Source organism: Nonomuraea maritima (assembly GCF_900100395.1).
GTDB lineage: Bacteria > Actinomycetota > Actinomycetes > Streptosporangiales > Streptosporangiaceae > Nonomuraea > Nonomuraea maritima.
On record NZ_FNFB01000023.1, the window covers coordinates 1 to 57,322 of the forward strand.

General features: G+C 68.5%; 55 protein-coding genes, 2 tRNA genes and 1 pseudogene (1 of these 58 cut by a window edge). 23 read left to right on the forward strand and 35 right to left on the reverse strand.

What is annotated here, in order from left to right:
- The 3 genes from BLR04_RS28405 to BLR04_RS28415 all read right to left on the reverse strand — a co-directional run.
- Window positions 1–283: transposase (locus tag BLR04_RS28405; protein ID WP_143022251.1), on the reverse strand; the 283-nt coding region annotated here is incomplete at its 3' end.
- A gap of 214 nt (window positions 284–497) precedes the next feature.
- Window positions 498–758, reverse strand: a complete 261-nt coding sequence (locus BLR04_RS28410) for a Txe/YoeB family addiction module toxin (protein ID WP_090770969.1) — start codon at window positions 756–758, stop codon at window positions 498–500.
- Window positions 755–1,051, reverse strand: a complete 297-nt coding sequence (locus BLR04_RS28415) for a type II toxin-antitoxin system Phd/YefM family antitoxin (protein ID WP_342672311.1) — start codon at window positions 1,049–1,051, stop codon at window positions 755–757. Before BLR04_RS28415 ends, BLR04_RS28410 begins: the two co-directional genes overlap by 4 nt.
- Before the next feature lie 1,138 nt (window positions 1,052–2,189).
- Between BLR04_RS28415 and BLR04_RS28420 the strand changes: the two genes are divergently transcribed.
- Window positions 2,190–2,735, forward strand: coding sequence for a transposase domain-containing protein (locus BLR04_RS28420; protein WP_090770971.1), 546 nt, complete (start codon window positions 2,190–2,192; stop codon window positions 2,733–2,735).
- A 147-nt stretch (window positions 2,736–2,882) separates the two neighbouring features.
- Here the strand turns inward: BLR04_RS28420 and BLR04_RS28425 are convergent, their stop codons facing one another.
- From BLR04_RS28425 to BLR04_RS28435, 3 genes and pseudogenes are all read right to left on the reverse strand, one after another.
- On the reverse strand, window positions 2,883–4,076 hold the full coding sequence (locus BLR04_RS28425) for an alginate O-acetyltransferase AlgX-related protein (RefSeq protein WP_090770973.1): 1,194 nt from the start codon (window positions 4,074–4,076) through the stop codon (window positions 2,883–2,885).
- Between the two features lie 15 nt (window positions 4,077–4,091).
- Window positions 4,092–5,528 (reverse strand): MBOAT family O-acyltransferase, encoded by a 1,437-nt coding sequence (locus BLR04_RS28430; protein WP_090770974.1) that lies wholly within the window; start codon window positions 5,526–5,528, stop codon window positions 4,092–4,094.
- A gap of 440 nt (window positions 5,529–5,968) precedes the next feature.
- Window positions 5,969–6,738: pseudogene (locus BLR04_RS28435) on the reverse strand (transposase family protein).
- Between the two features lie 146 nt (window positions 6,739–6,884).
- On the opposite strand from BLR04_RS28435, the gene BLR04_RS28440 reads away from it, so the two are divergent.
- Window positions 6,885–7,484 carry a site-specific integrase gene (locus tag BLR04_RS28440; protein ID WP_090770977.1) on the forward strand — a complete coding sequence of 200 codons (600 nt, stop codon included), beginning with the start codon at window positions 6,885–6,887 and terminating at the stop codon, window positions 7,482–7,484.
- 56 nt (window positions 7,485–7,540) lie between these two features.
- On the opposite strand, the gene BLR04_RS28445 is transcribed toward BLR04_RS28440, so the two are convergent.
- From BLR04_RS28445 to BLR04_RS41480, 3 genes are all read right to left on the reverse strand, one after another.
- A tRNA-Ala gene (locus tag BLR04_RS28445) sits at window positions 7,541–7,616 on the reverse strand.
- Between the two features lie 16 nt (window positions 7,617–7,632).
- Window positions 7,633–8,361, reverse strand: a complete 729-nt coding sequence (locus BLR04_RS28450) for an HAD-IA family hydrolase (protein ID WP_090770979.1) — start codon at window positions 8,359–8,361, stop codon at window positions 7,633–7,635.
- A 15-nt stretch (window positions 8,362–8,376) separates the two neighbouring features.
- Window positions 8,377–8,496, reverse strand: coding sequence for a DLW-39 family protein (locus tag BLR04_RS41480; protein WP_020542320.1), 120 nt, complete (start codon window positions 8,494–8,496; stop codon window positions 8,377–8,379).
- A gap of 379 nt (window positions 8,497–8,875) precedes the next feature.
- On the opposite strand from BLR04_RS41480, the gene BLR04_RS28455 reads away from it, so the two are divergent.
- The 3 genes from BLR04_RS28455 to BLR04_RS28465 are packed head-to-tail and all read left to right on the forward strand — an operon-like array spanning window position 8,876 to window position 12,259.
- Window positions 8,876–9,088, forward strand: a complete 213-nt coding sequence (locus tag BLR04_RS28455; protein ID WP_090770981.1) for a heavy-metal-associated domain-containing protein — start codon at window positions 8,876–8,878, stop codon at window positions 9,086–9,088.
- Complete coding sequence (locus BLR04_RS28460) at window positions 9,085–10,014, forward strand: hypothetical protein (protein WP_090770983.1); 930 nt, start codon at window positions 9,085–9,087, stop codon at window positions 10,012–10,014. Before BLR04_RS28455 ends, BLR04_RS28460 begins: the two co-directional genes overlap by 4 nt.
- 28 nt (window positions 10,015–10,042) lie before the next feature.
- The gene (locus BLR04_RS28465) at window positions 10,043–12,259 is read left to right on the forward strand and encodes a heavy metal translocating P-type ATPase (RefSeq protein WP_090770985.1); all 2,217 of its coding nucleotides are present in this window, start codon (window positions 10,043–10,045) and stop codon (window positions 12,257–12,259) included.
- Here the strand turns inward: BLR04_RS28465 and BLR04_RS28470 are convergent.
- A complete protein-coding gene (locus tag BLR04_RS28470) occupies window positions 12,242–13,417 on the reverse strand; it encodes an MFS transporter (RefSeq protein ID WP_090770987.1) in 1,176 nt (391 codons plus the stop codon). The two genes, BLR04_RS28465 and BLR04_RS28470, sit on opposite strands and share 18 nt — an antisense overlap.
- A gap of 67 nt (window positions 13,418–13,484) precedes the next feature.
- Between BLR04_RS28470 and pdxR the strand changes: the two genes are divergently transcribed.
- Entirely contained in the window at window positions 13,485–14,885 is a 1,401-nt protein-coding gene (pdxR, locus tag BLR04_RS28475; RefSeq protein ID WP_090770989.1) for a MocR-like pyridoxine biosynthesis transcription factor PdxR, read from the forward strand.
- On the opposite strand, the gene BLR04_RS28480 is transcribed toward pdxR, so the two are convergent.
- From BLR04_RS28480 to BLR04_RS28490, 3 genes are all read right to left on the reverse strand, one after another.
- On the reverse strand, window positions 14,841–15,359 hold the full coding sequence (locus BLR04_RS28480) for a universal stress protein (protein WP_143022252.1): 519 nt from the start codon (window positions 15,357–15,359) through the stop codon (window positions 14,841–14,843). The genes pdxR and BLR04_RS28480 overlap by 45 nt on opposite strands.
- An 84-nt stretch (window positions 15,360–15,443) precedes the next feature.
- A complete protein-coding gene (locus BLR04_RS28485; protein WP_143022253.1) occupies window positions 15,444–16,163 on the reverse strand; it encodes a hypothetical protein in 720 nt (239 codons plus the stop codon).
- A 24-nt stretch (window positions 16,164–16,187) separates the two neighbouring features.
- Window positions 16,188–17,507, reverse strand: a complete 1,320-nt coding sequence (locus tag BLR04_RS28490; protein WP_090770995.1) for an aminotransferase class I/II-fold pyridoxal phosphate-dependent enzyme — start codon at window positions 17,505–17,507, stop codon at window positions 16,188–16,190.
- Window positions 17,508–17,550: 43 nt separating this feature from the next.
- Between BLR04_RS28490 and BLR04_RS28495 the strand changes: the two genes are divergently transcribed.
- Both BLR04_RS28495 and BLR04_RS28500 read left to right on the forward strand, forming a co-directional pair.
- On the forward strand, window positions 17,551–18,162 hold the full coding sequence (locus BLR04_RS28495; protein WP_090770997.1) for an FMN-binding negative transcriptional regulator: 612 nt from the start codon (window positions 17,551–17,553) through the stop codon (window positions 18,160–18,162).
- 9 nt (window positions 18,163–18,171) lie between these two features.
- On the forward strand, window positions 18,172–18,636 hold the full coding sequence (locus BLR04_RS28500) for a GbsR/MarR family transcriptional regulator (protein ID WP_090770999.1): 465 nt from the start codon (window positions 18,172–18,174) through the stop codon (window positions 18,634–18,636).
- Between the two features lie 326 nt (window positions 18,637–18,962).
- On the opposite strand, the gene BLR04_RS28505 is transcribed toward BLR04_RS28500, so the two are convergent.
- Window positions 18,963–19,712 (reverse strand): SDR family NAD(P)-dependent oxidoreductase, encoded by a 750-nt coding sequence (locus tag BLR04_RS28505; RefSeq protein ID WP_090771001.1) that lies wholly within the window; start codon window positions 19,710–19,712, stop codon window positions 18,963–18,965.
- Between the two features lie 295 nt (window positions 19,713–20,007).
- Here BLR04_RS28505 and BLR04_RS28510 point away from each other — a divergent pair, with 295 nt between their 5' ends.
- Window positions 20,008–20,751, forward strand: coding sequence for a GNAT family N-acetyltransferase (locus tag BLR04_RS28510; protein WP_090771003.1), 744 nt, complete (start codon window positions 20,008–20,010; stop codon window positions 20,749–20,751).
- 41 nt (window positions 20,752–20,792) lie between these two features.
- Window positions 20,793–21,017 carry a translation initiation factor IF-1 gene (gene infA / locus BLR04_RS28515; RefSeq protein WP_090771005.1) on the forward strand — a complete coding sequence of 75 codons (225 nt, stop codon included), beginning with the start codon at window positions 20,793–20,795 and terminating at the stop codon, window positions 21,015–21,017.
- A 36-nt stretch (window positions 21,018–21,053) separates the two neighbouring features.
- Here the strand turns inward: infA and BLR04_RS28520 are convergent, their stop codons facing one another.
- Window positions 21,054–21,239, reverse strand: a complete 186-nt coding sequence (locus tag BLR04_RS28520) for a hypothetical protein (protein WP_090771007.1) — start codon at window positions 21,237–21,239, stop codon at window positions 21,054–21,056.
- Window positions 21,240–21,489: 250 nt separating this feature from the next.
- Window positions 21,490–21,936, reverse strand: coding sequence for a hypothetical protein (locus tag BLR04_RS28525; RefSeq protein ID WP_143022254.1), 447 nt, complete (start codon window positions 21,934–21,936; stop codon window positions 21,490–21,492).
- 119 nt (window positions 21,937–22,055) lie between these two features.
- On the opposite strand from BLR04_RS28525, the gene BLR04_RS28530 reads away from it, so the two are divergent.
- Together BLR04_RS28530 and BLR04_RS28535 are read left to right on the forward strand one after the other, a co-directional pair.
- Window positions 22,056–23,054 carry an ATP-binding cassette domain-containing protein gene (locus BLR04_RS28530; protein ID WP_090771011.1) on the forward strand — a complete coding sequence of 333 codons (999 nt, stop codon included), beginning with the start codon at window positions 22,056–22,058 and terminating at the stop codon, window positions 23,052–23,054.
- On the forward strand, window positions 23,051–23,890 hold the full coding sequence (locus BLR04_RS28535) for an ABC transporter permease (protein ID WP_245740619.1): 840 nt from the start codon (window positions 23,051–23,053) through the stop codon (window positions 23,888–23,890). Before BLR04_RS28530 ends, BLR04_RS28535 begins: the two co-directional genes overlap by 4 nt.
- Here the strand turns inward: BLR04_RS28535 and BLR04_RS28540 are convergent.
- The 10 genes from BLR04_RS28540 to dnaA form a co-directional block, all read right to left on the reverse strand.
- Entirely contained in the window at window positions 23,881–27,036 is a 3,156-nt protein-coding gene (locus tag BLR04_RS28540) for an ATP-binding protein (protein WP_090771016.1), read from the reverse strand. The two genes, BLR04_RS28535 and BLR04_RS28540, sit on opposite strands and share 10 nt — an antisense overlap.
- Before the next feature lie 230 nt (window positions 27,037–27,266).
- Window positions 27,267–27,340 (reverse strand) — tRNA-Ile (locus BLR04_RS28545).
- A 130-nt stretch (window positions 27,341–27,470) separates the two neighbouring features.
- Window positions 27,471–28,196 carry a DUF3566 domain-containing protein gene (locus BLR04_RS28550; RefSeq protein ID WP_090771017.1) on the reverse strand — a complete coding sequence of 242 codons (726 nt, stop codon included), beginning with the start codon at window positions 28,194–28,196 and terminating at the stop codon, window positions 27,471–27,473.
- 3 nt (window positions 28,197–28,199) lie between these two features.
- Window positions 28,200–30,695, reverse strand: coding sequence for a DNA gyrase subunit A (gene gyrA / locus BLR04_RS28555; RefSeq protein WP_090771019.1), 2,496 nt, complete (start codon window positions 30,693–30,695; stop codon window positions 28,200–28,202).
- A gap of 21 nt (window positions 30,696–30,716) precedes the next feature.
- Window positions 30,717–32,660 (reverse strand): DNA topoisomerase (ATP-hydrolyzing) subunit B, encoded by a 1,944-nt coding sequence (gene gyrB, locus BLR04_RS28560; RefSeq protein ID WP_090771021.1) that lies wholly within the window; start codon window positions 32,658–32,660, stop codon window positions 30,717–30,719.
- Between the two features lie 302 nt (window positions 32,661–32,962).
- Complete coding sequence (locus BLR04_RS28565; RefSeq protein ID WP_245740620.1) at window positions 32,963–33,541, reverse strand: DciA family protein; 579 nt, start codon at window positions 33,539–33,541, stop codon at window positions 32,963–32,965.
- Window positions 33,531–34,775, reverse strand: coding sequence for a DNA replication/repair protein RecF (gene recF, locus BLR04_RS28570; protein ID WP_090771023.1), 1,245 nt, complete (start codon window positions 34,773–34,775; stop codon window positions 33,531–33,533). The genes BLR04_RS28565 and recF overlap by 11 nt, the downstream gene beginning before the upstream one ends.
- 63 nt (window positions 34,776–34,838) lie before the next feature.
- The gene (gene gnd, locus BLR04_RS28575) at window positions 34,839–35,822 is read right to left on the reverse strand and encodes a phosphogluconate dehydrogenase (NAD(+)-dependent, decarboxylating) (RefSeq protein ID WP_281191735.1); all 984 of its coding nucleotides are present in this window, start codon (window positions 35,820–35,822) and stop codon (window positions 34,839–34,841) included.
- A 7-nt stretch (window positions 35,823–35,829) separates the two neighbouring features.
- Entirely contained in the window at window positions 35,830–36,969 is a 1,140-nt protein-coding gene (dnaN, locus tag BLR04_RS28580) for a DNA polymerase III subunit beta (protein ID WP_090771027.1), read from the reverse strand.
- 534 nt (window positions 36,970–37,503) lie between these two features.
- Window positions 37,504–39,084, reverse strand: a complete 1,581-nt coding sequence (gene dnaA, locus BLR04_RS28585) for a chromosomal replication initiator protein DnaA (RefSeq protein WP_090771029.1) — start codon at window positions 39,082–39,084, stop codon at window positions 37,504–37,506.
- Between the two features lie 446 nt (window positions 39,085–39,530).
- Here dnaA and rpmH point away from each other — a divergent pair, with 446 nt between their 5' ends.
- The 10 genes from rpmH (at window position 39,531) to BLR04_RS28630 (ending at window position 46,105) form a co-directional block, all read left to right on the forward strand.
- Entirely contained in the window at window positions 39,531–39,668 is a 138-nt protein-coding gene (gene rpmH, locus BLR04_RS28590; protein WP_056680296.1) for a 50S ribosomal protein L34, read from the forward strand.
- Window positions 39,669–39,730: 62 nt separating this feature from the next.
- Window positions 39,731–40,093: a ribonuclease P protein component gene (gene rnpA, locus BLR04_RS28595; protein ID WP_090771032.1), complete on the forward strand. Its 363-nt coding sequence runs from the start codon at window positions 39,731–39,733 to the stop codon at window positions 40,091–40,093.
- Entirely contained in the window at window positions 40,090–40,371 is a 282-nt protein-coding gene (gene yidD, locus BLR04_RS28600) for a membrane protein insertion efficiency factor YidD (RefSeq protein ID WP_090771034.1), read from the forward strand. The genes rnpA and yidD overlap by 4 nt, the downstream gene beginning before the upstream one ends.
- A gap of 4 nt (window positions 40,372–40,375) precedes the next feature.
- Window positions 40,376–41,329: a membrane protein insertase YidC gene (yidC, locus tag BLR04_RS28605; RefSeq protein WP_090771037.1), complete on the forward strand. Its 954-nt coding sequence runs from the start codon at window positions 40,376–40,378 to the stop codon at window positions 41,327–41,329.
- A gap of 20 nt (window positions 41,330–41,349) precedes the next feature.
- Complete coding sequence (locus tag BLR04_RS28610; RefSeq protein ID WP_090771039.1) at window positions 41,350–41,838, forward strand: Jag family protein; 489 nt, start codon at window positions 41,350–41,352, stop codon at window positions 41,836–41,838.
- A 292-nt stretch (window positions 41,839–42,130) separates the two neighbouring features.
- Window positions 42,131–42,805, forward strand: coding sequence for a 16S rRNA (guanine(527)-N(7))-methyltransferase RsmG (rsmG, locus tag BLR04_RS28615; RefSeq protein WP_090771041.1), 675 nt, complete (start codon window positions 42,131–42,133; stop codon window positions 42,803–42,805).
- A gap of 137 nt (window positions 42,806–42,942) precedes the next feature.
- The gene (locus BLR04_RS28620) at window positions 42,943–43,875 is read left to right on the forward strand and encodes a ParA family protein (RefSeq protein WP_218129219.1); all 933 of its coding nucleotides are present in this window, start codon (window positions 42,943–42,945) and stop codon (window positions 43,873–43,875) included.
- Between the two features lie 159 nt (window positions 43,876–44,034).
- Window positions 44,035–45,006 (forward strand): ParB/RepB/Spo0J family partition protein, encoded by a 972-nt coding sequence (locus BLR04_RS28625; protein ID WP_090771043.1) that lies wholly within the window; start codon window positions 44,035–44,037, stop codon window positions 45,004–45,006.
- Between the two features lie 573 nt (window positions 45,007–45,579).
- Window positions 45,580–45,750 (forward strand): hypothetical protein, encoded by a 171-nt coding sequence (locus BLR04_RS40950; protein ID WP_176903330.1) that lies wholly within the window; start codon window positions 45,580–45,582, stop codon window positions 45,748–45,750.
- A 106-nt stretch (window positions 45,751–45,856) separates the two neighbouring features.
- Entirely contained in the window at window positions 45,857–46,105 is a 249-nt protein-coding gene (locus BLR04_RS28630; RefSeq protein WP_090771046.1) for a hypothetical protein, read from the forward strand.
- 1,456 nt (window positions 46,106–47,561) lie between these two features.
- Here the strand turns inward: BLR04_RS28630 and BLR04_RS39995 are convergent.
- The 4 genes from BLR04_RS39995 to BLR04_RS28645 form a co-directional block, all read right to left on the reverse strand.
- A complete protein-coding gene (locus BLR04_RS39995) occupies window positions 47,562–47,873 on the reverse strand; it encodes a hypothetical protein (protein ID WP_143022256.1) in 312 nt (103 codons plus the stop codon).
- Between the two features lie 1,028 nt (window positions 47,874–48,901).
- Complete coding sequence (locus tag BLR04_RS28635) at window positions 48,902–49,945, reverse strand: threonine aldolase family protein (protein WP_090771048.1); 1,044 nt, start codon at window positions 49,943–49,945, stop codon at window positions 48,902–48,904.
- Window positions 49,946–50,277: 332 nt separating this feature from the next.
- The gene (locus BLR04_RS28640) at window positions 50,278–51,234 is read right to left on the reverse strand and encodes a D-alanine--D-alanine ligase family protein (protein WP_090771050.1); all 957 of its coding nucleotides are present in this window, start codon (window positions 51,232–51,234) and stop codon (window positions 50,278–50,280) included.
- Window positions 51,235–51,385: 151 nt separating this feature from the next.
- Entirely contained in the window at window positions 51,386–52,618 is a 1,233-nt protein-coding gene (locus BLR04_RS28645; RefSeq protein ID WP_245740634.1) for an aminotransferase-like domain-containing protein, read from the reverse strand.
- Between the two features lie 269 nt (window positions 52,619–52,887).
- On the opposite strand from BLR04_RS28645, the gene BLR04_RS28650 reads away from it, so the two are divergent.
- Window positions 52,888–53,505: a GNAT family N-acetyltransferase gene (locus tag BLR04_RS28650; protein ID WP_090771054.1), complete on the forward strand. Its 618-nt coding sequence runs from the start codon at window positions 52,888–52,890 to the stop codon at window positions 53,503–53,505.
- A gap of 162 nt (window positions 53,506–53,667) precedes the next feature.
- On the opposite strand, the gene trxA is transcribed toward BLR04_RS28650, so the two are convergent.
- From trxA to BLR04_RS28675, 5 genes are all read right to left on the reverse strand, one after another.
- Window positions 53,668–53,982, reverse strand: coding sequence for a thioredoxin (gene trxA, locus BLR04_RS28655; protein ID WP_090771056.1), 315 nt, complete (start codon window positions 53,980–53,982; stop codon window positions 53,668–53,670).
- A gap of 12 nt (window positions 53,983–53,994) precedes the next feature.
- A complete protein-coding gene (trxB, locus tag BLR04_RS28660) occupies window positions 53,995–54,927 on the reverse strand; it encodes a thioredoxin-disulfide reductase (RefSeq protein ID WP_090771058.1) in 933 nt (310 codons plus the stop codon).
- Between the two features lie 145 nt (window positions 54,928–55,072).
- Window positions 55,073–56,005, reverse strand: coding sequence for an anti-sigma factor (locus tag BLR04_RS28665; protein WP_143022257.1), 933 nt, complete (start codon window positions 56,003–56,005; stop codon window positions 55,073–55,075).
- Window positions 55,995–56,630, reverse strand: a complete 636-nt coding sequence (sigM, locus tag BLR04_RS28670; RefSeq protein WP_090771060.1) for an RNA polymerase sigma factor SigM — start codon at window positions 56,628–56,630, stop codon at window positions 55,995–55,997. The genes BLR04_RS28665 and sigM overlap by 11 nt, the downstream gene beginning before the upstream one ends.
- 15 nt (window positions 56,631–56,645) lie before the next feature.
- On the reverse strand, window positions 56,646–57,322 hold the 3' end of the coding sequence (locus tag BLR04_RS28675; protein ID WP_090771062.1) for a protein kinase family protein. 844 nt of this gene lie beyond the right edge of the window; 677 of the gene's 1,521 nt are visible here — the last part of the coding sequence; its start codon lies off the right edge, out of view; the stop codon is at window positions 56,646–56,648.

A 57,322-nucleotide genomic window follows, 5' to 3' on the forward strand; every position in this document is an offset into this window, starting at 1 on the left:
GTTTGAGCACATCGCGCTCCATCTCCAGCTCGGCGCGCTCCTTGGCCCACTCAGCTCGCTGCCGGCGCAGCCGGGCGAGTTCCTCCCGCTCCGATTCGGCCAGCTCACCACCGTTGGTGTCCTGCTCGCGGGCCAGCCGATCCATCTGCACCCAGTTGGCCAGCGTGCCCGCATTGATGCCCAGATCCTTAGCGACCTGCGCGATTGGCTTTCCTGTCTCCCGTACGATGCGCACCGCGCCCGCACGGAACTCTGGATCGAACCTGCGTCTGGTCTCTCCCACGACCCAACCTTCTCCTTAGGTCAGGTCTCCACGCTAGAAGGGGAAGTCCAAACGCTCCCGTTGCTCAGCACGGATGTCCTCGAACGCGCGTATCCCATCGCCATCCGCCCTTCTCCGCCTGCCGTTGCTTTACATAGATCTCGTAGCGCTGCTCGGCGAGCGGGATTACCTGCCTGTACCAGGCGTTCCACGTTCCTGGCTGGACGGACGGACGCTACTTTTCGTAGTGATAGCGACAGGCGGCGATCATGATGGTGTCGTCATTGACGCGATAGACGAGCCGGTGTTCTGAGGTAATGCGCCGGGACCAGTAGCCGGACCATTCGTATTTCAGCGGCTCTGGTTTGCCGATGCCTTCGTTCTCGTTTCGGGCTATGTCAGCGATCAGCTGGTTGATCCTTTTGAGGATGCGTCGATCTTCTCGCTGCCAGTAGGCGTAGTCTTCCCAGGCAAGTTCGTCGAAGAGGATCTTCACGAGGTGGTGTCCTCGTCGGCCAGTTCGCGGACGGTGCCACCGCCGGCCTCCAGACGGGCGACTGCCTCCGACAGCCGTCTGCGGTTGACAGGAGAGGCCATCAGGTAGAGCGTCTCGCGCATCGATTCATACTCGCGCTGAGACACCATGACAACGCCTTCCCCGCCGGGGCGGGTAATGAGGACTTCTTCCTGGTCGTCGATGACGGCGTCGAGAGTAGCAGCATAGTTGGCCCGGGATTCGGACATGGTCATCACCTTCACCCTTCCAGTGTACATGATGATGTACATCATGGAGATGGCGGTGTACCCGTAGCCCAGCCCCGTCCCACTCCAAAGGGGAGGCGCTCATCAATAGGTCCCGTCTGCCCGGGTAGATGGAGACGTGAACGTAACCGTGCTCGCCGTTCGCTGGGCTGCTCGGCGTCAACCTGCTGGCGGCGTACATCACGGTCCTGAATGGCATCCGCCGTGAGGACAAGGCGCCGAACCTGCGGAGCCGCCCGGACGAGGCCTCGGCCGCTCTGGAGCAGCAGGTTACCGGCTGCTACGTCCGAGTCGGAGGTCTCATAGACATTGCCAATACCAGCCATACCAATGCAGGCACAGCCTGCGCCTCCCATGAAGAACGTCTTAGCGGAGCGAAGGCCTGCCGGGGTCGAGGCTTTGGCTCGACCGGAAGAGACGGCTGAGCCCCGTGCGCGAAGCGCCCAGTCGTGATGACCTTGCGCGCCGGAGGCGCGCCCCTAGAAAGGCAGCCCGAGCGGAGCGAGGACCGCTCGGGGCGGGATCCCGCTAGCCAACCACCCAGACGGGCAACGGGTGGGTGGAGCCCGGCCCACCTACACGCACGAAGGAGGTGGTGGAGCCTAGGAGATTCGAACTCCTGACATCCTGCTTGCAAATCGGCCTGATCACCAGGGACCACGGCCGCGACCTGGGCGAGGAACTGCCTGTGAGTGACCGTGAGTACCCCCTGTTGACCGCCCTTAATGGCCCGCTAATGGCCCGGCGATCACGCCCGCGACCTGTGCCCGGCGCGGCCTGCCTCCTGGTCCGCCCCCGTCCTTCTTGTAGTTGCAGACCCCAGGACGGGGCCGCCGTGTCAAGTCACCCCGCCAGTGGGCGGTGAGGCCGAGACCATGACGATGAACATCATCTATCGAGGATGGGGAAAACCCATCAAGACCACACCCCGCCCAAGCACCTCATCACCGACGGATGGTAAGGGGTGTAGTTCATCCTCAGCGACAGGCCGGCCGGATCAGAGCCGGGGAGCTCACCGGGCGTGCTCGCCAGCTCAAGGTTCGTGGGGACGAGCAACAACAATGTGTCGTGTCTGCCGACCCGGATGGACTCTGTCCATGAGCGGGACCTTTTGGCCGCTAGCGTCCCGAGCTCATACTGAACGAGCTACTGTAGTGCCCGCCGGATGGTGGAGTGGATCAAGGTCGGTGGGTCGGGCTGGCTGACGGATCCGGTTGGGCTGGGGGCGTTGACGTCGCTGATGCCACGGCAGATCCTGGACGAGGCAATCGAGCTGCACGGATGCCGCGAGGAGCGGGTGCGGAAGCTCCCGGCTCATGTGGTCGTCTACCTGCTGATGGCGTTGTGCTTGTTCGCGGATGATGACTATGAGGAGGTCGCGGAGAAGCTGACGGGTCTGCTCGCGGCCATGCGGGGTTCATGGTGGGAGCCGCCCACGCGTGGAGCGGTCACCCGGGCCCGGCAGCGCCTGGGGACAGAGGTCGTCCGGGAGGTGTTCGAGCGGGTTGCGTGCCCGGCTGCGACACGGGCGACCGCGGGAGCGTGGCTGGGACCCTGGCGGTTAATGGCGATCGACGGGTTCACCCTCGATCTGCCGGACACGGCCACGGCGGCGAACCGAGCCGCACGAGTTTCCGCGACCCGGCCCGACCAGACCGACCTCACGAAAATCAGGCCCGACGAACTGGCCTGGACTTACGCGATGGGATAACGGTCAAACTCGAGATTCAATCTGTGTACGCCGCTTCCTGGAACCCCACCGACTCGCGCGGGAGCCAGGTCCGAAACATCAGCAACCAGGCGACAAACGGCACGAAGCAGCGACATCCACCATCCGCACCTCTTTTCCCCGAATTCATCAGGGGGTAGTCATAAGGTGCCTCTCCAGTGCGGACAGTGTGGTTTCATCGAGCATTTCGCCGTGTCCGCCGACCCAGTATCGTTCGACCATTTCAAAGACCACAACGTCGGCAGACTTGATGAGCTCTGCGGTCTGGCCGGGCCCCACTCTTGCCGGTGAATCGCTTCGCAGAACTGTGAGGTCGGCGAAGTAGGGGGTTGTCCAAGTCAGGGAATTACGCGTGAAGGAGTCGCCAATCAGCACAGTCCTCGGCTTGAAGAGTGGTGCCTTTGTGGACGAGTTTTTGGTCCTGATCCATAACGGCGCGGCGTGAGTGTCCTGCGACCTCTCGCTGACACCATGTCTCGTCAGAGTCCACATGTCCGCAGTCTCCTGCCTTGGGCTGGCCATGAGCGGACCCAGATCGCCGGCTCGTGGTTCCTGCCCCACGTGTTTCAGTACGGTCTCGTTAAGAAGGTCGGTTTGGAGATGGGACGCGATCGTGGCTCCGTAGAGTGCGGCGGCTCGATGGTTCCAGTGACTGTCAGTCCGCCAGTAAATCGGCTGACGCATGCTTGCCTGCAGGTTCAGCAACGGCCTACGGAGATCGATGTAGCCTTCCAGGCTCGCGCTCTGTAGTGCTCGCCAGAACTCTGTCTTACGTGACTTCAAGCAGCTCTGACCGAGGAACCTTTGCGGTAGCTTGTCGGGATAGATGGTGGTCTTGTCGGGCGCGATGGTGAAGACGAATTGCCGTCCGGAGGCCCGCACAATGCGGGCCAGTCTCTCGACTCGTGCCAGCGTCTCCTCGACTGACCAGCGCGGTCTGCAAGCTTCAAGGACATCGTCTCCGAAATAGAGCCAACCATCTTCTCCCTCGATGACGCGGGGATAGGTCGGCTCCGCGCCGGTGTTGTAGGCCGGCGATTCGCTGAACATGAAGCGGGAGAGGGATACGTGTCCGCGGATCGCATCGTCTCGCAATGGCAGGCGGGCCGTACCCCATGCCTCCAGGCGGGGAATGGTCTCCCATCCCTTTGAGACGTCAGGAAAGGCGGGCAGCGGCCGGTTTTCCAGTTCGACCGCACGTTCGCCCAACACATGAGCAGCGGCCGGGGTGAAGAAGAAGAGAACGCCTGCGGCCGCGACAGTGATCTGTTTCCTTCTGTTCATGCGTGGCTTCGCCGTGTGTGTGGTGGTGGATCCGCTCATCGGTGACGCGTCCTCTTAGAACTGATAATAGAGAAAGGGGCTGAAAGTTCCGGCCGCTACCAGCAGTGCTGCGTACGGGGCGCCAATGAAGGTCACCGCGGTTCGGGCCATGGCCGGCCAGGCACCCTTTCCGGAATCGATGACGTCCCCCAGCGTCCGTGCCGGGGGGAAGAATACAACTGCGATCGCCAGAGCGAAGATGAGAGCTCGTTGATTGTTGATGGCAAATATGACGAATTCATCCGGGAGACCCGGCCGCCACGTGAACATGGCCGAGATCATCTCTGCGGCATCATCGAGAGTCGCTGAACGGAACGGAACCCAGCCAACCACCACGAGTGAGAACGTGAGGCCTCGGCGGAGAACCCGGTTCAGCTGACTCTTTGGCGGTTCGGTGAATCCCAGTACACGCTCCACGATCAGCAGTGTGCCGTGATACAGGCCCCAGATGAGAAAGGTCCAGTTCGCTCCGTGCCAGAAACCGCACAGGATGAAGATGATGAGCAGGTTCCTGTAGTTGTTGATCTTGCCGGTGCGGTTGCCGCCCAAGGGGATGTAGACGTAGTCACGGAACCACCGGGACAGCGACATGTGCCAGCGTCGCCAGAAATCCGTTATCGAGTACGCCGAGTACGGATGGTTGAAGTTGTCCGGCAGCCGGAAGCCCAGCATGACGCCGAGACCGATCGCCATGTCGGAGTACCCGGAGAAGTCGAAGTAGATCTGGAGGGTGAAGGCGATGGCCCCGATCCACGCGGTGGCGGTGTTCAACTCGCCGGCCGGGTGTGCGAAAGCAGCGTCGGCGATGGGCGCGAGCGAGTCGGCAATGATCACCTTCTTGCACAGTCCCAGGGCGAATCGAGGGAAGCCGGCCGCGAAGTCGTTGAACCGGTTGCGGCGGGTGTCACACAGTTGCTCGGATATTTCGTGATACCGAACGATGGGGCCAGCGATCAACTGAGGGAACATCGCGATGTACGTGGTGAACTGAATGATACTCTTCTGCGCCCGACGGCTCCTCCGATAGACGTCCACCACATACGAGATGTGGTGGAAGGTGTAGAAGGAGATGCCGATTGGCAGCGCTAGTTCGATGATCGCGACGGAGCCGACACCCAGCGCATGGGCAATGGCGTTCGCCTGCTGTGTGGCGAATCCGGCGTACTTCCAGACCATCAGGACCGCGAGATTCAGCGTGACGGTGGAAATCAACAGGGTGCGACGCGCCGGGACATTATCTGCAAGTTTATTCGAATCTATCGCCAGGCCCGCGGCATAGTTGACGGCGATGACGGCAAGCAGAAGAAAAGCAAAAGGCCCGGCTCCCCAGGTGTAGAAGAGTAGGCTGACTAATGCGACGATTCCGTTGCGCCACGTGCTTGGTAAAATCCAATGGGCCAGCAGAACGGCCGGAACGAAGTACCATAAGAAGATCGGTGATGCAAAGGACACGGGTTCTTCAACCTAAGCCATGAAATGTAGTTCGGTCTGCTTGCGGCAACAAGAACATGATCGCTGTGGGGCTGTCTGGGTCCGCATTTCTGTGCTGGAGGCATGGCAATGCATCTTTTGATTTATCGCAATTTTCTCGCTTGAGTTAGGGCAAGAGGGGCACCTGATCCTGGAGGCGATCTCATGGTATGTGCACATAGCGGAGCATAGGGTAGGGTGGGGTGATTTGTGGGCGAACGAGAGATTTGCCGCAGAGTCCCATCATGTAGTGGGTTGATCACTTTGCGTGGTGGAGTGCGAACGGCGGACATGGCGTTCTTTGTGTCGACCCGAACCTATGATTAGCGTAAAGCCGATATGGGAGTCGTTTAGACTAGCTCACGGGCTTCCTGATTCGATAACTCGGCGCAAGTTTGCTGCATTACTGTACTGAGCCCTTTTCATCGTCTGGCGCTCTCGTAGTTCTGCAGGACGGCGATGGCCTTGCACAGGTGGCCGGCCTTGCTAGGACTGCACCGGAGCTTGCGCAGGATGCGCCAGTTCTTGAGCTGGGCGTTCGCTCGTTCGCCAGGGCCGCGCAGGCGGGCATGTGACCGATTGGCCCGCTTCTGCGGCTCGGGCTTGTTCCTGCCCTTGTACGGGGTGATGACCGGGCCTTCAGCTCCCTGGTAGCCCTTATCGGCCGGCACGATGATTCCGGCCTGGTCCAGTTCCCGCATGATGCCCCAGATCCGGGCCGCACTCAGGTCGTGCGTCTTGCCTGGCAGCGCGCCCGAGGTCCACAGGATCGCCCCGTCCGGTGAGGCGATGACCTGGATGTTCATCCCGTGCACGCGATGCTTGCCAGAGAAGTACGGCCGGTCGGCCTTGATCCGGTCAGTGCGGATCAGCGTGCCGTCCAGCACCAGATAGTGCAGCCCGTCCCGCTTGGCCCTGTGCAACGCCCGTCTGAGCTTGGGTGAACGGGCCGACAGCAGCATCACGGTCTCTTACACATACCGCCACGCTGTCGATGTCGACACCCCGAAACCGGATCCGACCTCGTTGAAGGTCTCGCCCTTGCGCAGGTAGACGAGCACCAGCAACGCCTGCTGTCCCGGTTGAGCAGCCGCCAGGTCGATCCGATCGCCTTGCGGTGCCGGCGGATCAGCCCGGCCACGTAGTTCAGCGTTGTACGCGACAAATCGACCGCAGCACGGTAGAACAGCACCCGGAGCTCCTGGTGGTGACGGCAAGGATTGTGGTGATCAACCCGTCTACCAGGGGCTCTACTACGTCATCAGGCGAACGCCGGACCCGCGATCATGCTGTGATCAGCACCTCTGCGTCACGGATGAAAAGGGCTCAGTGTCTCAGGTGTTCGAACTCGCCGACCGGATGGCGGACATGCGGTTTCGGGCGCTGATCCTGCTGGCCACGTTCGCAAGCCTGCGCTGGGGTGAGGCCATCGCGCTTCGGCGGCATGACCTCGACCTGGTCGCGCGCACGGTCCGGGTCCGGGAACAGCTCGTCGAACTCGACGGCGGTGAGATGCGCCTGTGCCCGGTCAAGTCCAGGGCCGGCCGCCGCACGGTCGGCATCCCTGCGGCGATCATCCCTATGCTCAGCGAACACCTCGCGTCCTACGTCGCCCACGAAAACGACGCGTTCCTGTTCCTCGGGAAGAAGGACGGGTTCCTGCGTGGAGGCAACTTCCGGCGTGCCGCGAAGTGGGGAGAAGCGCTCAAGGAGATGGGACTGACGGGCCTGCACTTCCACGATCTTCGCCACACGGGGAACACGCTGGCCGCGCAGTCAGGGGCGAGCCTGGCCGATCTCAAGGCACGGATGGGGCACGACAGCGATCGGGCCGCGCTGATCTACCAGCAAACGACCAAGGACGCCGACCAACGCATCGCCGGCGCTCTCAGCGCACGGGTGGAGGCGGAGAGGAAAGATCGCCGTCCTGACGGCTAATGGCCCGTTAATGGCCCGAGCACCCCGCCGCAAGATCAGTGGCGGGGTGTTTTGGCTGGTGGAGCCTAGGAGATTCGAACTCCTGACATCCTGCTTGCAAAGCAGGCGCTCTGCCAACTGAGCTAAGGCCCCTTCGAACGAAGATAGCTTACCCGGCTGAGGATGCCACGTGCGTCGCGCCGAGGTCGTCGCTCAGGATCAGGTCGGGAACGTGGGCGATCGAGTCGACGATGTGGGTGGCGCCGCCCTTGAGCAGGCGTTCGCGGCTGTGGACGCCAGTCATCACGCCGGCCACGATCGAGGCCCCGGCACGCTTGCCGCACAGCATGTCGCTCTCGGAGTCGCCCACGACGGCCACCTGGCGTACGTCGTCGACGCCCAGGCGCAGGACGGCGTGCAGGATCATGTCGGGCCATGGGCGGCCGCGGCCGCCGGCGTCTTCTGGCGAGATGGCCAGGTCGATCTTGTCGTGCCAGCCGAGCACGCTGAGGACGCGGCTGAGTGTCGTACGGCTGAAGCCGGTGATCAGGGCGATCTTGAGGCCGGTGCCGCGGAGCTTCTCGAAGACCTCCAGGACCCCGGGCACGGGTACGAGACCCGCACGCTCGATCGCCCCCTGGTAGGAGCGTTCGAACGTCAGGTTCGCCGCCTGGGCCTGGGCCTCGTTCCCCGGGAAGATGCCGCGGAACACGTCGATCTTGGGGCAGCCCCGGGACCGGTGCACGTGAACCATGGCACGCGCGTACGCTCCGGTCCCGGGCACTATGCCCTGGGTCGCGATCGCCTCGGCGAAGGCGCGCTCGACCATGGCGATGTCACCGACTGTGGTGCCCGCCAGGTCAAGGCAGACCAGCTTGATGGGAACGACGTCACTCATCGCCTCGCCGGTCGGTCAGTTCTCGCTGCCGGTCGCCTCGGTCCAGAGGTCGAGCTCTGCGCGGTCGGCCTGCACCTTACGCCAGATCAGCAAGCCCCCAAGAGCGATCAGCGCCAGAACGAGCAGCTTCTTCACGGTGTGACCCCACTTCTTCGACGGCCTCACCTGCCGGGGTGAGACCCAACGGTTGACAAGCAGCCTAGCAAGGTATGGCTGCGCTCCCTGTGTTGCGCACAGACCAGATGTACGGAATGCGCGATGGGTAACCCTTCACCCCCAGGTGAGGTGGGTCCACACGACGAACATCCCGGATGCCGAATCGATGAACAACAGCCTGATCATGCCAAATAACCCGACGACACGCGCATCCACACCTGTCAGCCCAGAGTGTTGACATACCCCCCACCCGTAAATTACGTTCCTCACAACGCCAACCGATACCCTAGGGGGGTACGGTGTTAGACTGTAGGCGAACAATGAAGAGACACCGCACGACCTACCTGAGGAGACAGTTGTGAGCACCGCCACCTTCACCGTCACCGGCATGACCTGCGGCCACTGCGTGAGCTCCGTCAAGGAGGAGGTCAGCGAGGTCGCCGGCGTCACCGGCGTCGAGGTCGACCTGGCGAGCGGCCTGCTGACCGTCGACAGTGACGGCCCCCTCGACGAGGCGAAGATCGCCGCCGCGGTCGAGGAGGCCGGATACGCGTTGGCAGGGCAGTCGTGAACACGGCCGCCAAGCTCGGCGTCTACATCCTGGGGCTCGCCGTCGTCTTCGGCGGCGCCCTGGGCGTGGGCAAGGCGACAGGGCAAGCCGCGAGCCCAGTGGCGATCACAACGGCGAGCCCAGGGACGAACGGCCATGCGGCCATGACCCAGCGGACCACCGAGAGCCACACCGAGCAGGCGAAGAGCAACACCCCCGGAGGGCTCCAGGTGTCCGAGAACGGCTACACCCTCGACCCCGTCACCCCGATCGCGACCGGCGACCCGGCCGAGTTCAGGTTCACCATCATCGGCCCCGACGGCGACCCGGTCACCCGCTACCAGGTCGAGCACGACAAGAAGCTGCACTTCATCGTCGCCTCCCGTGACCTGACGAGCTTCCAGCACGTCCACCCCGAGATGTCCGCCGACGGCACCTGGTCGGTCAAGCTGGCCGTGCCGAAGCCCGGCTCCTACCGCGCGTTCGCGGACTTCGCGCCGGAAGGCGGCGAGAAGCTCACGCTGGGCGCCGACCTGCAGGCCGCGGGCGACTACAAGCCCGAGCCGCTCCCCGAGGTCAGCCGTACGGCGAAGGTCGGCGACTACACTGTGGAGCTCGACGGCGACCTGGTCACCGGACAGTCCAGCAAGGTCACGCTGACGGTCCGCAAGGACGGCAAGCCGGTCACCGATCTGCAGCCCTACCTCGGCGCGTACGGTCACCTGGTCGCGCTGCGCGCCGGCGACCTGGCCTACCTGCACGTCCACCCCGAGGAGAGCGCCGCGGCCGGGCCGGAGGTCACCTTCTACGTCGAGGCGCCGAGCCGCGGCGACTACCGCCTGTTCCTCGACTTCCAGCACGACGACAAGGTCCGTACGGCCGCCTTCACGGCCACGGCCGCCACCGCCGACGGCCACGCGCCGTCCACCACCCACGGCCACGGCTGACCGCAGGGACGCGAAGAAAGGAGAGGTCATGTCTTCCCTCACCGACACCGAGGAGAGAGCCGTCGAACTCACGATCGGCGGCATGACCTGTGCGTCCTGCGCCAATCGCATCGAACGCAAGCTCAACAAGCTCGACGGCGTCAGCGCGACGGTCAACTACGCCACCGAGAAGGCCAAGGTCACCTTCACGACCGAGATCGACCCGCAGGTCCTGATCAGCGAGGTGGAGAAGGCCGGCTACACGGCCGCGCTGCCCGCCCCGCCCAGAGCAGAGGACGCCGAGCAGGCCGAGGAGGCCGGGCCGGTCGACGAGCTGCGCCGGCGTCTGATCACGTCGGTGGTGCTGTCGGTGCCGGTCGTGGCGCTGGCGATGATCCCGGCGCTGCAGTTCACCTACTGGCAGTGGCTGTCGCTGACGCTGGCGGCACCGGTGGTCGCGTACGGAGGCTGGCCCTTCCACAAGGCCGCCTGGACCAACCTGCGCCACGGCGCCGCCACCATGGACACCCTGATCTCGCTCGGCACGCTGGCCGCGTTCGGCTGGTCGGTGTGGGCGCTGTTCCTCGGCGGGGCGGGCATGCCGGGCATGACGCACCCGTTCTCGTTGGCGATCGAGCGCGGCGCGGGAGCCGACGCGATCTACCTGGAGACCGCGGCGGCGGTGACGGCGTTCATCCTGGCCGGACGCTACTTCGAGGCCCGCTCCAAGCGGCGGGCGGGAGCGGCGTTGCGGGCGCTGATGGAGCTGGGCGCCAAGGACGTCGAGCTCGCCGACGGCCGGCGGGTGCCGGTCGAGCAGCTCAAGGCAGGCGACCGGTTCGTGGTCCGTCCCGGGGAGAAGATCGCCACCGACGGCGTGGTCGAGGAAGGCTCCTCGGCGGTTGACGCCTCGATGCTGACGGGCGAGTCCGTCCCGGTCGAGGTCAGGCCGGGCGACGAGGTGACCGGCGCGACGGTGAACGCGGGCGGCCGGCTGGTCGTCCGGGCCACCCGGGTGGGGTCCGACACGCAGCTCGCGCAGATGGCGCGGCTCGTGGAGGAGGCCCAGACGGGCAAGGCGAAGGTGCAGCGGCTCGCCGACCGCATCTCGGGCGTCTTCGTCCCGATCGTGATCGCGCTGTCGGTCGGCACGCTCGGCTACTGGCTCGGTACGGGCTCCGGCGCGGTGGCGGCGTTCACCGCGGCGGTGGCGGTGCTGATCATCGCCTGCCCGTGCGCGCTCGGTCTGGCGACGCCGACGGCGTTGCTGGTCGGCACCGGCAGGGGTGCCCAGCTGGGCATCCTGATCAAGGGTCCCGAGGTGCTGGAGTCGACGCGCCGGATCGACACGGTCGTGCTCGACAAGACCGGCACGGTCACGGCGGGCACGATGACCCTCACCGCCGTCCACCTGGCCGAGGGCGAGACCCGCGACGAGGTGCTGCGGCTCGCCGGGGCGCTGGAGCACGCCTCCGAGCACCCGATCGCCCGCGCCGTCGCGAGGGCGGCGGACTCCGCCGCGACGGTCGACGACTTCACCAACGTCGAGGGGCTCGGCGTGCAGGGCGTCGTCGACGGCCACGCGGTGCTCGTCGGCCGCCCCCAGCTGCTCGCCGAGTGGTCACAGCACCTCCCGCCGCGGCTCGTCGAGGCGATGGAGGCCGAGCAGTCCGAGGGACGTACGGCGGTGGCGGTCGGCTGGGACGGCAGGGCGCGCGCGGTCCTCGTGGTGGCCGACGTGGTGAAGCCCACCAGCAAGGAGGCGATCGCCGAGCTCAAGGCGCTGGGCCTGACCCCGGTGCTGCTGACCGGCGACAACGAGACCGTGGCCCGCACTGTGGCCGCCGAGGTCGGCATCGACGAGGTGATCGCCGGAGTGCTGCCGACCGGCAAGGTCGACGTGGTCAAGCGGCTGCAGTCGGAGGGGAAGGTGGTGGCCATGGTGGGCGACGGCGTCAACGACGCCGCCGCGCTGGCCCAGGCCGACCTCGGGCTCGCGATGGGCACGGGCACCGACGCGGCGATCGCCGCCTCCGACCTCACGCTGGTGCGGGGCGACCTGAAGGTGGCGCCCGACGCGATCCGGCTCGCCCGCCGTACGTTGGGAGTCATCAAGGGTAACCTTTTCTGGGCGTTCGCCTACAACGTGGCCGCGCTGCCGCTTGCCGCGCTCGGTCTGCTCAACCCGATGATCGCGGGCGCGGCGATGGCGTTCTCCAGCGTGTTCGTGGTCAGCAACAGCCTGCGGCTACGCCGGTTCCAGTGACCGGCGCGCCTCGGCCCGCCTGATGGCCGGCGCCATCGCGGCGCCGGCCGCCACGAACACCGCCCCGAGGAGCAGCCAGCCCGGCGTCCCGCCGCCGATGACGACGGTGGTGAGCACCGCCGGCCCGAGCATCCTGGCCACGGCCGTGCCGGTGCCGAAGAACGCCTGGTACTCCCCCTGCCGGTCGTCCGGCGCGAGGGTGAAGCTGATCTCCCACGCCCCCGACGCCAGCAGCATCTCGGCCGCGACCTGCAGCAGCACGCCGGCGATCAGCCACAACCAGGCGGACGAGCTCATCGCGAAGACGGCGCAGGCCGCGAACATCACGAGCCCCGCGAGCCGGACCGCCACGGAGGCGTCCCGCAGGCCCTTGACCCGCCGGGCGACGCGCACCTGGAAGAGCAGGACGCCGACGGTGTTGATGAACAGCAGGGCCGAGACCATCCAGGACGGCGCGTCGGTGCGGGTCGCGATCCACAGCGGCACGATGAGGCTGAGCAGCGGCATGTAGAACATCATCACCGCGTTGATCATCGTGACCAGCGCGTACGGCCGGTCCTTCAGCACTCCCCACCGGCTCGTCGGCGATGCCTGGGTCGGCGGGACGGCGGGCAGCCGGAGCAGCACCAGAGCGGCCGCCACGAACGTCAGGGCGTCGAAGGCGAGCAGCGCGAGATACCCCTCCCGGGTGTCGAGGTGCAGGGCGAGCCCGCCCAGCGCCGCGCCGACGGCCAGGCCGCCGTTGAGCGTGGCCTGCAGCACGGCCCGCACGACGGTCCGCTCGGAAGGTTCGACCAGGGCGGCGAGCAGGGCCTGGCGGGCGGCAGACAGGCCGGTCTGCGCGGTGCCGTACAGGCAGGTGGCCACGACGAACAGCGGGAACGAGCGGACGACGAGAAAGCAGGCGACGGCGGTCGCGGTGGCCAGCGCGAGCAGGACGGCCACGCCGCGGGGTCCGCGCCGGTCGGCCAGGCGCCCGAGCGGTACGCCGGCCACCGAGCCGACGGCCCATCCCAGGGTCAGGCCGAGCCCGATCTCGGTCGGGGACAGCCCGACGATCCTCGCGAAGTAGAAGGCGGACGTGACGAGGTAGATGCCGTCGCCGACGGAGCTCGCGAGCTGCGCGTGCGCCAGGGTCCTGCGGGAGGAAGCGGTCATGCCTCGATCATGTACCGGCACTTGTCCCAAGATAAGATCCAATTTACGGCGATCTGATTGGGCCAAGATGGACGTGCACATCAGCATCGAAGGCCGCGGTGACCTGGCCGCACAGGTCTACCGGCAGCTGCTCGACGCCATACTCGACGGCCGCCTGCGCTCGGGCGAACGGCTGCCGCCGACCAGAGAGCTGGCCCGCCGGCTGGACATCTCGAGGAACACCGTGGCGCTCGCGTACGACCGGCTGGTCGCGGACGGGTTCCTGGTGGGACGGGCCGGCGCGGGAACGTTCGTGTCGGCCGCGCCGGTGCGCGGCCGGGCCGCCCCCAGAGGGGCGGTGCTGCCGCGCGCGTCATGGAACGCCGTCGAGACCCCCCGCGACACCCAGACCGCCCGGTACGACTTCCGCGTCGGCGTCCCCGACGGCCGGCTGTTCCCCATGCAGACCTGGCGCCGGCTGGTGAGCCGCGAGTTACGGACGGGCGCCGCCGCCTACGACGCCCCGTCCGGTCACGAGCCGCTGCGCGCGGCCGTGGCGCGGCACGTCGGCCTCAGCCGTTCTGTCCACGCGGGTCCCGACGACGTGCTCGTCACCAGCGGTGCGCAGCAGGCGCTCGACCTCGTCGGCCGCGTTTTGATCGAGCCGGGCGACGTCGTGGCCGTCGAGGAGCCCGGCTATCCCCCGGCCCGTGCGCTGTTCCGCTCGCTCGGCGCCCGCGTGGCCGGCGTTCCGGTCGACGACGAGGGCATCGACGTCCAGGCGATCCCGCGTTCTGCCCGCATCGTCTACGTCACGCCGTCGCACCAGTTCCCGCTCGGCACGCCCATGTCGCTGGCCCGCCGTACCGCCCTGCTGGCCTGGGCCGAGCGTCGCAGCGCGGTCGTCATCGAGGACGACTACGACAGCGAGTTCCGCTTCGGCGAGCGCCCGCTCGAACCCCTCCAGAGCCTCGACCGCGCCGGCCGCGTCATCTACGTGGGCTCGTTCTCCAAGACGCTGCTTCCGATGCTGAGGATCGGGTTCCTCATCGCGCCCGCCTCGCTCGCGCCCGCGCTGCGCGCGGCCAGGCAGCTGTCGGACTGGCACGGCGAACTGACCACCCAGGCCGCACTCGCGCGCTTCATCGACGAGGGCCTGCTGGCCCGGCACATCAGGAAGGCGACCCGCGAGTACGCCGCCCGCCACGCCGTCATCGCCGAGGCGCTGGCCGGCGACGAGCGGCTGCGCCTCGTCCCGTCGAGTGCGGGCCTGCACCTCTGCGCCCGCCTCTCCCCCGGCGTGTCCGTACGTCCCGCGCCTGGTTTGGTGGCGTTCGAGGAGTTGGCGGCGTACTGCGGCGAGGAGCCGGCGCAGCGCGGGCTGGTGCTGGGCTACGGCTCGATCGGCCGCGACGACATCCCGGAGGGGCTGCGCGTGCTCAGGTCACGTATGTCGGCGGGTCCAGAAACGCCGGGCTCGCTCGCCTGACATCTCGGGGTCGTCGGGCGGAGTCGGCGGTTGCACGATGACGACCGTCGTGCGGGCGTGCCGCGCGCAGTACATGCTGGTCGAGGGCAGGAAGACGCGGCTGAGCAGCCCGCGTCTCCCCCGTCCGAGCACCAGCAGGTCTCCTTCGCGCGCCAGGTCGACGAGGTGGTAGCCGGGGTCTCCGACCCGGGCGACGACGACGGTGGTGATGTCGTCGGGGACGCCGCCCGCGACGTCCTCGAACACACCCTCCACCACCTCGGTGCAGCGCGCCTCCTCCCCTGCCCGGATGGCGTGCTGGACGGGCAGCGCCTCGGGGAAGGGATGGACGGGCGCGCGGCTGACGTGCACGGCCACCAGGGCCATCCGGCGTAGCCTGGCCGCCCCGATGGCCCAGGCCAGCGCCCAGCGCGCGGCCGGCGATTCGTCGACCCCGACGATCAGCCGCGCGCCACCGGGCAGTTCCTGATCCACGGTGCCTCCTGTTGAAGTACGACCATAGTGCGCCACCTGACCGGTTACCGGGAGGTGGCACTTCGGGAACTGGCCCGCGGGGCTCTAGACGAGCCGCAGCAGGCCCTCGTACAGAGCTGCCCTCTCGTCGGCGTTCAGCACGCCGTACGGCTGACCGGCCAAGCGATTGGTCTCAGCCTCGATCCTGGACCGCAGCGGCCCGTCCGCCAGGCCGACGATCTCGGACGCGGACAGGCCCGCCGCCGTCCATGCCGCCGCGTGGGCGTCGGCCCGGTGGTAGCGGAGCACGGCGAGCCGGTTGAACAGCAGCAGCCCTGGTCCTGCGCCGTCCGGCTCATATGGGGGCGCGACCACATCGAGCGCGCCGCCGGGCAGCCGTTCTGCGGCGTCGAGCACCCGGCCCACCAGCGCGGCGAGGCCCGGCAGGTCGTCGCCCGGCCAGACCTGACCGGCCGCGGTCTCGTGCAGCTCGTAGAGCCGGCGGACGAACTCCGCGCCCTTGGCCGTGAGCAGGAGCAGGCCGCCGGCGTCCTCGGTGAGGGTGCCCTCGCGCAGGTGCTCGCCGGCGGCGGCCGCGTGCTCCGCCGGGTCGCCGTACCGGAGGACGGCGGCCAGATCGCGGCGGGACAGCGGGCGGAGTGGAAGGACGAATCGCAGGTCCGACAGGAGGCCGGGGTGGACGTCCGATGCCTCGGACAACTCGGCGACCGCTCGGGCGGCCGCGGCGTGCACGTTGACGTGGGCGGCGCCGATGACAGGCGCGATTTCCGCCGCATACTCCAGCATGTCACGAAATTTCGGCATCAGGTGGATTATGCCGCCTTGATGTCAGCCGTATCGGCCGTTACGGGTGGGACGCAGCGCGGCCGCCAGGTCGGCGCCGAAGGACGCGATCTCCTCAGGACGCAGCGACGAGATCGTCACGCGCAGCGCGGGAGGCGTGCCGATGCGGTTGCGGGCGCCGGGCGCGCAGGCCCAGCCGCGGGGGAGCAGCCGGGTGATCGCGGTGGTCTCGTCCGCGACGGGCACCCACACGTTGATCCCGCTGCGCCCGTACGCGCGGATGCCGTGCTCGGCGAGCGCCTCGACCAGCCCGTCCCTGCGCCGCGCGTACGACGCCGCGACGGCCGCCGTGTCCACCGCCCCCGTACGCCACAGGTGGGCGACGGCGCGCTGCAGCAGCAGGCTCACCCACCCGGCGGACAGACGCTGGCGTCCGCGCAGCCGGCCGAGCGTGACCGGGTCGCCGGTGACCAGGGCCAGGCGCAGGTCAGGGCCGAGCGACTTGGCGGTGGAGCGGGTGAGGACCCACCGGCTCGTCACACCCGCCAGCGGGTGCAGGGGGAGGTCCACGAATCCGGAGCCGTGGTCGTCCTCGACGAGCAGCACCTCAGGGTGCGCCGCCAGCAGCTCCCGCAGCTCGGCGGCACGTGCCGCGGTGACGGCGGCGCCGGTGGGGTTCTGGGCGCGCGCGGTGATCACCACGGCCCGCGCGCCCGCCCGCAGGGCCCGGTCGAGCTCGTCAGGCAACGGGCCCTCGTCGTCGAGCCGCATCGGCACGGGACGCAGGCCGAGCACGGTGACGAGATCGAGCAGCGCCGTCCAGCCCGGGTCCTCGACGGCGATCGGGTCGCCCGGCCGCAGGTGCGCGGTGAGCACCCGCTCGACCCCGTCGAGCGTGCCCGACGTGATCGCCAGCGGCCCCTCGGGGACACCGTCGGCCCGCAGCCTCGCCCCGGCCAGTGCGAGAAGCTCCGCGTCGTCGCCGGTGCCGTACATGGCGGGCCGTCGCTCGTGCGCCCGCGCGGCGGCGGCCAGCGCGTCGTGCAGGGGAGGGAGCAGCGCAGGGTCGGGGTTGCCTGTGGACAGGTCGCGCACGCCAGGCGGCACCTCGATGCGGATCTCGTCGCGGAAGGTGGTGGCCGGCCGCTGCCTGACACGGGTGCCGCGCCGCCCGGCCGTCTCCACGACGCCGCGCTCACGCAACAGCCGGTACGCGGCCGCGGCCGTGCCCGCGCTGACCCCCGCCTGTGCGGCCGCCTCGCGCACCGGCGGCAGGAGCGTTCCTGGCGCGAGCCGCCCGTCGGACACGGCGGCTTCGACCCCGGCCGCGATCTCGCTGGCCGTCCCGCCGACCATGGGATACATTTCTAGCACAAATTCTATTATGTACTAATACAAAGAGGTACAGGTGCTCATCCATCCTTGGGACGCCGCCCGCGACGACGCCGAATGGCAGGACTGGCTGCGTACGCGTGACTTCGGCCAGATCGCGGCCAACGGCGTGGACGGCGCGGCCCCCGTGGTGGTGCCGACCCACTTCCGGTACGACGGCGACGAGGTCGTGCTCCACCTGGCCCGGCCGAACCCGATCTGGGCGGCCCTGGAGGCCAACCCGGCGGCGGTGGTGACCGTGCACGACGAGTACGCCTACATCCCCAGCGGCTGGCGCGGCGAGTCGCCGCAGACCGGCGTGCCGACCAGCTACTACGCAGCCGTGCAACTCGTCTGCCGGGCGGAGATCGTGGACGACCGGGAGGGCAAGGCCGACATCCTGCGCCGCCAGCTCGCCCACCACCAGCCCGACGGCGACCACGGCGAGATGGCCGCCGACGCGGGCCCGTACCACAAGAGGCTGTCGGCGATCCGCGCGCTGCGACTGCTGGTCACCGACGTAAGGGCCAAGTTCAAGTACGACGGCCAGCACCCCGCCGAGCTGCGCGAACGCGTGACGGCCGGGCTCGCGGGACGCGGCCTGCCGGGCGACGCGGCAGTCCTGCGCCGGCAGCGCGCGAGGACTTAGGGTGACCGCATGCGCGACGGCCCGGACCTCACCAAGGTGCTCGACTGGGTCGAACGCGTGGCGGCGTTCGCCTCAGGAGAGTGGGGGCTCACTCCGGTCACCGGCCGTGTGCTGGCCTGGCTCATGGCCTGCGCACCACCGGAGCAGAGCGCGGCGGAGATCGCCGGAGCCGTCGGCGCGAGCCGCGCGTCGCTCACCACGAGCCTGCGCCTGCTGACGTCGGCCCGGATCGTCGGCAGGGTCCACAGGCCCGGCGACCGCACGGTCTACTACCGCCTCGAGGACGACGCCTGGAGCACGATCATCGAGCGGCAGCTGACGGCGTTCACGGTGTTCGACCGGCTGGCCGCCGAGGGGCTCCGGCTCGGCTGGGCCGACGACGAGCAGGCCGCGCGCATCCGCTCGGCCAGGGACTCCATCGCCGCGTTGCACCGCCGGCTCGACCCTCCCGCACAGCCTGTGGATAACCAGTAGAACCTGTGGACAACCCGCCTTCTGGCCGGAGCGCCCTGTGACCGGTTCCCAAGCCCGCTCCAAGGGGGCGGCAAGCACCTCCACCGAACACCCCTGCAGACCCCCGTGCCGACCCGGCGTCCGCGCAGCTCAGCCAGGCTTCACGAAGCCCGTACCACACGTGTGCGACGCCGCTGTCGCCCGCCGATTCGGGCCTCGCGGACACTCCCGTTCCGGCCGTCCGGAACATCGTCCACAGGGCTGATCGAGCATGTGCACACACCTGTGGATGAACACTTCGGCGGCCGCTGGGGACAGGCGCCTGTCCCCAGCGGTCCAGGCGGGCGTCAGACCGCCCAGCGACCGCCGTCCACATGCAGCGTCGCCCCGTGGACGTAGCTCGCCCGCGGCGAGGCCAGGAACACGATCGCCTCGGCGATCTCCCGCGGCGTCGCCGTGCGCCGCGCGGGCAGGGTGCTCGCGAGCGCCTCCAGGCCGTCACCCATGCCCGACGTTCCCTCGGTACGCGTCGGCCCTGGGCTCACCGCGTTCACCCGCACCCCGCTCGGCCCGAACTCCGCCGCCCACGACTTCGTCAGCAGCACGATCGCGGCCTTGCTCGACCCGTAAAGGCCGTAGCCCGCGTGACCGTGGTCGGCCACCATCGTGCTCACGTTCACGACCGCGCCCCTGCCGCGCTCGGCCATCGCCGGGACCAGCTCGGCGACCAGGAAGAACGGCGCCAGGACGTTGATGTCGTAGACATCGCGGAAGTCCTTCTCCTTCATCTCCGCCGTGGGCCCGTACGGGTAGATGCCGGCGTTGTTCACCAGCACGTCCACGTGGCCCGCCACCTCGGTCGCGGCCCGTCCGAGCGCGCGGGCGGACGCCTCGTCGCGCAGCGTCGCGGCCACGAAGTCGGCCCGTCCGCCCTTGGCGCGGATGTCCGCGGCGATCTCCTCGCCCTGCCGCGCGTCGCGGCCCGACAGCACCACATGCGCGCCCTGCCGGGCCAGCAGGTACGCGGTCTCCCGCCCGATGCCCTTCGTTCCCCCGGTGACCAGTGCGCTCGTCCCGGCCAGCTCTGCTTCGATCATCGTTTCCTCTCCCTACGAGTTCGTGCAGGGGGAGTAAGCGTCGCCACCAGGGAAAACATCCGGCTTCCCGATAGCTCTGCCCTATGGCCGCGATCGCCAAAACCGAGGACGGAAAACCGGTGGAAAGGGCGCGGTAACGCTGATAAGGTGCCGGGAACCGTGACAGACTGCGAGGAGGTGAGCCCACATGAACGCTGTATCGATGTGGGTGCTCCCCATCATCGTCACGGTCGGGCGGCTGCCCTAACGGTCGCCGGGAGCGCCTTCACCAGGCAATCCCGAAAGGCGACAACCAATGAAATCTGGCCATGTGGTCACGCGGGTCGCGGAACAGCAGTGGCACGCCATGGAGGGCGACCGGGTGGTCGGCCGCGGCGACACGTCCCGCAGAACCGACGGACGCACCTTCCTCAGCGTCGACGCCTGGCACGGCACGGTCTTCGACCGGCTCGCCGAGGCCATGCTGGCGGACCTGCCGAAGCCGCTGTACACGCTGGTCGACGAGACCGACCTCGACCTGACGTCCCGCTGGCAGCGCGCCGGCTTCACGACCTGGCGCCGCGAGTGGGAGTACGTCGTCCCCACCACGTCCGTCCCCGTGCCGCCACCGCCCGGCGTGACGATGCTGACCTTCGGCGAGGCGGAGCACGACCCGCTGCGCGAGCTCGACCTGGTGATCCGCGCCGAGGTCGAGGCCGGTCCCGGGTGGCACGAGATGCCGGCGGAGGTGCTGCCCGGCCCCGTCCCGCTCGACCCGTCGAAGTACGCGGTGGCGGCCCAGGGCGACGCGTACCTGGGGCTGGTCCGGCTCGGACCGGTGCCCCGGCGGCCCAGGATCGGCCTGGTCGCCGTCCGCTCCGACGCGCGGCGCCGGGGGATCGCTCGGGCGCTGCTCACCCACGTGCTGGCCGCCCTGCACCGCGACGGCGTCGAGTCGGCGTCGGCCGAGGTGAAGGAGTCGAACGAAGCGGCCCTGAGGCTGTTCGAGGGGCTGAGCGCGCGGCGCGCGAGCAGCAACCTGGAGCTGGTGCTGCGCTAGTCACCTCGACCACCCATTCCCCCCTTTAAGGAGTACGAAATATGGCCAGATCATCTGGCGGCATAGAAGTCGAGGGCACCGTCACCGAGTGCCTGCGCAACGCCACCTTCAGAGTCGAGCTCGAGAACGGGCACAAGGTGCTGGCGCACATCAGCGGCAAGATCCGCAAGAACTACATCAAGATCCTCCCGTTCGACCGTGTGCTCGTGGAGCTCAGCCCGTATGACCTCAACCGAGGCCGCATCCTCTTCCGCTACCGCAACTAGCAGCACCGACCGGGCCCCGTCCCGAGCCCGCCATGGTCAGCCGTCCCCCTTGTCACGCTGCTCGTAGATCGCAAGGGCGACGGCTCCCACCATGAACCCGATGCCGATCAGCGCAGTCGAGATCGAGAACCCCGGCGCCCCGAAGATCACCCCAAGAACGGCGGCGACAAGGGCAACAATGCCGGCTATCAACACATAGGTGAATAAATCCCGATCGGTCACGAGTCACCTCAACCAAGGAAGATCACGGGTCCGCCAGGATAGCCAGGCACGCACCCTTTGTCCCCCGGCCGGCCACGGACGCTCGCCCCACCCGTCAGCCCAGCCGGGCGGGCGTACGGAACCCTCGCCGCACAGCCTTCGCCGCCACGCGCGCCCGCCACGGCCCGCCCGGCCGGCGCCTTGACGAACCGCGGCAGCCCCGCGCCCGAGAGCCTCGCCCTCCTCGACGACGTGGTCCGTCACGGCCGGCTCACAGGGACACTATCTCCAGCCTCCACATCCCTTCCCGGTGGAGGAACCTGATCCCCACCAGATGGGAGGCATCCTGTCTGGCAAGATCCACGCCACACCGGCCCGGCCGGCATTCCGGCACGTCGTACGGGTTGGTGCTCCATCCGTGCGACTCGAACACCGCGGAGATCTCTTCCTCGGAGACCACGTCTTCGACCTCGGCTTCGAGCCAGGCACCGCCATCAGCCGAGTCGCACCCGTCCATCTCGTACAACCGGACCTTCCCCAGCCGGCTGTCCCGCAGCACCGGACCGACGACGTCCTTCAACACGTCGATCTCACGGCTCGTGACAGCCCAGCAGTCACCAGCACTCGCGCCGGTGCCCGCACAGGCCGTACCGCCAAGTAGGACCACCAGAGCCGCGACCACCACGCCCCGGGCACTCCTCCGCGCCTTTCTGATCATGAGAACGCATTGTCCGCCTGCGAAAAGACCGTCCGCAACGGATACCGTTCAGTGGCCGATGAGTGCTGGTGAAACCTGGTCGAGGGTGCTGTGAAACCAGGGGGGCGCAGAGTGGGGGCATGAGCATCATAGAAGCGGCTCCCCGCGGGGACACCGACCTCGCCGTACGTACGGAAGGGCTGGTGAAGACGTTCGGCGAGCACCGCGCCGTCGACGGGATCGACCTGCGCATACGCCCGGGCGAGATCTTCGGGGTCCTCGGCCCGAACGGCGCAGGCAAGACCACCATGCTGCGGATGCTGGCCACCCTGTTGAAGATCGACGCCGGCCGGGCCGAGGTCTTCGGGGTCGACGTGGCGGGCAACCCGCACGTGATCCGCCAGCTGGTCGGCGTCACCGGCCAGTACGCGTCCGTGGACGAAAGCCTCACCGCCCGCGAGAATCTCTGGCTCTTCGGCCGCCTCCAGGGCATCGCGTCGCCGCGCGCCCGGAGCATCGCCGCGGAGCTGCTCGGCCAGTTCGGGCTGGAGGAGGCGGCCGACAAACCGATCGCGCAGTTCTCCGGCGGCATGCGCCGTCGCCTCGACCTGGCGGCCAGCCTGATCACCAGACCGCCGCTGATCTTCCTGGACGAACCGACCACCGGCCTCGACCCGCGCACGCGCGGCCAGATGTGGGACACCATCCGCTACCTGGTCGCCGACGGCTGCACGGTGCTGCTGACCACGCAGTACCTGGACGAGGCCGACCAGCTCGCCGATCGCGTCGCCGTCATCGACCACGGCCGCAAGGTCGCCGAGGGCACCCCCGACGAGCTGAAGATCGCGGTCGGCAACTCCACGCTCCAGCTGCTGCTCGCCGACCCGGACGAGGTGTCCGCCGCCTCGGAGGTCGTACGGCGGGTGCTCGGCTCCGACCCGGTCCTCAGCCCCGAGCGAGGCCGCCTCAACGTCGCCCTCGACCAGGCCGACCTGGCCGCGGACGTACTGATCGCGCTACGTACCGCCGGGGTGTCGATCACCTCGGTGAGCGTGGCCAAGCCCAGCCTCGACGAGGTGTTCCTCGCCCTCACCGGCCACGGGACGGACGACGATTCCAGCACGGAGGAGAACCGTTGAGTAGCACCATGATCGCGCCCGGTCGCGAGGCGGTCCGGGCCGCCGACCGCGTGGCGGCCGCCCGGCGGCACGTCTCCATGGGGGAGACGATCAGCCAGACGATGACGATGGCGTGGCGGACGCTCAAGAAGATGCGCCGCAACCCGGAGCAGTTCTTCGACGTGGCGCTGCAGCCCATCCTGTTCACCGCGATGTTCGCCTTCATCTTCGGTGGCGCCATCGCCGGTGACGTGCAGAGCTACCTGCCCCTGATGATCCCCGGCATCCTGGCCCAGACCGTGCTGACGACCTGCATGGCCACCGGCACCCAACTCCGCGAGGACATGGAGAAGGGCGTCTTCGACCGGTTCAAGTCGTTGCCGATCGCCCGGATCGCGCCGCTGGCCGGCCCGATGGTGGCCGACCTGCTGCGCTACACGATCGCGGCCACCCTGACCTTCGCCATGGGCCTGGTGATGGGCTACCGCCCGGGCGGGGGAGCGGTCGGCGTGCTGGCCGCGATCCTGCTGGCGATCTTCACGGGCTGGTCGCTGGCGTGGATCTTCACCTGGATCGGCACGATCGCCCGGAGCGCCCAGGCCGTCCAGGGCTTCTCCATGATGATCTTGTTCCCGCTGACGTTCCTCTCGAACGCGTTCGTACCCATTGAGACCCTGCCCGGCTGGCTGGCCGCGTTCGTCCGGATCAATCCGGTCTCACACCTGGTCACGGCCGCCCGCGACCTCGCCAACAGCGCCCTTGTCAGCGGGGAGGTCGCCTGGACGATCCTCGCCTGCCTGATCGTCATCGCGATCTTCGCGCCGCTGTCGGTGCGCAGCTACAAGCGTCACATGTGACCCCGCCCGGCGACCTGCTCGACGAGGCTCCGCGCCTCGTCGAGCAGGTCGGAGCCGCGTCGATCGCCGTACTCGGCCCGCACGGCCGCGACCGTCCCTGGCGCGGCCCGCTCGGCGTGCGCTTCGATCCGCTCGAACGCCATGCTGGGCGTGAAGCTGTGGTACGAGAACCGCTCGGCCAGCACCAGCAGCCTGATCGCGTCGCGAGGAGCCATGGCGTCGCGCAGCAGCCCCCACACACCCAGCGCGAAGATCACTGAGCCGCACAGCGGGTGGTCGAGGAAGGGGCTCTTGGCTGCCAGCAGGTCGCCGCCCCGGACGGTGGCGAACAACTCCTCGCCGTACCCGACCTCCTCCTGCGATGCGTGGTACGCGTGAACCGTCAGGGCCGCCGACTCGGCGGCGATCGTCCACGGCCAGGAATCCGCGCTCGGCGCCCCGTGCCGCCGCAGGTCACGCGCCCGCTGCACAGCCAGCCGGTACTGCACGAGCGCGGCGGCCGTCCGGCCGCGGGCGAGGGTGAGCTCCGCCGCGCACACCTTCGCGAGCACCACCCCGCCGAGCACCGCCTCGTTGTCGTTGATCCGGGTGATCTCGGCCAGCTCGGCCTCCGCGCTGTCGAGGTCGCCGTCGGCGAGCGCGGACGTCAGCAGCAGCGCGCGGAGCTGGGTCTCGTCGTCGGTGGCGCCGATCCGGCTCAGCACCGGGATGGCGGCCCGCGCGTGCCCGTCCGCCCGCCGCCGGTCGCCGAGCTGCCTGGCCAGCTGGGCCAGCTCGGCATGCATGATCGCGGCGAACCACGGCCCTTCGCTCTCGGGGATCATCGTCAGGGTCCGCTCGGCGGCCTCGACCGCCCCTGCCACGTCTCCGGCGTTCTCCAGGACGTGCGCCCTCATCTGCGTCGCCGCCAGGACCACGTGCCGGTCGGCGCTCCCACACAGTGCCGCCAACCGGGAGCCCACGTCGGCGCCGTCACCCGCGTGGCACGCGAGCAGCGCGGCGACCAGCCCCGACAGCCGGGGATCCGTCGCCTCGCTGGTGGGCAGCGTACGAAGCAGATCGAGCAGCGGGTCGTCCTCGCTCCGGTCACTGATGATCACGGTGTTCATGATCGTGATCATGGCGGCTGCCCTGGTCACCTCGACGAGCGACGGCGGCGGCGTCCAGCCGGTGATCACCTGGGTGATCGCGTCGCGGTGCACGAGGATCCGCGGGTGCTCCCCGCGGATCGACCACAGCGAGCCGACGCCGGTCAGCAGCTGAATCGTCGTGACGGGATCGGACTCGCCGAGTGCCTGCCGGAGCAGATCGGCGAGGTTGCTCTCCTCGGCGCGCAACGCGTCGGCCGCGGCGAACTGCGCCGGACCGTACAGCTCGCCACCGTGTTCGAGCGCGTACGCCGTCGCCCAGGCCCGCTGCGCGGCCCGGGCCGGCTCCTCCTCGCCGGCCTCCGTCAACCGCATCCGCCCGAACTCCCTGACGGTCTCCAGCATCCGGTAGCGCAGACCGTACGTGGTCTCGCGGACGCTCAGCATCGACTGCTGGGTCAGCGCGTCCACGGCGTGCAGGGCGTCGGGTCCGAGTACGTGCTCGGCGGTGGCCAGCGTGAAACCGTCGCCGAACAGCGACAGCCACCGCAGCGCCCGCCGTTCCGGCTCGTCCAGCAGGTTCCACGACCAGTCGATGACCGCGAGCAGCGTCTTGTGCCGGTCGGGCGCCGTACGGTTGCCGCCGCGCAGCAGCGCGAACCGGTCGGCCAGCCGCCGCGCGATCTCCTCCACCGACATCACCCGCACCTTGGCGGCGGCCAGCTCGATCGCCAGCGGCAGCCCGTCGAGGCGGGCCACGACCTCCTCGACCGTCCCGTCGTCGATCCGGACATCGGCGCGGGCCGCGGTCGCGCGCTGGCGGAACAGCTCCGCCGCCTCGGCCGTGGACAGTTCGCCCAGCACGTAGACGCGTTCGGCGGGGATCGACAAGGGGGCGCGTGAGGTCACGAGCACCCGCAGGTCGTGGGTCGTCACGGTCAGGTACGCCACCAGGTCGGCGACCGCCTCGATCACGTGCTCGCAGTTGTCCAGGATCAGCAGCGCCGGGGCCTGGTCGAGATGCTGGGCGATCCGCGCGCGAACGTCGGAGCGCTGCTCGGCGGTCAGGGCACGACGGCCGCTGACCGAGTCACGCACCCCGAGCGCCGACCCCACCTCGCCCACCACCCCGTCCGGGGAGGAGACTCCGACGAGCTCCACGAAGTGAGCGATGGGCTGCGCTGCCTTCCGGCCCACGACATGAGCCAGCCGCGTCTTGCCCAGCCCGCCGGGACCGACGATGGAGACAACCCGGCTGGTCTGCAGCAGCGCGTGCACCGCGCGGATGTCGTCGTCCCGGCCGAGCAGCGAGGAACCGTCGAACAGGATGCCCTCGCGCACCGGCCGGTCCGCGACGAGCAGTTCGGCGTACACGCGGGTGAGCTCGGGCCCCGGGTCGGCGCCGAGCCGCGCGACCAGTTCGGCGCGATACCGTCCGTAACGCTCCAGTGCGGCGGCGGCCCCTCGCCCGGCGGCCTCGCTGCGCAGCAAACAGGCGAACAGCTCCTCGTCGTACGGCTCGTCGGCGGCGGCCGCCTCCAGCAGGGGGAGCGCGCGCTCATGAGCGCCGCTGCGGCTCAGCGCGATCGCGGCCACCCGCCGCACCTCCGCCACCCGCCGCGCGGTGACGTCCCTCAGCTCGGCGAGCGCGCCCGTGGCGCCGTCCGGCCCGCCGGACGCCAGAGCCATGGCCTCCTCGGCACGCCGGCGCGCGAGCGCCGTGTCGTCCGCGCCCAGCGCGGCCCGCGCCTGCTCGACCAGCGAGCCGAGCAGCAGCGCGTCCACCTGGTCGGCGGGCAGCCCGAGCCGGTAACCGCGCGGGATCCGCACCACGACGTCGGCGCCGGTCGCCGCCCTGGTGCGCGACACGACCACCTGCAGCGCCTTCGTCGGGTTGGCCGGCGCCTCGTCCGGCCACAACTCCTCGACCAGGCGTTCGTCACTGACCCCGGCCCGCCCGTGCAGGGCGAGCACGGCCAGCAGCGTGTGCGCACGGTCACCGACCACGGGCACACCCTGCCATCGGACGCCGTCGAGCAGGACCAGTGCGGGGGACACACCCCCAGCTTACGGACGAAGCACGGAAGACGACCGCGAATATCTCGCCCGTGGACCGCTCATGCGATCGAAACCCGGCATCCCGATCGACCGCAGGTCACCAACGCCGCCAACACCACGACAGCCTGGGACACCCGTACGGCGACCCGCCCAACCCTGGAAACGGCGATACCCGCCCACAAACGAAGAACCGCCACCCGAAAGCCGGATGGCGGTCTGATGAATCTCTGTGGGGCTACCAGGACTTGAACCTGGGACCTCTTCCTTATCAGGGAAGCGCTCTAACCGTCTGAGCTATAGCCCCGCACGCACCCCGAACGTTATCGCATTCGCCTCGTGGAGGCGAACCGCTTGTTCGGAACGAGGAAAAGCTTACCGCTTCCGGCGGGCTGCTCGCGCCGTGCCCGGTGTCGGCACGGCGCGAGCGCTCCCGCTTACTCGGCCTCGCTGAAGGTCACCTCGACGCCGCCCACCAGGTTGGCGGCGAGGTTGTAGATGACCGCGCCCAGCGTGGCCAGAGCCGTGATCAGCACGACGTTCACGGCCCCGATCAGGGCGGTGTAGCCGAGGATGCGCACCGGCTCGAACCACGAGGCGATGTCGATGGGAATCGAGTTCTGGCCGCCCTCGCCCTGGCCGAGCTGGTTGACCAGGTCGACCACCGAGTCGAAGACACCGAGGGCCGACAGCACGCCGTACAGGACGGCGACGGCCACGAACAGCACCACGAAGGCGACGATCGAGACCACGAAGCTGAACTTCATGGCCGACCACGGCTCGACGCGCCGCAGGACCAGGTGGGCCTTACGGGGGAGCCTGCTGTTGCCCCCGGAACCGGACGACTTCTTCCTCGAGAAGTCGACGGCCGGCGGCGCCTCGCTGGCCAGCGACGGACGGATGTGCTGCACCGTCTCGTTGCCCGCCTCCGGACCCGGCGGCGGGCCCTGAGGCGGCCCCTGCTGCGGGGACGCCTGCTGATGCGCCGGAGGCGGCACGGGCCTGTTGCCGTCGTTCTGAGGGCCTGGCGGCCTGCCCTGCGCGGGCTTGCCGTCGTTGCCGTCGTCCACCGCGTCGAACATCTCGGTCTCGGCGGGCTTCTTCGGCTGCTGCCCGTTACCCGAGGTCGCCTTCGCTCTGGCGGAGCCACCCTGAGAGCTCATGGGCTACTCTCCTCCGTTTTCCTCGTTGTCCACCTGAGCGTCGATGGACTCCGTGTTCCGGGCGAGGGCCACCACGCTGTCGCCTTCGGCGAGATTCATCAAACGCACTCCCATGGTCTGGCGGCCGGACTGCTTGATCTCACCGGCACTCGTCCGGATCACCCCACCGGCGGACGTTATCGCGAAGATCTCGTCCTCTGGGTTGACCATGACGGCTCCGACCAGCTTGCCACGGGACGAAACAATCTTCGCAGTAAGCACACCTCGGCCGCCACGTCCTTGGACCGGATACTGTTCCACTGGCGTCCGTTTTGCGTACCCAGCCTTCGTGGCGACAAGCACGTCTTGACCGTCGGCAATCCTATTCATGGCGAGAAGTTCGTCACCGTCGAGGAATCTCATGCCGATGACGCCGCTGGTCGCGCGGCCCATCGGCCGCAGTGCCTCGTCGGAGGCGGTGAACCGGATCGACTGCGCGCCCTTGGAGACGAGCAGCAGATCGTCGGACTCGGAGACCAGGCGGGCGCCGATGACCTCGTCGTCCTCCCGCAGGTTGATGGCGATGAGGCCACCGGACCTGGGGGAGTCGTACTCCGACAGTTTCGTCTTCTTCACCAGCCCGCTCCGGGTGGCGAGCACCAGGTAGGGCGCGACTTCGTAGTCACGTAGAGCCAGGACTTCCATGACTGTTTCGTCGGGCTGCATGGCGAGAAGGTTCGCCAGGTGCATGCCCCGCGCGTCGCGGCCGGCGTCCGGCAGTTCGTACGCCTTCACCCGGTACACCCTGCCCTTGTTCGTGAAGAACAGCAGCCAGTGGTGCGTCGTGGTGACGAAGAAGTGGTCGACGATGTCGTCCTGGCGCAGCTGCGCGCCCCTGACGCCCTTGCCGCCGCGCTTCTGGGCGCGGTAGAGGTCGGTCTTGGTGCGCTTGGCGTAGCCGCCGCGGGTGATCGTGACGACGACCTCGTCCTCGGCGATGAGGTCCTCGATCGACATGTCGCCGTCGTAGGCGATGATCTCGGTCTGGCGCTCGTCGCCGTAGCGGGCGACGATCTCGGCCAGCTCGTCGTTGACGATCTCGCGCTGGCGGCTCTCGCTGGCGAGGATCGCGTTGTACTCGGCGATCTGCGTCATCAGGGCGTCGTGCTCGTCCTGGATCGCCTGCCGCTCCAGGGCGGCCAGCTTGCGCAGCTGCATGTCGAGGATGGCCTGCGCCTGCACCTCGTCGATGTCCAGCAGCGCCATGAGGCCCTGCTGGGCGTGCGAGGCCGACTCGGAGGCCCGGATGAGGGCGATGACCTCGTCGAGCCGGCTCAGGGCCTTCAGCAGGCCGCTGAGGATGTGGGCGCGCTCTTCGGCCTTGCGCAGCAGGTAACGCGTCCTGCGGACGATGACCTCGATCTGGTGCGCCACGTAGTGCCGGATGAACTGGTCGAGCCGCAGCGTGCGCGGCACGCCGTCGACCAGCGCCAGCATGTTGGCGCCGAAGGTGTCCTGGAGCTGGGTGTGCTTGTAGAGGTTGTTGAGCACGACCTTGGCGACCGCGTCGCGCTTGAGCACGATCACGAGCCGCTGCCCGACCCGCGAGGAGCTCTCGTCGCGTACGTCGGCGATGCCGGTGAGCTTGCCCTCACGCACCAGCTCGGCGATCTTCAGCGCCAGGTTGTCGGGGTTGACCTGGTACGGCAGCTCCGTGACGACGAGCGCCTGCCGGCCCTTGTCCTCCTCGACCTCGACCACGGCGCGCATGGTGATCGAACCGCGGCCGGTGCGGTAGGCGTCCTCGATGCCCCGCCGGCCCACGATGAGCGCCTTGGTGGGGAAGTCGGGGCCCTTGACCAGCTTCATCGAGGCTTCGAGCAGCTCTTCGTCGGTGGCCTCGGGGTTCTCCAGCGCCCACTTGACGGCGGCGCCGACCTCGCGCAGGTTGTGCGGCGGGATGTTGGTGGCCATGCCGACCGCGATGCCGCCCGAGCCGTTGACGAGGAGCTGCGGGAACCGCGCCGGCAGGACGTCGGGCTCCTGCGACTTGCCGTCGTAGTTGGGACGGAAGTCGACGGTCTCCTTGTCGATGTCGCGCAGCATCTCCATGGCGATGGGCGCGAGCTTGCACTCGGTGTACCGCATCGCCGCCGCCGGGTCGTTGCCGGGCGAACCGAAGTTGCCCTGCCCGTCGACCAGCGGATATCTGAGCGACCACGACTGCGCGAGGCGGACCAGCGCGTCGTAGATCGAGGTGTCGCCGTGCGGGTGGTAGGTGCCCATCACGTCACCGACGACGCGGGCGCACTTGAAGTAGCCGCGGTCGGGACGGTAGCCACCGTCGTACATCGCGTAAAGCACCCGGCGGTGCACCGGCTTCAGGCCGTCGCGGACGTCCGGCAGCGCCCTGGACACGATGACGGACATCGCGTAGTCCATGTAGCTGCGCTGCATCTCGGACTGGATGTCCACCGGCTCGATGCGCTCAGCCGGGGGAGTGGTGTTCACGTCCGTCACAGGTAAGAGTCCTTCTGCTGGTCAGACATCGAGGAAGCGAACGTCGCGCGCGTTGCGGATGATGAAGTCGCGCCGCGCCTCGACGTCCTCGCCCATCAGCACGCTGAACAGGGCGTCGGCCTGGGCCGCGTCGTCGAGCGTGACGAGGCGCAGCAGCCGCGTCGCGGGGTTCATCGTGGTCTCCCACAGCTGCCCGGCGTTCATCTCGCCCAGACCCTTGAAGCGCTGGACGTTGTCACGGGGCCGCGGGTCGGGCTTGCCGTTGCGGATGCCCTCGGCGATGACCGCGTCGCGCTCGGGGTCGGAGTAGGCGTACGAGGCGTCCTCGCCCTTGCGGTCCCACTTGATCTTGTAGAGCGGCGGGCACGACAGGTAGACGTGACCGGCCTCGATCAGCGGACGCATGAACCGGAACAGCAGCGTCAGCAGCAGCGTGTTGATGTGCTGGCCGTCGACGTCGGCGTCGGCCATCAGGATGACCTTGTGGTAGCGCAGCTTCGAGATGTCGAACTCGTCGTGCACACCGGTGCCGAGCGCCGTGATCAGCGCCTGGACCTCGGCGTTCTTCAGGACCTTGTCGATCCGCGCCTTCTCCACGTTGAGGATCTTGCCGCGGATGGGCAGGATCGCCTGGAAACGGGAGTCGCGGCCACCCTTGGCGGAGCCGCCGGCCGAGTCGCCCTCGACGATGAACAGCTCGCACTTCTCGGGGTCGTTCCACTGGCAGTCGGCCAGCTTGCCCGGCAGCCCGCTGCCCGACTCGAGCAGCGACTTGCGCCTGGTGAGGTCGCGCGCCTGGCGCGCGGCGATGCGGGCGCGCGAGGCCTGCAGCGACTTGTTGATGATGTCTTTCGCCTCGCCGGGGTTGCGCTCGAACCAGTCGCGCAGATGGTCGTTGCAGGCCTTCTGGACGAACGACTTCGCCTCGGTGTTGCCCAGCTTGGTCTTGGTCTGGCCCTCGAACTGCGGGTCGGACAACTTCACCGAGATGATCGCGGTCAGCCCCTCGCGGACGTCTTCACCGGAGAGGTTGTCGTCCTTGCCCTCCTTGAGGAACTTCTGCTCGCGGGCGTAGCGGTTGACGATCGTGGTCAGCGCGGCGCGGAAGCCCTCTTCGTGGGTGCCGCCCTCCGCCGTGTTGATCGTGTTGGCGAACGTGTAGACGGACTCGGTGAAGGAGTTGTTCCACTGCATGGCGATCTCGACCGCGATGCCCTCGCCCTCCTCCTCGAAGGAGATGATCGACGAGTGCGCCGGCTCCTTCTTGGCGTTGAGGTACTGGACGAAGTCGGCCAGACCACCCGCGTACGAGTAGGTCACCGTGTGCGGTTCGCCGTTGACGTGGTCGGGGCGCTCGTCGGTGAGCGTGATCGTCAGGCCCTTGTTGAGGAAGGCCGTCTCCTGGAAGCGCCGCGAGAGCGTCTCGTAGTTCCAGGTGGTGGTCTCGAAGATCCCGGGGTCGGGCCAGAACGTGATCGAGGTGCCCGTCTCGTCGGTGCCCTCGCCCTGGGCGAGCGGCGCGACCGGCTTGGACATCTCGTAGCGCTGGCGCCAGTAGTGGCCGTTCTGCTTGATCTCGACGTCCATGGCGGTGGACAGCGCGTTGACGACGGCCGATCCGACGCCGTGCAGACCGCCGGAGACCGCGTAGGACTGGCTGTCGAACTTGCCGCCCGCGTGCAGCGTGGTCAGCACGACCTCGACGGCGGAGCGCTTCTCCACCGGGTGGATGCCGGTGGGGATGCCTCGCCCGTCGTCGATCACGCGGACGCCGTTGTCGGCCAGGAGCGTGATGTCGATCCTGGTGGCGAACCCGGCCAGGGCCTCGTCCACCGCGTTGTCCACGATCTCGTAGACCAGGTGGTGGAGGCCGCGCTCGCCGGTGGAGCCGATATACATACCCGGGCGCTTACGAACCGCCTCAAGCCCTTCGAGTACGGTGATTGAGCTAGCGTCGTAGGACAACTGCGAAATCCTCCTGCCGCGGACACGCGGCGGGGGAGGCGATCAACCTAGAAGCTGCCCCTGCCGTGCCCGTCACCGTCGTGAGTGCCCCGATGCGCGGTCACCCAGGGGAGTCGGCTTGGTGCCGGGGTGACACGCAAGCGGACGTGTCCGGAATCCTTTTTCATTCTACCGCCTCCGGAGGCCCGAGGTGGCAATGAACGCGCCTGTGATGCTCTCTAGCTCGTTTTGCCCCCTGCCCAGCATCCCCCCTCCGGAAAGGGGGGCGATCGCGTCTGTGGCTTTCTGATCGCCCCCGACGCCTACCCGTAGGTGTCACCGGGGCCCCGGCTTCCGGTCACCCGCAACCCTCCCGACGGGCGGGGCGCGTTCTGCGGCCCCCTGACCTTGACCTTCGTGACCGTGCCGTCGCCGAGCTCCTCGTTGAGCCTGCGTACGAGGGTGCGCGCGAGCAGCCGGACCTGCGTCGCCCACGCCGTCGAGTCGGCCACGACCAGCACCTCGCCGTCCTCGAACGACTCCGGCTTGGTGTGGGCGGCGAGGCCGGGGCCGACGATGTCGCGCCAGCGTCCGAAAACCGCCCCCACCGCCACCGGACGCTCCCAGCCGCGGTCGGACAGCAGGTCGGCGATGGCCCGGCCGAAAAGCTGGGGATCGCCGCCGTTACGGCTCGGACCTGCCTTCTTGCGCCTCGGCTCGCGCCGGGGGAGCTGCCCGCGCTTGGCGGCGTCGGCCTTGGCCTGGGCGAGCTTCTCGCGCGCCATCGCCACCCCGCGGGCGGTCACGTGCTCGGGCGCGGGCCCGTCCGCGGGTTGTCCACCGCCCTGTGGACGGCCGGGCCCCGCCTCAGTGGCCGGGCCGCCCGGCTCGTCAGCGGACACGGGTCACACTCCCTCCTGTGACGTCGAACCGGCCGCCCGTGAGCTCCGCGGGCACGTCGTCGGGCACGGCGGCGGTGATGAGCACCTGCTCGGCGGGCGCGACCATCTCGGCGAGCCGCCGCCGGCGCTGACCGTCGAGCTCGGCGAACACGTCGTCGAGGATCAGCACCGGGTCGCCCCCGTCGGCGCGCAGCAGGTCGTAGGCGGCCAGCCGGAGCGCCAGCGCGAACGACCAGGACTCGCCGTGGCTGGCGTACCCGCGGGCGGGCAGATCGCCGAGGCGCAGGATCAGGTCGTCGCGGTGGGGCCCGACCAGGGTGACGCCCCGCTCGAGCTCCGACTGGCGGACCTCCAATAGCCGCTCCCGCAGACTCTCTTCAAGGGTTTTCCCCAAGTCTGTGGATAACGTCTGTGTATCAAGAGATCCCCTGTCAGCGGGGGCTTCACGCTCTCCGTCGCCCTCTCCGGTGTCCACACCTGTGGACAACGTGCTGCGGTAGGCCAGCGTCGCCGGCGCGCTCGACGGGGCGAGCGCGGCGTACGCGCCGGCGACCAGCGGCCGCAGCGCCTCGATCAGCTCCAGCCGCCCACGCAGCAGCTCCGCACCGTGCTGGGCGAGGTGGGCGTCCCAGACCTCCAGCGTGCTCAGGACGTCTCCGGCGCCCGCGGCCGAGAACCCGGCGTCGCGTTCCTGCCGCCGGGCGCTCCTGGCCCCTCTGCGCGCCTGCGCGGCCGTACGCAGCAGCGCGCCGCGCTGCTTCAGCACGCGGTCGTAGTCGGCCCGCACGCCGGCGAACCGCGGCGTGCGCGCCACCAGCAGGTCGTCGAGGAAGCGACGGCGCTCGGACGGGTCGCCCTTGGACAGCGCGAGGTCCTCGGGGGCGAACAGCACCGTGCGCAGCAGGCCGACGACGTCGCGGGCCCGCGACACGGGCGCGCGGTTGAGCCGCGCGCGGTTGGCCCGCCCCGGGTTGATCTCCAGCTCGACGAGCGCCCGCCGGTCGTCCCTGTGGACGGCGCAGCGCACGATCGCCCGGGTGGCGCCCTGACGCACGAGCGGCGCGTCGTTCGCCACCCGGTGGCTGGAATGCGTCGCCACGTAGCCGAGGGCCTCGACCAGATTGGTCTTGCCCTGGCCGTTGGGCCCCACGAACGCCGTGACGCCCGGCTCCAGGCCGAGCTCCACGGAGGCGTAGGACCGGAAGTCGGTCAGCGAGAGGTGGGCGACATGCACCCCTCGAAGGTTAGTGCGCCCCGGCGGCTGCTGGAGGCACCTGTGGCCGTCCTGTGGAAAACCCTAGCGGTCGACCTCGCGCGGCGGCGTCACGTCGGCGCCGGGAGCGTCGGCGCCCTTGGAGACGCTGCCCTCCTTCGAGGTGACCGCGTGGCCGCCGAACTGGTTGCGCAGCGCCGCCACGACCTTCATCGCGGGCGAGTCGTCCTGCCGCGAGGCGAACCTGGCGTACAGCGCGGCGGTGATGACCGGGAGCGGGACGGCGTGGTCGACGGCCGCCTGGACCGTCCAGCGGCCCTCGCCGGAGTCTTGTGCGTAGCCGTGCAGCTGGTCGAGGTGCTCGTCGTCGTCGAGCGCGCGAACCAGTAGGTCGAGCAGCCAGGAACGGATGACCGTGCCGGTGCGCCAGCTGGCGAACGAGCCCTTGACGTCCTTGACGATGTCGGAGGCCTCGAGCAGCTCCCAGCCCTCGGCGAAGGCCTGCATCATGCCGTACTCGATGCCGTTGTGGACCATCTTCGAGAAGTGGCCCGCGCCGACGTCGCCGGCGTGGACGAAGCCGTCCTCGCCCTCGGGCTTGAGCGTCTCGAAGATCGGCATGAGCCGGTCGACGTTGGGCTTGTCGCCACCGCACATGAGCGCGTAGCCGTTCTGCAGGCCCCAGACGCCGCCGCTGACGCCGCAGTCGACGAAGCCGATCTGCTTGCGGGCCAGCTCGGCGGCGTGCTTCTGGTCGTCCACGTAGTGGGAGTTGCCGCCGTCGACGACGATGTCGCCCTCGGCGAGCAGCTCGCCCAGCTGGTCGATGGTGGACTGCGTCGGCGCGCCGGCGGGCACCATGACCCACACCGCGCGCGGCGCCTCAAGACGTTCGGCCAGCTCCTTCAGGCTGCCGACGTCGCTGACGGCCGGGTCGCGGTCGTAACCGACCACCTCATGACCACCGCGGCGCAGCCGCTCGGCCATGTTGCCGCCCATCTTGCCCAGTCCGATCATGCCGATCTGCATGTTCCGTACCCCCCTTGTCAGGGTTTCATCTTCCCCGATGTCAGCCTCAGCCTGACAGTCGGATGGGCATGATCAGGTAACGGTAATCGGGACCCGTCGCGTCATCCACAGGCTTGCCGCCGGTGAGGATAGCGGGCTTCGTCGAGGTGGTCATCTGCAGCCTCGCCACATCGGAGTCGATCGCCCCCAGCCCTTCCAGGAGGAACTGGTGGTTGAAGGCGATGTTCATCTCCTCGCCCTCGTAGTCGACCGGCAGGGCCTCGACGGCCTGCGCCTCGTCGCCGCTGCCGGCCTCCAGCACCACCTCGCCGCTGCGGAAGGCCAGGCGTACGGGGGTGTTGCGCTCGGCGACCAGGGCCACGCGTTTGACCGCCTCGACGAACGGCCCTGTGGACAGGTCGGCGCGGGCGGAGAACTCGGTGGGCAGCAGCGAGCGGTACTTGGGGAACTCGGGGTCGAGCAGCCGCGTCGTCGTCCGGCGGCCGTTGCTCGAGAAACCGATCATGCCCTCACCCTTGCCGCCGGAGGAGCTGAGCGCGATCTCGACCTCGGCGCCGCTCGTGCCGAGCGCCTTGGCCGTGTCGGCGAGCGTCTTGCCGGGGATCATCGCGACGGCGCTGAAGTCGGGCTGCCCCGGCTGCCACCTGAGCTCGCGTACGGCCAGCCGGTAGCGGTCGGTCGCGGCGAGGGTGACCGTGTCGCCCTCGATCTCCATCCGCACGCCGGTGAGCATCGGCAGCGTGTCGTCGCGACCCGCGGCGACGGCGACCTGGGCGACGGCCGAGGCGAACACGTCGCTGCCCACCCGGCCGGCGGCCGGCGGCATGGCCGGCAGCGAGGGGTAGTCCTCCACAGGCATGGTGAGGAGGGTGAACCGCGAGCTGCCGCAGGTGACGACCGCCTTGGCGCCGTCCACCACGAAGTCCACAGGCTGTGCGGGAAGCGCGCGGGTGATCTCGGCGAGCAGCTTGCCCGAGACCAGGACGACTCCCGGCTCACCGGTGTGGAGCTCGAGCGTGACCTCGGCCGAGACCTCGTAGTCGAAGCCCGACAACTTCAGCCGCTGCTCGTCGGTCACCTCCAGGCGCATGCCGGCGAGCACGGGCACCGACGGCCGCGCCGGGAGGCTGCGTGCCGTCCATGCCACCGCCTCAGCGAGGACGTCTCGCTCGATTCGGAACATCACGGTGATCAGCCTCCTGCTTCGTCGTTGATTGCGCGAGTCCACTCTCCCGCACTCGTGCTCGGGGAGGGGCCCCTCTATGAGTCTTTGAGTTTCTTAGTTAGAGAGATAAGAGGTCATCACACTAGGGGCTGTGGGAACTGTGGACAACCGGCGTCTTGGCTGGTCAGTGGCCGTATTTTCGTCCACCGAGGGTGTGGGTGAAGCCTGGGGAGAACTCGGCGGCCTGGGGATGAGTTTTCTTCGCCCACAGGCCGTCCCCAGATCTTGGTGCCTTCATCCACGGCAGAACCGGGGTTATCCACGAGGTTTCCACAGCTTATCCACGGGGTAAATCGGACGCCCCTGGAGCCCCAGATCCGCTGTTCACAGGCCGTCCACACGTCATCCACACTTATCCCCGAGTAGTCCCCAGGATGTCCCCACCCTTGTCCCCAACCGATGTGGATGGATTTTTCCTGGCTTTCCCGGGCATTCGGCGGTCGCGATTTTGCGTTTGCGCTGGTCCACAGCGTTTTCCACAGGCTGTGCATGAAGTCAGGAGCCGCGCTGTGTCTGCTTGATCCGCATTGTCAGCTCGTTGACCTGGTTGTACATCGACCGGCGCTCGGCGATGAGCGACCGGATCTTCCGCTCCGCGTGCATGACCGTGGTGTGGTCGCGTCCGCCGAACTGCTGGCCGATCTTCGGCAGCGACAGCTCCGTCAGCTCGCGGGCGAGGTACATCGCGATCTGCCGGGCGTTGACGAGGGCCCGGCTGCGGGACGTGCCGCACAGGTCGTCGATGCTGATGCCGAAGTAGTTGGCGGTCTCGGTCATGATCGCCGCGATGGTGATCTCGGTGTCGGACTCCGAGGTGATCAGGTCCTTCAGCACCACCTCGGCCAGTTGCAGGTCGACGCCCTGCCGGTTGAGGCTGGCGAACGCGGTGACCCGGATCAGCGCGCCTTCGAGCTCGCGGATGTTGGTCGAGATGCGGCTGGCGATGTACTCGAGCACCTCGGGCGGCGCGGCCAGGCCCTCCTGTATGGCCTTCTTCCGCAGGATCGCGATGCGGGTCTCGAGCTCGGGCGGCTGGACGTCGGTGATCAGACCCCACTCGAAGCGGTTGCGCAGCCGGTCCTCCAGCGTGATGAGCTGCTTGGGCGCCCGGTCGCTGGAGATCACGATCTGCTTGTTGGCGTTGTGGAGGGTGTTGAAGGTGTGGAAGAACTCCTCCTGCGTCTGCTCCTTGCCCTCCAGGAACTGGATGTCGTCCACGAGCAGGATGTCGATCGCGCGGTAGCGGCCGCGGAACCCGTCGGCCTTGTGGTCGCGGATGCTGTTGATGAAGTCGTTGGTGAACTCCTCGGAGCTCACGTACCGCACCCGCGCGCCGTCGTAGAGGCTCTGCGCGTAATGCCCGATCGCGTGCAGCAGGTGCGTCTTGCCCAGTCCCGAGTCGCCGTAGATGAACAGCGGGTTATACGCCTTCGCCGGCGACTCCGCGACCGCGACGGCGGCCGCGTGCGCGAACCGGTTGCTGGCGCCGATGACGAACGTCTCGAACGTGTACTTCTGGTTGAGACGGGCCGGTTCGCTGGGCTTGCTGCTCTTCGCCTCCCACCGGTTGGGGGCCGGCTCGGGGGACTTCTCCACAGGCGGTGTGTACGGCTGCGCCTGTTCAAAAGTGAAGCCCTGCTGTGGATATTCGGTGGACGACGCAGGCTGCTCGGGCTGTGGGGAGTAGTACTGCGGCGGCTCGGAAGCCGGACTGTGCTGGGGTTGCGCGGGCTGTGCATAACGCAGCTGACCCTCCACACCCTGGGGATAACTCTGAGTCACAGGCTGTTGATGAGGGTCGCCGGGCGACGGCTCGGGAGCCGTCGTGTCGATCATCACGGCCAGCCGCATGGTCCGTCCGAGCTCCTGCGACAGCGCGTGCACCACGAGCGAGCGCAGCTTGCCCTCGATGAGGTCCTTGACGAAGTCGTTCGGGACGCCGAGCACGATCGTGTCGTTCGCCAAGGCGATCGGACGCACCATCGACAACCACGTGCGCTGCTGGATCGGCACGTTCTCGTTGAGGAAGTTGCCCAGGGCCCTCGCCCATACCGCGCCGAGATCGACACCGTTCATGGCGCGACTCCCCTCCTCGATCCTCGCGGGCCCCCGCGTTTGTCTGTCCACATGAGACGGCCGCCCATGTCGATGAGCGGCCGGTTCGTCCACAGGTGGCGGCCGGGCGTCGTACCGCCCGCCTCCACAGCTGATCCACAGGCTGTCCACAGGCCCTGAGCGGCTCGAAAAGGCCGACAGTAGCGATGTGCACAGCTGTGTTCAAGACGTTGTCCACAGCCTAGTGGCACCTGGGGGCACATACTGTGGACGTAGTCCCGGTGGTGGAAAACCCGCCTGTGGATTGGTGGACAACCGCTCCGGTTTGACCTGGGGGGTCCTTCACCCGTAACGTACGACGGTCGGCTTGTCACGCGACGGCTATTTCGCGTGCCCTCGCACTCCTGGCAGGCCATCCATGTGTGTTCAGCGTCCTTGTGGCGCACCTTCGAGCCTGGAGCCCACCCGTGAGCAAGCGTACTTTCCAGCCGAACAACCGTCGCCGCGCGAAGACCCACGGCTTCCGGCTGCGGATGCGCACCCGGGCCGGTCGCGCCATCCTCGCCGCCCGCCGTCGTAAGGGCCGCGAATCGCTGTCGGCCTGATCGTCCCGCGCCCGATAGTCGGCCCGCCGGTGCATCTCACCGGCGGGCGATAGGCGTATACGGTGCTGTCCCGGCAATCCCGCATGCGGCGCGGGGAGGAGTTCGAGGCGGCGGTCAGACGCGGCAAACGCGCCGGCCGCCCGACCCTGGTGGTGCATTTCACGCTTTCAGGGGACGAGCCGCCTCTGGTCGGATTCGTGGTGAGCAAGGCCGTCGGTGGCGCAGTGACCCGGAACAAGGTCAAACGACGGCTCCGACACCTGATGCGGGACCGTCTCGACCGGTTGCCACGAGGTAGCCTGCTTGTGGTACGCGCCAATCCACCGGCCGCGTCCGCGCGATTCGAGCACCTGGCCGCCGAACTCGACTCCGCGCTGGATCGTCTCCTCCGGCGGCGCGAGTCCTCGACGGGTGAACACAAATGACGGAGCAGCCGCACCAGGTGGCGCCGAGCCTCGCCGCTCGGGTGTTCATCGTCCTCATCCGGTTCTATCGGGCGTTCATCAGCCCGCTGCTCGGTCCGCGCTGTCGCTTCTACCCGTCGTGCAGTGCCTACGGGCTGGAGGCGATTGCCGTACACGGCGCCTTGCGCGGCATATGGCTGACTGTCCGGCGTATCGGGCGGTGCCACCCATTCCATCCCGGAGGTATAGACCCGGTGCCCCCACGCCCGGTCCGGTCCCACGAAACGCAAGGGAGATAGCTCGGTGGAGCTGTCCTGGCTGAGCTGGCTGTACCAAGCCGTAGCCCACGTCATCATCTGGATCCATACTGGATACAGCACGGTCCTCGACCCGGACAGCGGGCTGACCTGGGCGTTGACGATCATCACGCTGACCGTGTTCATGCGGCTCCTGATCTTCCCGCTCTTCCTCAAGCAGATGCGCTCGTCGAGGAAGATGCAGGAGCTCGCCCCCAAGGTGCAGGAACTGCGTAAGCGTTACAAGAACGACAAGCAGCGCATGAACCAGGAGGTCATGGCGCTGTACCAAGGAGCGGGGGCCAACCCGCTCGGCGGCTGTCTTCCTGTGGTCGCCCAGTTCCCGATCTTCATCTCCATGTTCACCGTGCTCCACAACATGGCTGACGGCCATGCGAAGTACGGCATCACGCAGGAACTCGTCGACAGCGCCAGGAGTGCGCACATCTTCGGCGCGCCGCTGCCCGCGAACTTCTGGATGTCGGCGGAGCAGATCGCGAACTTCGGCGCGACCCCCGTCCAGACCAAGGTGGTCCTGGGGATCTTCGTGGCGATCAGTTCGTTCACCACGTTCCTCACCGTCCGGCAGAGCGTCACCCGCTCGATGCAGCAGATGCCGGACAACCCCATGGCGCAGCAGCAGAAGATCCTGATGTACATCTCGCCGCTGTTCGCCTTCTTCAGCCTGAACTTCCCCCTCGGCCTGATCATGTACTGGGTCACCACCAACCTGTGGACCCTCGGTCAGCAGCACTGGTTCTACAGCCGGCACCCCATGCCGAAGTACGACGCCAAGGGCAATGTCATTCCGGTCGAGCCGAAGCCCAGTTTGATCGCGAAGCTCCGCAAGACCACGCCGGCCGAGCAGGCACCTACGCCGGAGCCTCCCGCGCCTAAGATCATTAGGCAGCAGCCGACCCGGCAGACCCGTAGCAAGCGCACCGGCAGCAAGAAGTCGTGAACACGAAGGAGAGGCCGGCCATGACCGAGGCCGAGCAGGAGAAGGCTCCTGATCTCAATGCGCTGGAGCAGGAAGGCGAGATCGCTGCCGACTACGTCGAGGGCCTTCTCGACATCGCCGACATCGACGGCGACATCGACATGGACGTCGAGGGCGACCGCGCTCTCGTCTCCGTGGTCGGAGTGAAGGGCGCCGAGCTGGTCGGGCCTGGGGGAGAGGTCCTCGAGGCGCTGCAGGAGCTGACCCGTCTGGCCGTGCACCGCCAGACCGGCGAGCGTTCGAGGCTGATGCTCGACGTGGCCGGCTACCGCGAGCGGCGCCGCGCCGAGCTCACCAAGCTCGGCACCGAGGTCGCCAACGAGGTCAAGGAGCGCGGTGAGCCCAAGCCGCTGCAGCCGATGACGCCGTTCGAGCGGAAGATCGTGCACGACGCCGTCGCGGCGGCCGGGCTCCGTAGCGAGTCGGAGGGGGAGGAGCCCCACCGCTACGTGGTCGTCCTGCCCGCCTGAGGCGTCTCACGTCCCTGGATCGGCCGTCCGCCCGCCGTCGCGCGTGGCAGGCGGCCGTTCGTCATTTGTCACGTTTTTTACCGTACGTGGCTTCTTGGGGGGATGAAGGATCGTTTGTCATAGGTGAGTGGTGTGCCGGGATCGCTGCGCAGACCGCTTTCAGCCCGGCCCGCTAGTCTTCACCTGTGATCTCACCCGTAGCCTTGGGTGGGGCCGTGAAAGCAGCGTCGACCCCCTAGCTCAGCCACCGTTCCGACGAGCGACACCAGTCTCAGAAAGGGCCAGCCGACCAGTGAGCGATGAGCTTCCGGAGCCGCCGGAGATAGCGCGGGACGTCTTCACCGGGGAGGCCTGGGAGCGCGCGAACGCCTTCGCCGGGCTGCTCGCGGGTCCCGGCGTCGTCCGCGGGCTGCTGGGTCCGCGAGAGGTGCCCCGCATCTGGGACCGCCACCTGCTCAACTGCGCCGTCGTGGCCGAGGCCGTGCCGCCCGACGTACGGCTGGTCGACATCGGGTCCGGCGCCGGGTTGCCCGGGCTGGTGCTGGCGATCGTCCGACCGGATATCACGGTCACCCTCCTCGAACCGCTGCTGCGGCGTACCGTCTTCCTTGAGGAGAGCGTCGAGGCGCTCAAGCTCGACAACGTCGAGGTGCTGCGCGGGCGAGCGGAGGAGCTCGCCGGTAAGCGAGAGTTCGACGTTGCCAGTGCCCGTGCGGTGGCGCCGCTCGACCGCCTGCTCACCTGGGCGATGCCGCTGCTTCGCGAGGGCGGTGAGCTCATCGCCATGAAGGGGGAGCGGGCGGCCGAGGAACTCGCCGAAGCGGAGAGCCGGCTGCGCGCGAGTGGGGCGCTAACGGCTGAGCTTGTGACCGTCGGGCGCGGTAAGGTCGAGCCGCCTGCAACATTGGTTCGGGTGGTAGCGGGTCGCCCGCCGGAGCGAGCAGCGAGGCGGCGACGAAGGAGGTGACGGTTGTGCCAGTCGCGTCAAGCGGTCTTGGCTGGCCGGAGAGCCGTTCGTCCGAGAGTCCCACCGGGGTTGGCTGGCCCGAAATGGGCGTGTCGCGACAGCGAATTCCCGGCACCGGCACACCACTGGTTGAAAGGATGGCCATCGTGACCCAGACCCCCCTGAACCCCGGTGATTCGCCGTTGGTACGAGAGGCGCTCAGCTCAGTGGTTTCACGTGAAACGTCGGTAGGCCAGGCAGCCGGCAGCGCCGGCCCGACCTCTGTGGACGGCGACGTCTGGCCGCGTCCGGCGAAGACCCGCGTGATCGCCGTGGCCAACCAGAAGGGCGGGGTGGGCAAGACCACCACCTCGGTCAACATTGCCGCCGCCCTGTCGATGCACGGGCAGCGGGTCCTCGTGGTCGACCTCGACCCCCAGGGCAACGCCTCCACCGCCCTGGCCACCGAGCATCGCGGGGACGTACCGGACGTGTACCAGGTGCTGGTGGACGATCTGCCCATGGCGGACATCGTCAAGCAGGTCCCCGACATGCCGAACCTCTACTGCGCACCGGCCACCATCGACCTCGCGGGCGCCGAGATCGAGTTGGTCTCGCTGGTGGCGCGAGAGGCGCGGCTGCGGCGGGCGCTCGCGGCGTACGACGCGGTGGAGTTCGACTACATCATCATCGACTGTCCTCCGTCGCTCGGCCTGCTGACGGTCAACGCTCTCGTCGCGGCGGACGAGGTCATGATCCCGATCCAGTGCGAGTACTACGCGCTGGAGGGCCTGGGCCAGCTCCTGCGGAACGTCGACCTGATCCGCGCGCACCTCAACCCCACCCTGCGGTTGTCGACCATCGTCCTGACCATGTACGACGGCCGTACCCGGCTGGCATCGCAGGTGGCCGAGGAGGTGCGCTCGCACTTCGGCGACACCGTGCTCAACACCGTCATCCCGCGCAGCGTCCGGCTGTCGGAGGCGCCCAGCTACGGGCAGTCGGTGATGACGTACGACCCGGGATCCAGCGGCGCGATGGCGTACAAGGACGCCGCCCGCGAGATCGCCCACCAGGCGCCCGTCGCCTGACAGCCCTGTCATTCGGTGCGCATCAGGCCGTGACGGCAGATTCTGGTGGTGTCGGGGTAAATCCAGCCGGGCGGTGTGTGGCGAGCGAGCACTCCGCCGGGTTCGCAACGGTAACCTCTCCTGGAGTGACCGGAACCAACCGGGTGATGAGGAGACGCAGTGGCGCAGCAGCGGCGGGGATTGGGCAAGGGGATCGGGGCGCTCATCCCGACCGGTCCCATCGTTGACGGCACGGGGACGGTTCCTCCCCAGGCCAACGGGTCAGCTGGGGAAGCAGGTCTCGCGCCCGTCGCCGGTGCGTACTTCAAAGAGATCCCGCTGAAGGCGATCGTCCCCAACCCCCGGCAGCCGCGTGAGGTCTTCGACGAGGAACGCCTTGAGGAACTTGCGGCGTCCATCCGTGAGGTCGGCCTGCTGCAGCCGATCGTGGTCCGCCCGGTGGGTGGCGGTCAGTATGAATTGATCATGGGGGAGCGGCGCTGGCGAGCCTGTCACCAGGCCGGCGTCGATCCGGTTCCCGCCATCGTGCGCAACACGCAGGACACCGAGCTCCTGCGGGACGCGCTCATCGAGAACCTCCAGCGCCAGGAACTGAACCCATTGGAAGAGGCGGCGGCGTACCAGCAGCTGCTGGACGACTTCCAGGCCACGCATGATCAGCTGGCGAAGAAGCTCGGTCGTTCCCGTTCGCACATCTCCAACACCCTGCGACTGCTCAAGCTGCCCGCCGAAGTCCAGTTGCACGTGGCCGCCGGCACCCGCGTGACCGCGGGGCACGCGCGTGCGCTGCTCGGGCTGGACAGCGCCGAGGAGCAGATCAAGCTGGCCAAGCGCATCGTTGCCGAGCTGCTCTCCGTACGGGCTGTGGAGGAGATCGTCTCCATGGGGAGCGCCGAGGCTGCGCCCGAGCAGAAGCCGGCCCGCACCCGCTCCGCACCCAAGCCAACCGCCCCCGGCCTGACCCACCTGGCCGACCGCCTCTCCGACCACTTCGAGACCAAGGTGAAGGTCGACCTCGGGCGCCGGAAGGGCCGCATCGTGGTCGAGTTCGCCACCATCGACGACCTCGAACGCATCATCGGCACCATGGCCCCGGAAGCCGTACGCGCCATGCGAGAGGCAGAAGCCTGAGGCGTGTTTCACGTGAAACACGCCTCCATTGAAGCTGTGGACGTTCTGGGTGGGCGTGGCACGTTGGGCAGGCGGGCCTCTCAACGGGTCGGCCCCTAGCTTCCGGCGAACGGCATAGCGCCACCCGCACACCATCCATCCGCTCCTGACAACTTGCGGTGTTCGGCGACGGAGACCGCAAGCGCTTGTGCGTCCGGCCGAGCTCGGTCGCAAGGCCGAGTCAGTCGCAGAGCCTTATGGCCCGCCTCCCCGCCTCCCCGCCTCCCCGCCTCCCCGCCGACCTTGTGCCCGTGGTGCCCCGCGGTGATCGGTGCTAGCGGTGCCCGCGGTGCTCGCGGTGCCCGCGGTGCTCGCGGTGGCGGCGGTGGCGGCGGTGGCTGTGACGCCGCGAGACTATGATGCCGTGACGCCGTGACGCCGTGACGCCGTGACGCCGTGACGCCGTGACGCCGTGACGGCACGGCATCTCATTGGCCGCAGCTCGATGCTTCACCCAGGCGGCCCTCGCGGCGGTGGCCCGCGTGCCGGAGCCGTCGGTAACGACGACACACAGCGGCCACTGGGAGATCGCCGATGACAACGGTGGGCGACGGCGGAGGCGACGGTGGAGGCGACGGTGGAGGCGGCGGCGCGGCGGCGGCGGCGCGGCGGCGGCGGCGGCGGCGCGGCGGCGGCGGCGGCGGCGCGGCGACGGTGGGCCATCTCCCTGCCGAAGTTGACCTCATCGACCCGGCACCGGTATGACGTCCTCACGCCGCACCAAGAATGGCGGCGGTCGCCAACCACTGTCGACAGCGACGACGATGCAACAGCACGGCCAGGACAATGCGAACGGTGACCACTCTCCCAGGTGACCGTGCTGGAGGCCGCCCCTGACATCCTGGGACGGCTCGACGAGGACGTGGCCGGGGCCATGCTCGACGTACTGCGGGGGGAGGTCGTCGAGTTCGTCACCCGCGCCGAGGTTACCGAGGTCCGCGACGGCCTCTCGCAGACGGCGTGCATCAACTCCATGGCCACACCGGCGATGGTGTCCGGCCACTGCCCCTCATCGATCCGGGTTGGCGGACCCATGTCCGCGGTGTCTCGGCAGTACTGATACGGGGTCGGTCGCGACCGCATGGATAGCGGTCCCAGTCGGCCGGGCAGTCCAGGTCCGTGGGAGTGCTCACGTACCGGTGTGAGGACACCGCTGAACCGACATTCGGGCGCTACGCTCGCCAGCAATGGCGAAGTGTTTCACGTGAAACCACCGCAGCCGCTCGCCGGCACACGACTGTAGACATGCCTCTGCCAACGGCCCGCCATACCGGCACCGCAAGCCGCCGACCGCGCCAACGACGCCACCGGACACAGAAACGGAAACGGAAACGAGCACGGCTGCCCACCCGCCTCGGCTGCTGCACAGGTATGGCAGCAGTCATGCCGCCTTCAGGGCGGGCCTCTGGCAACATGCACGCAACTCCCGGGCCTGGCCGACACCCCGGGGATCGACACCAGCGGCACCACCGCCGATGTGGGTGTGCTTACAGTGGCACTCCGCGGCGCTGGCCTGACTCAGCTATTGGCTGGAGTAGCTGGACCTTGGCAGGTGTCAGAGGCGGTGGTCCGGTAGGAGCGTCGCTCGCAGAGACACCAACACTCTCCTCAGGGCGTTGAGCGACCTGCCCAATGACCAGCGGGTACCCGAACCTGCCATCACGCGGCCGCCGCTGACCTGGTCGAGCATGTTCCGTGGCGAGGGGCGCGGCGAGAGGCTCAGCGAGAGGCGCGGGGAGAGGCGCGGTGAGGGGCGCGGTGAGGGGCGTGGCAAGAGTGCCGAGCGACTTGCCCACCAGCAGCGCGGTGGGTGCTTCCGCTGCAGCCAGCGCCATGCTCGCCCACACAAAGAGCACGATCCGCCGACCGGCATCAGATCGGCATCTGCCTCGGCAGAGGTAGCAACATGGCGAAGGCAGCAACATGGCGGAGGCAGCAGCCTGGCAGAGGATCTCGGTGTTCCCAGCGAGGAAGCCCCATCGAGCGGCTCGCCGTTAGCGAGGCGTTCGGTCCTGCGGCAGCTAATCACTGAGAGGCATCCACCGTGTCCCGGTTGAAGGCGGAGCAGTCTGGGCGGACAGCTGCTTACTGCCAACACCGAGGGAGCCACCCAACTGTGCAACCCGAGACAACGCCCTGACATAGACCGGGACACCCCTCACCGCAAACCCGGCGCTCGTTTCACGTGAAACACTGCACACTCGCCGCCGCCGCTGCCGCTGCCGCTGCCGCTGCTGCCGCCATCGCCACTGCCATCGCTGTCGTCGTCGTCGACGACGCTTGGCGACCGCCGTTTTCGTTGGTGCGACATGAGGGCGTCCATGCCGGATGCCGGGTTGGTGTGCTCGGCTTCAGGGGTGGCAGGGAACGGTGTGCCCGTCTAGGCCGTTGTGGTTGCCGTTCGCCTTGTCGTGGCCGTGGCTGTTGTGTTGTCTTCGCTGTCGAGGGTCGATTGGTGACCGCTGTCTTTCTTGTCGCGGGGTGAGGACGTCGTGCCGGATGCCGGGTCGATGTGGTCAACATCGGCAGGGGAGATGGCCCGCCGTCGCCCCGCTGTCTCCCGTTGTGTCGTCGGCGATCTCGTCGTGGCAGCTGTGTGTCGTCGTTGCCGTCGGCGGCGGCATGCCGTCGTTTGCGCTTTTGAAGCATGGTCTTGGGGCGTCATGCTGGGAGTCGGTATCGATGGTGCTCAGCTTCGGTGGCACAAGAGCCTGCCCCGCCTGCCCCGCCTGCCCCGCCTGCCCCGCCTGCCGCGCCTGCCGCTGCCGCACGATGTTGTCGTTGCTCCGCCGGCCTTTGTGTTCGTCGCCATCGACGGTGGCATGCACCGTCGATGGCTTCCTGGGATGAGGGCTCACGACAGACGGCGGTATCCACGATGCTCGGCGGCGGAACGAGGAACGGCGCCCGCGCTCCTCCTCCCGCCGTTGTCGCCGCCGTCTGCGTGGTCATTGTTGTGGCTGCTGCGTCGTCGGTGCTGATGGCGGCGGCATGCCAACGCTGCTGGCTTTCTGGGGTGTGACGTGAGGGCCTCATGCCGGATGCCGGATGCCGGATCGATGTGGTCAGCTTCGGTGACGCAGGGAATGGTGTCCCTGCCCGCGCCGTCGTGGTTGCTGTTCGCGTTGACATGGTCGTGGCTGCTGCGTCGTCACTGTCGACGGGCGTGTGCCAACGCTCTGGTTTTTCTAGGGTGTGACCATTGGGCGTCACATCGGGTGCGGTCGATGTGGTCAGTTTCGGCGGTGGGAGACGGCTTCCGCTCACCGCCCCCCGCTCACCGCCCCCCCCGCTCACCGCCCCCGGCCCCTCGGGCCGTTGTCGTCGCCGGTCTCGCTGTGGCTGTTGTGTCGTTGTTGTCGACGGCGGCATGCACTGCCGGTGCCTTCTGGGGTGACCTTGGGATGCCACGCTGAAGGCCGGTATCGACGGTGCTCGGCTTCGGCGGTATGACATACGGCCGTCCCCGCGCCCGCTCTCCTGCTGTTCCGTCTCTAGCTGTCTTCACCGCCTCCTGTTGTCGTCACCGTGTTGGTGGCCAAGGACGGTGGCATGCCGCCATCGGTGTTTTCTCGCGGTGTGACCTCAGGGCGTCACGAGGGGCGGCGGCATCTACGATGCCGGGCTTCGGTGGTACGTGGAACGGCGCCGCCCCTTGCTCCTGCCGCCTGCCCGTCGGTTGCTGTCGTCACTTTCGCTGTCATCGTCGTGGCTGTTGCGGTTGCCGTCGCTGTCTCGGTCGCAGCGACCATGACGATGACCGGCGCGCGACGCCTCCCACAGAGCCGGTGAGGCCCGTCGACTGAGTTGGCTCTCGGCGGCGTGGGTGGGGTGGGCGGAGGGTGGCAGTTTTGGGTCAGGCGGTTGCCTTGCGGAGATCGGTCAGGAAGTCGTCCACCTGGTCGGGGGTGGTGTCGAAGGCGGTCATCCAGCGGACCGTGCCGGCGGGCTCGTCCCAGTAGTGGAACAGGTAGCGCTGGAGGAGCTTCTCCGAGGCGGAATGGGGGAGCGTGGCGAAGACGGCGTTGCTCTCGATCGGGTACGCCAGCGAGACGTCCGGGATGTCGGCCAGGCCGTCGGCGAGGCGCTTGGCCATGTCGTTCGCGTGGCCGGCGTTCTCGCGCCAGAGGTCGTCCGTCAGGAGAGCGGTCAGCTGCGCCGAGATGAAGCGCATCTTCGAGGCGAGCTGGAGCGACTGGCGGCGCAGGAACGGCACCGCGTGCGCCAGCGTACCGTCGAGGACGACGACCGCCTCGGCGGCCAAGGCGCCGTTCTTCGTGCCGCCGAAGCTGAACACGTCGACCCCGGCGTCCGTCGTGACGGCCTTGAGGTCGCATCCCAGGAAGGCGGCGGCGTTGGCCAGCCGGGCGCCGTCGAGGTGGAGCCGGAGACCGTGCTCGTGCGCCGTGGCGGCGAGCGCGGCGAGCTCTTCCGGGGTGTAGGACGTGCCGAGTTCGGTGACCTGGGAGACGGAGACGACCGTCGGCTGCGGTTCGTGCGGGTTGCCGATGCCGCCCAGGCGCGACGTGATGTCGGACGGGCGGAGCTTGCCGTCCTCGGTCGGTACGGTCATGAGCTTCACGCCGAGCAGCCGCTCGGAGGCGCCCGCCTCGTGGGTGGCGATGTGGGCGCTGTCGGCGCAGATGACGGCGTCGTAGCGGCCGAGCATGAGGGCGAGTCCGACCATGTTGGCGCCGGCTCCGTTGAGCACGGGGAAGGCGTGTGCGGTCGCGCCGAACGTCTCCTTGGCCTTGTCCTCGAACGCCGCGGTCCACGTGTCGTCGCCGTAGGCGGGGGCGTCCCCGTGGTTGGCGGCGGTCATGGCTTCGAGGACGGTGGGGTGCACGCCTGCGTGGTTGTCGCTGGCGAAACTCTTGGGATACATCGAATCGATCAGCACAGAGCAAGGCTACTCAGCCGCCTGTCCACGCCTGAGCCCCGTCCGGGTATGGACGTGCTCGCTCGACGTGGGGCAGGAGGTCACGTACGGACGAGCCTCGCCACGTGGGGGAGGGGTGTTTGCCCGGTCCGGGTATCGACGGGCTCGCCCGACTGAGGGAAGGGGCCGTCCACATGCAGACGGGCCCGCCCGATGTGGTCGGTTCGGGGGTGGATGTGTCCTCGCGACGTGGGGCGGGGGGTGTCCAGCCCAGGTGCAGACGACGTGGGGCGAGGGACTGGGGCCGGGTGCGGACGTGTCCATCCCCAGCCGGGGGAGGAGGTGTCTGTGGGTCAGGTGGGTTTGCGGGTGGTGGCTATCTGGAGGAGGGCGCGGCAGAGTTCGCCGAGGTCCTGGCCGGCGGCTTCGGCGGACATCGGGAGCAGCGACGTCTCCGTCATCCCGGGTGCCACGTTGACCTCCAGGAAGTGCGGTACGTCGTCGGCGTCCACGATGAGGTCCGTACGGGAGACGTCACGCAGCCCCAGCGCGGTGTGCGCGGTCACGGCCGTCTCGGCGCAGGCCGCGGCGGCGGCGGGGGAGAGGCGGGCGGGGGCGAAGAACTCGGTGCGTCCGGCCGTGTAGCGCGCCGCGTAGTCGTAGACCCCGCCGTCGGGCACGATCTCGACGGCCGGCAGCGCCACCGGCCCGTCGCCCAGGTCGACGACGGACACGGACACCTCGATGCCCTCGACGTACCGCTCGATCAGCGCGGTGTCGCCGTACGCGAAACAACCGACCATCGCGGCGGGCAGGTCTTCCGCGGTGCGGACGAACGACGCGCCGAGCGCGGAGCCGCCGCGGGCGGGCTTGACGAACAGGGGGAGGCCGAGGCGTTCGACGATGCGTCCGAGGACGGCGCTGGCGCCGAGGTCGTGGAACGTCTCCTTCGGCAGGGTGACGGATTCGGGGGTGCGCAGCCCGACCGAGCGTACGACGGCCTTGGCGGTCGGCTTGTCGAAGGCGACCCGGCACGCGTCGGGCCCGGCGCCGACGTACGGGACGTCGAGGAGTTCCAGCACGGAGCGGATCGCGCCGTCCTCGCCCGCACCGCCGTGGAGGGTCACGAAGACGGCCTCCGGCGGGTCGGCGAGGATGGACGGGACGAGGGACGCGTCGGTGTCGCGGGTCTCGACGTCGACGCCGCACGCGCGCAGCACCTCGCTGACCCTGCGGCCCGAGCGCAGAGAGACCTCCCGCTCGTAGGAGAGGCCTCCGGCCAGCACCAGCACGTGGCCCAGATCGCTCATCACTTCTCCTCCGCTGATCACACCGCTGTCCAACGGTACCGGCGTCAGGGGCGAATGGTGCACGTGAGGTACTTTCTCCGGCGATCCCACCGCATCTCGCCCGTTTCGCGGGAGAAGGGGGCCGGTTGCCGGCCCCCTTCGATCGGTCACGTCAGGCGAGGTCAGGCCCCGGGGTGTCGACGCCGTGGCGGTCGAACACGGATCCCGTGCCGAACGTGTCCCTCAGCTGCATCTCCTGCTCGATCACGCTCGCGAGGCGGCGCACGCCTTCGCGGATGCGGTCGGGCTCGGGGTAGCAGAACGACAGCCGCATGTGCCGCGACCCGCTGCCGTCGGAGAAGAACCCGGTGCCCGGCACGAACGCCACCCGCTCGGCCACGGCCCGCGGCAGGATGGCCTTGGAGTCGAGCCCTTCGGGCAGCGTCGCCCAGACGAAGAAGCCGCCCGCGGGACGTGTCCACGTCACCTCGGGCGGCATCAGGGCGTCGAGCGCGTCGAGCAGCGCGTCGCGGCGCTCACGGTAGAGCTCACGGAACGACTTGATCTGTTCGCGCCACGGCTGGGTGGCGAGGTACTGGCCCACGGCCAGCTGCGTGAACGACGAGTGCGACAGCACCGCCGACTCCATGGCGAGCACGAGCTTGTCGCGGATGGCGTGCGGTGCGAGCGCCCACCCGACGCGGAACCCGGGCGCGAGCGTCTTCGAGAACGACCCGAGGTAGACGACCCCGTCGGTGTTGTCGGCGCGCAGGGCGCGCATGGGCTCGCCGTCGAAGCCGAGCAGCCCGTACGGGTTGTCCTCGATGATGAGGATCCCGGCCCGCTGGCAGATGTCGAGCACCTGCTGCCGCCTGGCGATGTTGAGCGTGACGCCGGCGGGGTTGTGGAAGGTCGGGATGGTGTACAGGAACTTGACGGGTGCGCCGGCGGTTTCCAGCGCGTAGATGGTCTGAGCCAGCGATTCGGGCACGATGCCCTGATCGTCCATGGCTATGTGGACGACTTTCGCCTGGTACGCGGAGAACGTACCGAGGGCCCCCACGTACGAGGGTCCCTCCGCGAGCACCACGTCACCCGGGTCGATGAAGATGCGGGTCATCAGGTCGAGTGCCTGCTGCGACCCGACGGTGACGACGACGTCGTTCGCCCCGGCGTTGATCCCCTCCAGCCGCATGACCTCGCAGATCTGCTCGCGCAGGTGCAGATCGCCCTGCCCGGAGCCGTACTGCAACGCCACAGGACCGCGCCTGGTGACGAGGTCGGAGACGAGCTCGCCGACCATGTCGAGGGGAAGCGCCGTGACGTACGGCATGCCGCCGGCGAGCGAGACCACCTCGGGCCTCGACGCGACGGCGAAGAGAGCTCGAATCTCGGAGGCGACCATCCCGGCGGCTCGCGCCGCGTACCGATCGACGTAGGCGTCGATGCGCGACCCTTGGGTCGCGGGTGTCTGACCGTGATTCAGCTCTTCCGTCACGGCCCACCTCCTAGGTGTCATATCGAGCGGAAATATCAGATTACGCCAGTCGGGCATGTCGCCCGTGGCCGGGCTCGACCGTCGTGGTGTCCGCTGGGTGCATCTTCACTGGGCTACGATGCCAGTTGTGGACGCGGTTTTCGCGCGCTTTTCCGGGTCAACGATAGGGGCGGTAGTTGTCGCGCCGGCTGGTCAACATAACCCTGGACAATCTTGAAGATCTGCCTCGCCGCTGCCGGCGGTGCGTGTTCTGGGAACTCGACCCGGTCAACGGCAAGCGTGCGGCGGAGTCCGGCGATCCCGGGCTCGAGAAGGAGGCCTGGATCTCCGCGACCCTGCTGGAATGGGGCAGCTGCGGGAAGATTCTCTACGTCGACGGCATCCCGGCGGGCTTCGTGCTCTACAGTCCGCCGCTCTACACCCCGCGGTCGCTGGCTTTCCCGACGTCGCCGGTGAGCGCCGACGCGGTGTTGTTGATGACGGCGCACATCATTCCCGAGTTCACGGGCGGCGGTCTCGGACGCATGCTTGTTCAGGGCGTGGCGAAGGATTTGACCAGACGTGGTGTGAAGGCCATCGAAGCTTTCGGGGACCTTAAGTGGGAAAAGCCGAGTTGCGTCGTTCCAGCGGACTACTTGCTTTCTGTGGGGTTTAAAACTGTTCGTCCACATTTGAGATTTCCGCGCTTGCGGCTCGAACTCAAGACCGCCGTTTCCTGGCGTGAGGACGTCGAGGTGGCCCTCGAACGCCTCCTGGGCTCCATGAGCCCGGAACGAGCCCTTCGCCCCGTCTGACGGGCCGCTCAGCCCCGCGGAGCGGGCAGCAGAATGCGAAAGCCCCTCGCGATCGACTCGCGAGGGGCTTTGCAGGGCATAGCGCGCCGAACGGGTCGGCCGGGTGCAGGGCCGTTCCAGGGCTGCTCCCGGCCGACGGCCGCGGGGGCATCCGCCGGCGTGCTAGATGATGCCCTCGAGCTCGCGCAGCAGCATGGCCTTCGGCTTGGCGCCGATGATCTGCTTCACGACCTCGCCACCCTTGTAGACGTTCATCGTGGGGATCTGGAGCACACCGTACTGGCGCGGAACTTCCGGGTTCTCGTCGATGTTGAGCTTGACGATCTCCAGCTTGTCGCCGTGCTCCTTGGCGATCTCCTCCAGGATGGGGGAGACCTGACGGCACGGGCCGCACCATTCGGCCCAGAAGTCGACGAGCACAGGCTTGTCGCTCTTGAGGACCTCGGAATCGAACGTGGCGTCGGTGACAGCCTTCATGGCGCGCTCCCTCTACTTCTCGATGTTGGCCAGCCAGCGCTCGGAGTCGAGCGAGGCGGCACAGCCGGTGCCGGCCGCGGTGATGGCCTGGCGATAGGTGTGGTCGACGACGTCACCCGCGGCGAACACGCCGTCGATGTTGGTCGCCGTGCTGGGCGAGGCCACCTTGACGTAGCCGTTCTCGTCGAGCTCGATCTGGCCCTTGACGAGATCGGTGCGCGGGTCGTGGCCGATCGCGACGAACATCGCGTCGGCGGCCAGCTCGCACTCCTCACCGGTCTTGACGTTGCGCAGCCGCACCGCCTCGACCTTGGTCTCGCCGAGCACCTGGACGACCTCGGAGTCCCAGACGAAACGGATCTTGTCGTTGGCGAACGCGCGCTCCTGCATGATCTTGCTGGCGCGCAGCGTGTCGCGGCGGTGCACGACCGTCACCATGCGCCCGAACCGCGTCAGGAACGTGGCCTCTTCCAGCGCCGTGTCGCCGCCGCCGACGACCACGATGTCCTTGTTGCGGAAGAAGAACCCGTCACAGGTCGCGCACCAGGACACGCCGTGGCCCGACAGCCGCTTCTCGTCGGGCAGGCCGAGCTCGCGGTAACCGGAGCCCATGGCCAGGATGACGGACTTGGCGTAGTAGGTCTCGGTGTGGGTCTTCACGACCTTGGGACTGGCCTGCAGATCGACCTCGACCACGTCGTCGGCGATCAGCTCGGCGCCGAAGCGCTCGGCCTGCTTGCGCAGGTTGTCCATGAGGTCGGGGCCCATGATGCCGTCGGGGAACCCCGGGAAGTTCTCGACGTCGGTGGTGTTCATGAGTGCACCGCCGGCGGTGACGGAGCCCTCGAACACCAGAGGCTTCAGCTCGGCGCGCGCGGAGTAGACGGCCGCCGTGTAGCCCGCCGGGCCTGATCCGATAATGATCACGTTACGAACGTCGCTCAACGCTGCACGCCTTCCTCGTCTGCTGTTGCCAACCCGCTCAACAGATCCTAGGCCGCCGTGATTCCCTGCCCTACCCCACGGTGCCGGGACGACGCCGGGGCAAAAGAAAGAGCCCGCCGAAGCGGGCTCTGACGAGGGGCTGCCGTTACCAGCGGCCCAGTGCGGGTTTACGCAGGTTCTTGCAGTTGAACGGGTCGACGACGTCGACGCGGACCGTCTGGGCCGCCCGCTGCTTCCAGGACGCCACGACGAGCGCCTCCTGGCCGTTGTACTGGCCCTGGTCGACCGCGAACACCTCGAGCCCGCTGCGCTTGGAGACCGCGCTGACGCACTTCGCGACCTGGTCGACCCCGGAGGGGTCGGTGCCCTGCATGGCCGGGGCCGGCCCGAGCAGGTCTTCGAGCGGCATCCGCAGCTCGTGGTTGCTGTAGTTGTGGTCGCTGTTGGTCACGTTGTACGCGAGCGCCCGAGCGGGGCTCCTCGACGGCTCCTCCTGAGCGCTCGACGCCGCGGACGACTCGACCGGCAGGGCGACCGTGGGCGCGCCGCTCTGGTCGTCACCGCCGGCGACGAGCAGGCTGGTGGCGGTCACCGCCGTGCCCACCACCGCCACCGCGGCGGCGGCCGCGATGGCGGGCATCGCCCAGCGGCGCCGCTGCGCGGACCGCCGGGAGGACCGCCGCGCCGGGACGACGCTGCCGTCCTCGGCGACCACGCCGAGGCGTACGGGCTGCTCCGGCTGCGCCTCCGCGCGGGACGGCTCGGCCTGGCGCTCCCACGGGGCGTCCCGCATGAGCTCGTCCCAGTCAGGTGTTTCCACGAGGCCGAGGCCTCCGCTCCGGCGGGACTCCGCCTCGGCCGCCAGCGCCTTGTCGACGCGCAGTGCGACGCCCATCGGCATGGCCGGTGTGGGGGTCGCCGCGAGCACCTCGCGAACAGCCGCCAGGTCGGCCAACAGCTCCCCGCAGGGGTCGCAGACCGCGAGATGCTCGCGGACTCGCTGGGCCGTTCCGGCGTCCAAGAGATCTTCGGCCAGCTCGGCCAAAATCTCAAGATCGTAGTGCGTATCACCCGTCACGAAGTTCTGCTCCCTTCGCGGATGAGACGCGGTTGGCCTCGGATCGGTTCCGCAGATGCGAAAGAATTGGGGCAAGTTTCGCGCGCCCACGTGCGCACCTGCTCTTCACCGTGCCGCTGGGCACCTGGAGCACCTGAGCTGCGTCTTCGACGGAATAGCCCATCATGTCGACCAGCACGAGCGCCGCCCGCTGGTCGCCCGGCAGGAGTTTCAACGCGGCCGAAACCTCCATGGAGACCTCGCGCTCAAGCGTCTGGTCGGGCATCGGGGTCTCGCGCTCGGCCGCCTCGATGAGCTCGTCGTCGGCGACCGGGCGTACGGACTTGCGCCGCATCCGGTCGAGGCAGGCGTTCACCACGATGCGGTGCAACCACGTCGTGACGGCCGCCTCGCCGCGGAACGTCGCGGCCTTGCGGTAGGCGGAGACGAAGGCGTCCTGCACGGCGTCGGCGGCCTCGTCGGGATCGCCGAGCGTACGCAGGGCGACCGCCCACATGCGGTCGCGGTGGCGTTTGACGATGTCGCTGAAGGCGTGTGGATCCCCGTTGATGTGCGCGGTCAGCAGCTCGGCGTCGGTGACGGCCGGCCGCTCCGCGGATGAGGGTGTCTCGGGTGGGGAGTTCACAAGAGGGATTCCTGATTATGCCGATCCGGGAGAGTGCACCACTACCTCATAGATGGTGCCATGAAAAGTGCCTGCATCCATCGGAACGCGCGTAAACCAGATCAAAACGTACTGACCGGTGGTTTCCTTCTCCGGAGTCAGCGTGGTCTTGCCCGACGCGTCCTTCGCCGTCGCGACCGTCTTCAGGGAGCCGAGCTCGGGGGAGTCGCCCACCTTCAGCTCCACCGCCGCGCCCGGCGCGTTCGACAGAGTAGCCACGACGTCGCTGATCTGCATCGACTTGCCCATGTCGAGGAGCAGGCCGACACCGTCCTTGAGCCGGCCGAGGTCGGCGCTCGTGTAGGTCTCGGTCTTCCACAGCGTGCTGGGCTTGCCGTCGATGGCCAGCTTCGCGCTGTCGGGCTTCTCGTCGCCGTCGCCCAGCGGGTCGAAGCCGCGGGCCGAGACGGGCTTGACCGCCTGGGTCTCCACCGGCTTGGACGACTCGGAGGTGGTGGGCGTGTTGCCGGCGACCGTGGGCTCGCTCGGACTGCCCAGGCTGCGGCCGATCGTCCACGCGCCGACGCCGACCGCCGCGATGACGAGCAGCACCAGCAGCGTCATCAGCACCCGGTTGAGCGTGCTGCCGCCACCACCGGGACGGACCGGACGGTGCTGCACGGGGGGCAGCGGCTGGAGCGTGGTCTTCTGCC

Excerpts from the sequence above, each read along its gene's own strand:
- BLR04_RS28415 (WP_342672311.1), bottom strand. The coding sequence starts at position 1,051 with ATGATGTACATCATCATGTACACTGGAAGGGTGAAGGTGATGACCATG.
- BLR04_RS28420 (WP_090770971.1), top strand. The coding sequence starts at position 2,190 with ATGGTGGAGTGGATCAAGGTCGGTGGGTCGGGCTGGCTGACGGATCCG.
- BLR04_RS28425 (WP_090770973.1), bottom strand. The coding sequence starts at position 4,076 with ATGAGCGGATCCACCACCACACACACGGCGAAGCCACGCATGAACAGA.
- BLR04_RS28450 (WP_090770979.1), bottom strand. The coding sequence starts at position 8,361 with ATGAGTGACGTCGTTCCCATCAAGCTGGTCTGCCTTGACCTGGCGGGC.
- BLR04_RS28465 (WP_090770985.1), top strand. The coding sequence starts at position 10,043 with ATGTCTTCCCTCACCGACACCGAGGAGAGAGCCGTCGAACTCACGATC.
- BLR04_RS28470 (WP_090770987.1), bottom strand. The coding sequence starts at position 13,417 with ATGACCGCTTCCTCCCGCAGGACCCTGGCGCACGCGCAGCTCGCGAGC.
- pdxR (WP_090770989.1), top strand. The coding sequence starts at position 13,485 with ATGGACGTGCACATCAGCATCGAAGGCCGCGGTGACCTGGCCGCACAG.
- BLR04_RS28485 (WP_143022253.1), bottom strand. The coding sequence starts at position 16,163 with ATGCCGAAATTTCGTGACATGCTGGAGTATGCGGCGGAAATCGCGCCT.
- BLR04_RS28490 (WP_090770995.1), bottom strand. The coding sequence starts at position 17,507 with ATGTATCCCATGGTCGGCGGGACGGCCAGCGAGATCGCGGCCGGGGTC.
- BLR04_RS28500 (WP_090770999.1), top strand. The coding sequence starts at position 18,172 with ATGCGCGACGGCCCGGACCTCACCAAGGTGCTCGACTGGGTCGAACGC.
- BLR04_RS28505 (WP_090771001.1), bottom strand. The coding sequence starts at position 19,712 with ATGATCGAAGCAGAGCTGGCCGGGACGAGCGCACTGGTCACCGGGGGA.
- BLR04_RS28510 (WP_090771003.1), top strand. The coding sequence starts at position 20,008 with ATGAAATCTGGCCATGTGGTCACGCGGGTCGCGGAACAGCAGTGGCAC.
- infA (WP_090771005.1), top strand. The coding sequence starts at position 20,793 with ATGGCCAGATCATCTGGCGGCATAGAAGTCGAGGGCACCGTCACCGAG.
- BLR04_RS28525 (WP_143022254.1), bottom strand. The coding sequence starts at position 21,936 with ATGATCAGAAAGGCGCGGAGGAGTGCCCGGGGCGTGGTGGTCGCGGCT.
- BLR04_RS28530 (WP_090771011.1), top strand. The coding sequence starts at position 22,056 with ATGAGCATCATAGAAGCGGCTCCCCGCGGGGACACCGACCTCGCCGTA.
- BLR04_RS28550 (WP_090771017.1), bottom strand. The coding sequence starts at position 28,196 with ATGAGCTCTCAGGGTGGCTCCGCCAGAGCGAAGGCGACCTCGGGTAAC.
- dnaA (WP_090771029.1), bottom strand. The coding sequence starts at position 39,084 with ATGAACGGTGTCGATCTCGGCGCGGTATGGGCGAGGGCCCTGGGCAAC.
- yidD (WP_090771034.1), top strand. The coding sequence starts at position 40,090 with ATGACGGAGCAGCCGCACCAGGTGGCGCCGAGCCTCGCCGCTCGGGTG.
- BLR04_RS28610 (WP_090771039.1), top strand. The coding sequence starts at position 41,350 with ATGACCGAGGCCGAGCAGGAGAAGGCTCCTGATCTCAATGCGCTGGAG.
- BLR04_RS28620 (WP_218129219.1), top strand. The coding sequence starts at position 42,943 with ATGGCCATCGTGACCCAGACCCCCCTGAACCCCGGTGATTCGCCGTTG.
- BLR04_RS40950 (WP_176903330.1), top strand. The coding sequence starts at position 45,580 with ATGACAACGGTGGGCGACGGCGGAGGCGACGGTGGAGGCGACGGTGGA.
- BLR04_RS28640 (WP_090771050.1), bottom strand. The coding sequence starts at position 51,234 with ATGAGCGATCTGGGCCACGTGCTGGTGCTGGCCGGAGGCCTCTCCTAC.
- BLR04_RS28645 (WP_245740634.1), bottom strand. The coding sequence starts at position 52,618 with ATGGTCGCCTCCGAGATTCGAGCTCTCTTCGCCGTCGCGTCGAGGCCC.
- trxA (WP_090771056.1), bottom strand. The coding sequence starts at position 53,982 with ATGAAGGCTGTCACCGACGCCACGTTCGATTCCGAGGTCCTCAAGAGC.